This is a genomic window from Mycobacterium colombiense (genome assembly GCF_001672755.1).
Lineage (GTDB): Bacteria > Actinomycetota > Actinomycetes > Mycobacteriales > Mycobacteriaceae > Mycobacterium > Mycobacterium colombiense_C.
In genome coordinates this window covers 1-51,618 of record NZ_LZKI01000026.1, presented here as the reverse complement: position 1 = coordinate 51,618, position 51,618 = coordinate 1, and the positions used below count along the sequence as shown (strand labels likewise).

Here is a 51,618-nt window from a genome sequence, read left to right as displayed (position 1 = left end):
GCGCATCAGCGCCGCATGGCTATGGTCCGGACGCAGCGGGATCATCGCCGGAGCGGCCGCCGCGGCGCTGCACGGCGCCGAGTGGATTCCCGATGACGTCCCGGTTGAGCTGATGTATGCCAATCCCCGTCCACCCGACGGCATCCTGACCCGCCGTGCTGCGCTGGCGGCGGGCGAGGCGCAGATCATCGCCGGTCGCTCCGTCACCACCCCCGAGCGCACCGCCTTCGACATCGGGCGCCGCGGAGCGGTCCGCTCATCCGTCGTTCGGCTGGATGCGCTCGCCCGCGCAACGGGTTTCAAGGCGGAGGACGTTTTGCGCGTGGCGAAGTGTCATCCCGGCTCGCCCGGTCTGCGGCGGTTGGAGGCCGCGCTCGAGCTGATCGACCCGGGCGCGCAGTCGCCCAGGGAGAGCTACCTGCGGCTGCTCCTCATCGACGCGGGCCTGCCGCGGCCACAGACGCAGATACCGGTGCTGGACGTGGACGGCATTCCCGTCGCGTATCTCGACCTGGGTTGGGAGGACTGGATGGTGGCCGTCGAATACGACGGCGACCATCATCGGATGAACCGGCGGCAGTACGTCAAAGACATCCGGCGAATCGAGATGCTCGAGCGGATGGGGTGGATCGTCGTCCGGATCGTCGCGGAGGACCGTCCCGCCGGCATCTTGCGTCGTGTGCGAGCCGCGCTGGCGGCCGCGAGTGTGCGCTGACGGCTTTGACTGTGCACTGGCGGCGGGAATTTCGCGATATCCCCGCCCAGGATTCGACGGAGGTGGCCGCCGGACCGCCGCGCCGCCGGACCAAGCCATGCCAAGCCCAGCGAAATCCTAGAACGTACTGGTGGGCCGGACCCGGTTCGCCATGTCGACCAGCGCGTAGCGATGCCGCTGGGTCGGGGCGACGCGGGCCAGGTTGCGCAGCGACGCCTCGACGCCCAGCCGCAAACCGTGCTCGGTGAACGGGAATCCGAGGATGTGGTTGGTGCTCGCCTTGTTGTCTTCCAGCCAGTCCATCGCGCAGCCCAGCACCAGCGCGCGGATCTGCAGCACGCGGGGTTCGGTGGGCGGCAGCGCCTCCACCCGCCGGGCCGCGTCGCGGATGTCCTCTTCGGTGATCTCGCTCTTGGTCCGGCCGGACAGCAGGGTCACCGCGCTGGTCAGCCGCGCGGTGGTGAAGTGCCGTGAGGTGGCCGGCACCTCGTCCAGCGTGCGCACCGCGGCGGCCCGATCCCCTTCCGCGGACAGCGTCCTGGCCAACCCGAACGCCGCCGAGATCACGCCGTCGTTGGTCTTCCACACCGTCTCGTAGAACTTGTGGTCGTCGACGTCGCCGGCCAGCTCGGCGGTGGCGGCCAGCGCCAGCTTGGGCGCCAGCTCGCCGGGGAACGTGTCCAGCACTTCGATGAAATGCATTGTGGCCGAATCGTAGTCGCCGGTCAGCAGCTCGGCGACGGCCTTGTACCACACCAATCGCCATTGCCAGCCGACCCGCTCGGCCAGGTCGTCGAGCTTGCGGGTGGCCTTGGCCACGTCGCCGAGATCCAGCAGCGCGCGGACCTCCATCAGCGGCAGCTCCACCGACTCGGACACCTCGACGCCGTCGGCGTCCAGCGTCCCGTGTCGGGCCGCGCGCAGCGAGTCCAGGGTCTGCACGGGCTGGGACAACACGGTCGCCTGCAGGACGGGAGCGGCGACGTCGGCCGGATCGACCAGCGGAACCTGCAGTGCGGTAACGATTTCGCGGGCGGTGAGCTTCTCCGAGTGGACCTGCCCGTCCAGGTACACGTCGGTGTGGGCGACCAGCAGGTCCACCCCGAACGTCGAGCGGCTGGGGCTGAAGATGGTCGACAGGCCGGGCCGCGGCACCCCGCTGTCGTAGGCGACCACCTCGCGCAGCACACCCATCAACTGTGCGGACATCTCCTCGGTGCTCAAGAACCGGCGCCGGGGGTCCGGGTCGGTGGCGCGGCGCAACAACCGGTGGAAGGAGTCGTAGGTGGTCAACACCGGGTCGTGCTCGGGCAGGCCGTCGACGTAGCGACCGTTGCGCGTCTGCAGGTTCAGCGTGAGCGCGGCCAGCGTGCGGCCCACCGTGTAGATGTCGGTGGCGACCGTCGGACCGGTCCGCACAATCTCGGGCGCCTGGAAACCCGGTGTGCCGTAAAGGTATCCGAACGAATTGATCCGCGACACCGCGCCCAGGTCGATCAGCTTGAGCTGCTCTTCGGTGAGCATGATGTTCTCCGGCTTCAGGTCGTTGTAGACCAGGCCGATGGAGTGCAGATAGCTCAGCGCGGGCAGGATCTCCAGCAGGTAGGCGACGGCCTCGGCGACGGGTAGCTTCTCACCCTTGCCGTGCCGCAACGGCTGACCGCCGACGTACTCCATGACGATGAGGCCGACCGGATTTCCGTGCTGGTCGACGTGCTCGACGAAGTTGAAGATCTGCACGATCTGCGGGTGGACCACCTCGGCCAAAAACTGTCGTTCGGCCATCGCGATCGCCTGCGCCTCGGCGTCGCCGGAGTGCACCAAGCCCTTGAGCACCACCGGCCGGTCGTTGACGTTGTGGTCGACCGCCAGATACACCCAGCCCAGACCGCCGTGCGCGATGCAGCCCTTGACCTCGTACTGGTTGGCGACGATATCGCCCGGATTAAGTTGCGGCAGAAACGAATACGGGCTGCCGCAGGACGGGCACCAACCCTCCGACGTGCCCTTGGCTTTCTTGCTGGACCGCCCGACGGGTTTCCCGCAGTTCCAGCAGAAGCGCTTGGACTCCGGCACCACCGGATTGGTCATCAGGGCTTCGCGCGGATCGATGTCCCGCCCGCGCGGGATCTCGACCAGGCCGCCGCCGAGCTGCCGGACCGCCGGCAGCGATCGCGTCGCCACCGTCATGCGGTCCTGCGGATCGGTGTCTAGAGCGCCCAGCGAGATGTGCGGAAAGTCGTCGTCGTCATCGTCGTCGTCGAAGTCGGGACGGAACAGCGCCTGGGTGGCCTGCAGTCGCCCGGTCGCCGCGCCGCCGGTCTGGACGTCGGCGGGCTGGGTGCCCGGGCCCACGTCTTCCGAGCCGGATTCCGGCTGCTCGGATTGCTTATCCGGCTCGGCCATCAGTCCAGATACCTCGGTACGGGCGGGGCCGGCGCGGGCCCCAGCACCGTCAACCACTTGCGGTACAACGTGTTCCACGTACCGTCGCGGCGGATTCGTTCCAGGGTTCCGTTGACGAACCGCACCAACCCGGTGTTGTTCAGATTGACCCCGATGCCGTAGGGCTGGGTGGCCATGTTCGGTCCGACGATGTGCAGGTAGGGGTCCTCTTCGACCAGCCCGGCCAGGATCGAATCGTCCGTGCTGACCGCGTCGATCTCGCGCTGCTGCATCGCCACCAGGCAGTCGGCCCAGTTGACCACCGACACCACCACCGGTGGCGGGTCGATCTGCTGGATGCGGTGCAGCGACGTCGTGCCCTTGGCCACGCAGACCCGCTTGCCGGACAGGTCGGCGACCTTGACGATCGACGAGTCGCGCGGGGCCAGGATGCGCTGGTTGGCGTCGAGGTAGACGGTCGAGAAGTTCACCTGCTTGCGCCGGTCGCACGTGATGGTCATGGTCTTGACCACGATGTCGACCTCGGAGCGCTGCAGCGCGGTGACCCGTTCGTCCGACGACAGGATCCGGTATTCGACGTGGGAGGGCGCCCCGAAGATGTCGCGCGCGATCTCGCCGGCGATGTCGACGTCGAAACCGGTGATCTCACCGGTGATCGGGTCGCGGAAGCTGAACAGGTTGCTGCCGATGTCGAGCCCGACGATCAACCGGCCCCGGGCGCGGATGTCGGCGACCGCGGCGTCCGCCTCCGCCTTGGTGGCGAATGGCCGCAGGCTGGCCGTCAGGTCGCAGTTCGGATTCGGGCCGTCGGGCGGCAGCGGCGGCTGGGGTGGCAACTGCTCCATGCCGACCGGTGTCGGCGGCGGCAACGTCGGCACGCTGGCCACCCGCAGCGATTCGGTGTGTCCGCAGCCCGCCAGCACGACCGCGGCGGCGGCCACGGTGCACGCCCGGCGAAGCAGGGGCAGGCGGACCATTATCGATACTCTTTCAGCCTCGGCCACAGGCCCAGCGCCACCGCGATCGCGGCGCCAAGGCTGAGCACCACGCCACCGACCTGGGCGCCGGACAGCCCGCTGCGCGCGTTGATGACGTCGTTGCGCAGGTGGATGCGGCCCTGATCCATGGCCTTGACCAGTTCGTCGTCCAGCTTGTCGAACGCCGGGGTGGAGTCCTCTTCGCTGCTGCCCAGCGCCACCTGGGTGGCGGCCCGGTAGTTACCGACCGAGATGTACGAGGTGATCCGGTCGTTGGCCTGCCGCCAGCGCAGCAGTAGCTGGTCGGCGCCTTCCAGGTCCGGTTTGTCCACGGCGTCGCTGCGCGACATGTACTGGTCGAGCTGGCGGTGCATGGAATCGAGGCGCTGATAGAACGACTGCTTGCGTTTCTCCTCGTCGCCGCGACGGATCAGCGACAGGGTCTCGTCGGCGCGCGCCTGCTGGGCGGTGATCGCGACGTTGGTGACGGTCTTGAGGGACTCCGCGGCAGTGTCCTTCGCGCTACGACTGGCCGTCGTAGAAATGGTCAGCGCAGTTCCAACCCAAACCACCATGACGAGAATAGCGAGTGCGCCCACCACCAGGCCTGGGTTGATTCGGCGCCGCGTGCGCCGCGCCAGCCAACGGTGTGAGAACGCGCCGAAGATCACGGTGGCGCCGACCACCATGATGACCGGCGCCGGGATCTGCGTCGACGCGGTGGTTTCGGCGTCCACCCGCTCCGACGTCGCCTGATACAGCTTGGCCGCGTCGGGCAGGATCGTCGATTGCATCAGCCCCGACGCCTCCGACAGGTACGACGACCCGACCGGGTTGCCCTCCCGGTTGTTGGTCCGGGCGATTTCGATAAGTCCGGTGTAGACGGCCAGCTCGGCGTTGATCCGGCCCAGCAGCTGCACCAGCGGCTCGTCGGTGAGGCCGCTCGAGGCCCGGGTCACCGCGACGGACGCGTCGGTGATCGCCTGCTCGTAGCGCTGGCGAACCGGCTGCGGCTCCGCCTCGGCGATGAACGCGGTGGCCGCGGCGGCATCGGCGACCGACAGCGTGGTGTAGAGCCGTCCGGCGGCGAACGACAGCGGCTCGGTGTGGTTGAGCACCGTGGTGAGCACCTGCTGCCGGTGGTTGATGGTGGTCGAGGTGGCGAAGGCGCTGATCCCGCCGAGTGCGGCCAGCACGATCCCGATGGTCAAGATGCGGCCCGGCGTCGTCGAGATGAACCACCAGCGTGGATGAGCCGGTTCGGCCGGTGACCGCGATCCCTGCGGCTCGGTCGACGGGTGCGCCAGCTCAACCGTCACGTCTTATCAGCCCTCATCTCTCGGCCATTTCGTTTCGCTGCACGGACCTCTATAAGCGAAGTCTAAGAGCATGTTCGGGTGGATGGGTGGAGGCGGACGCAATTGACGACGCCCAAGCCAAGTCTGCATATCCTGAATCCGTGCAGGGCGACGGTGACGGTTGGGTGATCTCCGACAGCGGCGCCCATTACTGGGGCCGGTTCGGAGCGGCGGGTTTGCTTCTGAGGGCCCCGCAGCCCGACGGCACCCCCGCGGTGCTGCTGCAGCATCGCGCGGTGTGGAGTCACCAGGGCGGGACGTGGGGGCTGCCCGGCGGCGCCCGGGACAGCCACGAAACGCCGGAGGAGACCGCGGTCCGCGAAGCGAACGAAGAAGCGGGGCTGCTCGGTGAGCGGCTCGCGGTGCGCGCGACGGTGGTCACGGCCGAGGTCGCCGGGATCGCGGGCACGCGGTGGAGCTACACCACCGTCGTCGCCGACGCCGATGAGTTGCTGCACACCGTGCCCAATCGGGAAAGCGCCGAGATGCGCTGGGTCGCCGAAACCGAGGTGTCCGACCTGCCGCTGCATCCCGGCTTCGCGGCCAGCTGGCAGCGGCTGCGCACCGCGCCGGCGGTGTTGCCGCTGGACCACGGCGACGAGCGGCGGCAATACCTGCCGCGCACGATCGAGATCGAGGCCGGCGTCTTCGTCTGGTGCATGCCCGGTGACGCGGGCCAAGAGTCCTCGCTGCTGACCCGCCGGATCAGCTCGCTGCTGCCAGCGCCGAGCTGAGCCGCTGCGCCGCGGACCGCGGGTCGTCGGCCGCCGTGATCGCCCGCACTACCACGATGCGCCGGGCGCCGGCGTCGAGCACCTCGGGCAGCCGCTGCTCGTCGATGCCGCCGATCGCGAACCACGGCTTGTTTCTGCCGAACTCGGCGGCGGCCCGCACCAGTCCGAGGCCCGGCGCCTGACGGCCCGGTTTGGTGGGCGTGGGCCAGCACGGCCCGACGCAGAAGTAGTCCGCTTCGCCGAGGGCCGCCGCGGCGGCGGCCTGGTCGCGGTCGTGGCTGGACAGCCCGAGCAGCACGTCCGGCCCGGCGATGTCGCGGGCGACGGCCGGCGGCAGGTCGCCCTGCCCGAGGTGCAGCACGTCGGCGCCGGCCGCGCGGGCGATGTCGGCGCGGTCGTTGACGGCGAACAAGGCACCGTGCCGGCGGGCCGCGTCGGCCAGGATCCGGCACGCCGCCAGCTCCTCGCGTGCCTCGAGCGGTCCGAACCGCTGCTCACCGGCCGATCCCTTGTCGCGCAGCTGGATGATGTCCACGCCGCCGGCCAGGGCCGCGTCGGCGAACTCGGCCAAATCACCGCGCTCACGGCGCGCGTCGGTGCACAGATACAGCCGCGCGGTGGCCAGAACGGAAAGTCGTCTATCAAAGGGGCGCTGCACACCGAGACGCTAGCGCGCTAGCGTGGAGCCGAAGAGAACCACTGGACACGGGAGTCCCGGGTAGTCGAGTGACTGCGGGGCTGAGAGTGGGCACAGCCGGACCCATCCGGACCTGCCCTTACCGTCACACCTGATCCGGGTCATGCCGGCGAAGGGAGGCTCGACAATGACCGGGATGCCCTCGGAACCCCCGCTGGGGTCGCTGGCGGTGATCGGCGGCGGCGTCATCGGGCTCGCGGTGGCGCGCCGCGCCGCGCAGGCCGGGTGGTCGGTGCGGGTGCACCGCGGCGACCAGAAGGGCGCATCGTGGGTAGCCGGCGGCATGCTGGCGCCGCACAGCGAGGGCTGGCCCGGCGAAGAGCGGTTGTTGCGGCTGGGCCTGGAGTCGCTGCGGCTGTGGCGCGAGGGTGGCTTCCTGGACGGGCTGCCGCCCGAGGTGGTCACCGCGCGCGAGTCGCTGGTGGTGGCCGTCGACCGCGCCGATGTCGAAGACCTGCGCACCGTCGCCGAATGGTTGTCCGCCCAGGGACATCCGGTGGTCTGGGAGTCAGCCGCCCGCGACGTCGAACCCCTGCTGGCGCAAAGCATCCGGCACGGCTTCCGCGCGCCCACCGAACTGGCCGTGGACAACCGCGCGGTGGTGGAGGCGCTCGGCGCGCAGTGCGAGCGCCTCGGGGTGGCGTGGGGGCCGCCGGTGCGCGACCTCTCGGGCGTCGAGGGCGACGCGGTGGTGATCGCCAACGGCATCGACGCGCCGACGCTGTGGCCCGGCCTGCCGGTGCGGCCGGTGAAGGGTGAGGTGCTGCGCTTGCGGTGGCGCAAGGGTTGTATGCCGTTGCCGCAGCGGGTTGTTCGCGCCCGCGTGCACGGACGGCAGGTGTACCTGGTGCCGCGTGCCGACGGGGTGGTCGTCGGGGCCACCCAATACGAACACGGGCGCGACACCGCCCCCGTCGTGTCGGGGGTGCGAGACCTGCTGGACGACGCGTGCGCGGTGCTGCCGGCGCTGGGCGAATACGAGCTGGCCGAGTGCGCCGCCGGGCTGCGTCCGATGACCCCCGATAATCTGCCGCTGGTGCACCGCCTGGACGCGCGGACGCTGGTCGCCGCCGGCCACGGCCGGTCGGGATTCCTGTTGGCGCCCTGGACGGCAGAGCAGATCGTTGCCGAACTTGCCCCGGTGGGGGCACACCAATGATCGTCGTGGTCAATGAACAAAAGGTCGACGTCGAAGCGCACACCACGGTCGCCGCGCTGCTGGATACCCTGGGGTTTGCGGACCGCGGCGTCGCAGTAGCGATGGACGACGCGGTGATACCGCGATCCCGTTGGGCCACAGAACTTTTCGATGGTGCCCGGCTCGAGATAGTGACGGCGGTGCAAGGTGGCTGATTCAAAACTGACGATTGGCGACCGCAGCTTCGCGTCGCGGCTCATCATGGGGACCGGAGGAGCGAGCAATCTCGCGGTGCTCGAGGAGGCGCTGGTTGCCTCGGGCACCGAGCTGACCACCGTCGCTATCCGCCGGGTCGACACCGAGGGCGGCACCGGCCTGCTCGATCTGCTCAACCGGCTGGGCATCACGCCGCTGCCCAACACCGCGGGATGCCGCGGCGCGGCCGAAGCGGTGCTCACCGCCCAGCTGGCGCGTGAGGCGCTGAACACCAACTGGATCAAGCTCGAGGTGATCGCCGACGAGCGCACGCTGCTGCCCGACGCCGTCGAATTGGTACGAGCCGCAGAGCAATTGGTGGATGACGGGTTCGTCGTGCTGCCCTACACCAACGACGATCCGGTGCTGGCGCGCCGGCTCGAGGACGCCGGATGCGCGGCGGTCATGCCGCTGGGCTCGCCGATCGGCACCGGCCTCGGCATCACCAATCCGCACAACATCGAGATGATCGTCGCACGGGCCGGCGTTCCGGTGGTGCTCGACGCCGGTATCGGAACCGCCAGCGACGCGGCGCTGGCGATGGAATTGGGTTGCGACGCCGTGCTGTTGGCCACCGCGGTGACAAGGGCCGCCGATCCGGCCGCGATGGCCGCCGCGATGTCCGCCGCCGTCACCGCCGGGTATCTGGCCCGGCGCGCCGGAAGGATCCCGAAGCGATTCTGGGCGCAGGCGTCGAGCCCACAACGATGAGTCGTTATGTCGCGCTGGGCAGTTCGATGGCGGCGGGTCCGGGCATCGCGCCCCGCGCCGCAGGGGCTCCGCGGTGTTCGGGCCGATCGGCGCGCAACTACGCGCACCTGATCGCGCAGCGATACCAGCACGATCTGGTCGACGTCACCTTCTCCGGCGCGACCACCGCGCACGTGCTTGCCGAGCGCCAGCGCGGCTCACCACCGCAGATCGCCGCGTTGGACGGCTCCGAGAGCCTGGTCACGGTGACCATCGGCGGCAACGACGTCGGCTACGTTCCGCTGTTGATGGCCGCGTCACTGCCGCGTCCGCTGCGTCACGTGCCGTTGCTGGGGGACCGCATCGCCGAACTGCTGGATCGCGACGCGCGAGATCGCGCCCTGGACGCGGTGTTTGAATCGCTGTGCGCGGTCGGCCGCGCGTTGCGTCAGCGCGCCACCCGGGCACGGATCTTCTTCGTCGACTATCTGACGATGCTGCCGCCGCCGGGCGTGCCGGCGGAGCCGCTCTCGGCCGTCGATGCCGACCTGGGCCGGCACGTGGCCGCCACGCTGGAGACGATGACGGCCGACGCCGCCGCGGCAACGGGTTGCGAAATCATCCGCGCCGGCGCGGCGGGTCGCGAACATCATGCATGGTCGGCCGAACCCTGGACGACGCTGCCGGCCCGCTTCGGTGTTCCGCTGCCGGGACGCACCGCTCCGTTACACCCGAACGCCGCCGGGATGCGCGCCGTGGCGGATCTGATTGCGGCCCAGCTGTAGACGTCAGCCGTTGGTGCGCCACCACTGGTAGAGCGCGCTGACGTCGGCATTGGACGCGGTCAGGTGACCCAACACGTTCTTGGCGTCGGTGGTCCAGGTCAACGTCGCGTAGTTCTTGTAGGTGCCACACGCGATCTGGCCGCCCGTCTGGCCGTTCTGCTTCCAGGTTCCCGGCGACGCCCCGGCGTCCCCGCAGGCGGCCAGGGACACGTCTTTGATGGTGGCGCTGAAGGCGGAGGCCAGATTCGTGCTGTTGGAGAACAGGGCGTAGACACCGGATCCCGGTCCGCCTGAGTCGGGGCTCTGCCCGCACACAAGTTCGGCCAGCTCGCCGGTTTCGGAGAGCTCTTGCGGCTTGCAGTTGTTCAGGCCGTAGCCCTTCGACAGCGAGGCGGCCAGCGTGTTCATGTCCGATGCGTTACCGGTGTTGGGTTCGGCGTTCGCGGCGCCCACACCCGTGAAAGCCAAACTTCCTGTGAAAGTTGCGGCCGACACGACTCGCAGCGCGGTGTTCCAATGTGACATTTTCTGACTCCCTGCGGTTGATGGAAATAAAGAGGGGGCGAACGTTTCTCGGTTATCGGTGCACAGATCGGTTGCGGCACAGCGGGTACCTCACCCGTTGGCACGCCACCACCGGTAGAGCGCCGCAACGTCGGTGTTGGACGCGCGCAGGTAACTCAGCATGTTGTTGGCGTCGGTGGTCCAGATGATCTCGGCGCCGTTTTGGTAAGTGCCGCAGGCCGCCTGCCCGGCAGTGGCGGCCGAACCGTCCTTGTGCCAGTTCGACGGCGATTGGCCCGCGTCCCCGCATGGAGTCAGGACGTCCTCTTTGATGGTGGCCTTGAACGACGTGGCCAGAGTGTCGGCATTGGTGAACAGCACGTACTTGGCCTGCGCCGGGCCGCTCGGGTCGGGGCTCTGCCCGCAGGTGAGCACCGCCAGTTGTGTGCTGCGGTCGATGTTCTGGGCGGTGCAGTTGTTCAGGCCGTAGCCCTTCGACATCGAGGCCGCAAGCTTGTTGATATCCGAAGCGTTCCCGGTGGTGGCCGGATCCGCGCTCGCCGGACCGCCGCCCGCTAAGGCCAAACCACCGGTGAGCGCCGTCGCCGCCGCCGCCCTCAGCACGTTGCTGAAATCAGACATGAATGGCTCCTTAACGGCCGCTTCTAAACACGGATAGTAGGGCTATGTCGTGGTAAAGCAACACATTCCGCAGGAAATTGTCTGTGTGGGCATCCTTCCTCGGCTCGACCCGCGGAGGCCCAGGAAAATGGTAGTGGCACGCCGGTCATCGTGCAGAATCACGAATTATGTTGAGGTACCACCATAATCCCGACTTTCGGCGAACGACGCGATGCCGCCGGCACGTTGCGGCCGGGCGGCCGAAACAAGATTTCTTCATTGCTAGTGCCGATCTGAGTCCGCTCGGGTATGGTTAGCACCGCTTTACGTCAGCTAACTTCTCTTGACTGGAGAATCCATGACACAACCCCCTCCTCCGCCGCCCGATTATCCGCCGCCGTCTCCGGGTTATCCGCCGCAGCAGCCTGCCGGCCAAGCGCCGAATAACTATCTGGTGTGGTCGATCCTGGCCACCCTCTTCTGCTGTCTGCCCTTCGGAATCGTGGCGATCGTCAAGTCGAGCCAGGTCAATGGGTTGTGGGCGCAGGGTCGCTATGCCGAGGCGCAGGCGTCCGCCGAAAGCGCCAAGAGATGGGTGATCTGGTCGGTGGTCATCGGCGTCGTCGTGGGCGTCATCTACGGCATCCTGATGGCGGTCGGCGCGCTGAACACGAACACCAACGCGGCGCTCGCCGCGATGTTCTAGAACCTGATCATGGTGACCCGCTGGGGGGCGGCGCACGCGAATCTGGGTGCACCACTGGTGGTGGCGGCATCCACGACGTTGATTTGCGCCGCCATCTGGGCGGGTGACCCGACCACGCCGCACGGCCCGCTACCGGTATGCCCCACCAAGGCGTTGTTGGGGATCGACTGCCCCGGGTGCGGAAGCTTACGCATGGTCTATTCGCTTATGCACGGCAATCTGTTGGCGGCCGCCAGGTTCAACGCTCTGGGCCTGGCGGCTGTCGTGCTGTTGCTGTGGACGTACTTCTCCTGGACCTACGGGCGCCTGGTGGGCCGGCGGATCCGCGGCTGGCAGCATCGGCGCTGGGCCGCCGCCGTGACGCTGTCGCTGGTGCTGGCCTGGTTCGTGATGCGCAACATCCCCGTTGCGCCCTTCACCGCACTGTATGTCTGATACCGCCGTGTCCTGAACCGGGCCGCTCAGGCCGCGGTCTAACCTGGGGCGCGATGGTGAACAAATCAACGACGATTCCGGCGTTGGTCGCCGTGGTCGCCCTGACCGCATTCTCAACCGGCTGCTTCCACCGGTCGTCTGATTCGCAGCAATCACCCGCCGCCGCGGACGCGTTTGCCTCGGCGCTGCGCGACAAGGTCACGACCGACGCGATGATGGCGCACCTGTCGAAGCTGCAAGACATCGCCAACGCTAACAACGGCACCCGGGCAGTGGGCACGCCCGGATACGAGGCCAGCGTCGACTACGTGGTGAACGTCCTGCGCGGCAGTGGATTCGACGTGCAAACCCCCGAATTCTCGGCGCGGGTGTTCCACGCCGACAAGCCGGTACTCACCGTCGGCGGCAAGACGGTGGAGGCGCACGCACTGGACTTCAGTCTGGGCACCGGGCCGGACGGGGTGAGTGGGCCGTTGGTCGCCGCACCGGCGAACAACCTAGGCTGCACGGCCTCCGACTTTAACCTGCCGCTGCAGGGGGCGGTGGTGCTGGTCGACCGCGGCACCTGCCCGTTCGCCCAGAAGGAAGACGCCGCGGCACAGCGCGGTGCGTCGGCGATGATCATCGCCGACAACGTCGATGAACAAGAGATGGGCGGCACGCTCGGGCCGGCCACCGACGTGAAGATTCCGGTGCTGAGCGTCACCAAGTCGGTGGGCGTGCAGCTGCGCGGGCAGCCGGGACCCACCACGATCAAGCTCAACGCCAGCGCCCAAAGCTTCCGGGCCCGCAACGTGATTGCGCAGACCAAGACCGGCTCGGGAACCGACGTGGTGATGGCGGGGGCGCACCTGGACAGCGTGCCCGCGGGGCCGGGCATCAACGACAACGGCTCGGGCGTGGCCGCGGTGCTGGAAACCGCTGTGCGGCTGGGCAGTTCGCCGGCGGTGCACAACGCGCTGCGGTTCGGCTTCTGGGGCGCCGAGGAGCTCGGCCTGATCGGGTCGCGCAACTACGTCGAGTCGCTGGACCTGACGGCCCTGAAAAACATTGCGCTGTACCTGAACTTCGACATGCTCGCGTCGCCGAACCCCGGCTACTTCACCTACGACGGCGACCAGTCGCTGCCCGCGGACGCTCGCGGCCAGCCGGTGGTTCCCGAGGGTTCGGCCGGCATCGAGCGGACACTGGTCGCGTACCTGAAGTCGGCCGGAAAGACCGCCCAGGACACCTCGTTCGACGGCCGGTCCGATTACGACGGATTCACCCTGGCGGGTATTCCCGCCGGCGGCCTGTTCTCGGGCGCCGAGGGCAAGATGTCCGCCGATCAGGCCAAGTTGTGGGGCGGGACCGCCGACCAGCCGTTCGATCCCAACTACCACCAGAAAACCGACACCCTCGACCATGTCGACCGCACCGCGCTGGGCATCAACGGTGGCGGCGTGGCCTACGCGATCGGTCTCTATGCGCAAGACCTCGGCGGCCATAACGGCGTCCCCGTCATGGCCGACCGCACCCGGCACGTGCTCAACAAGTCATGATCTCCCGGCTGGGCGCGACGCTGCTGTTGATCGCCGTGGTGGCCGGTTGTTCGGCGACGCGGCCGGGGGTGCCGACGGCGACGCCGGATCTCGCGCACAGTTTGGCCAAAGAGGTGAACGCCGAGGGCATGCTGACTCATCTACGTGCCCTGCAGAACATCGCCAACGCCAATGGCGGAAACCGTGCGGACGGGACGCCGGGCTTCAACGCCAGCGTGGACTACGTCGCTAAAACCCTGCGCGACAAGGGTTTCGACGTGCAGACACCGCAGTTCGACCGGCTTTACACAGTGTCCTTGGGTAAGCCGGCGATGACCGTTGCGGGGCGCACCTATCCCGTCGACCAGGCCTCGCTGCTAATTCAGACGCCGCCCGGGGGGCTGACCGGACAGCCGGTCCGGCCGACGCGGTCGTCGGGCTGCGCACCCGACGACTACCCGGCCGTCGTGCCCAGGGGCGCGATCGCCGTCGTCGACGACGCCCAGTGCTCGGTGGTCGACAAACAGAACAGCGCGGTGGCCAAGGGCGCGAGTGCGGTGATCGTGCTCAGCTCGCCCACCGGGCGCGGAGCGCCACCCACGCTGTTCACCACCGGCTACTTCAAGCAGCTGACCGTGCCGGTCGCCGTTGTGGGTTCCTCCGGCGGCGCCGCGTTGACGGGCTCGACCGCGCCGATACGTCTGGTGCTGGATGCGCAGAACATCAAGATCACTTCCCGAAACATCGTGGCGCAGACCAAAACCGGGTCGGCCCATGACGTCGTCATGGTGGGTGCGCACCTGGACGGTTCGCGCGCCGGACCCGGGATCAACGACGACGGCTCCGGGGTGGCCGCCGTCCTGGAGACGGCGCTGCAACTGGGCCCGCTCGCTCCGGTGAACAACGCGGTGCGATTTGTGTTCTGGGGCGCCGATGTAGACGGCCGTAACGGCGTCCTGGACTACGTGTTCGGCATGGACCGCGACCAACTCAACGACATCGCGCTGTACTTGAACTTCACCATGCTGGGTTCCCCCAACGCCGGATTCTTCACCGACGACGGCGACCAGTCCGGCCCGCCCGGGCCCGGTGTTTCGCCGGCGGATGTGCCCGAAGGCTCGGCCGGCATCGAACGCACCCTGTCCGGTTATCTGAACCTCGCCGGTAGGCGGCCCGCGGACATGCCATTGGACACCAGGGCCGACTACCACCCCTTCATGGTCGCGGGCGTGCCCGTCGGCGGCATGACCACCGGATCATCGCAGCCCAAAACCCCTGTGCAGGCCCGACTATGGGGCGGCCAGGCCGGCGTGCCGTTCGACCCGAACTTCCAGAGCCCACGCGACACCGTCGACAACATCAACCGGGAAGCGTTGGCCGTCATGGGTTCTGGCGTCGGATTCGCCGTCGGCAGCTACGCGGAGTCCATCGGCGGGATCAACGGCGTGCCGCCACACAACAAGAGGCATCGGACCCGGGTGCCGTAACGGCGGCTTGTCGTACCCCGGTGGCATGATCGAACTCATGTTCGAGTGGTGGTATGCCTCGCGGGAGACGCCGGAGTCTTCGGCGTTGCTGGATCGGGTGCGTGAGGCCGGGCGTGCGGAGGCGCGGGCGGCTGCGGAGCGGTTGGTGGCTGCCGGTGAGTTGTTGGTGTTGCGTTGCCGGGAGTCGGGGGAGCGGGCGGACTGGTCGGCGGACGCGTGGGAGGCGGTGGCCGCGCAGTTGGGTGCGGCGTTGGAGTGCAGTGTGGCGATGGGGCACAGCTATCTGCGGTACGCGATGGCGATGCGCGACCGGCTGCCGCGGGTCGGGGAGGCCTTTCGGGCCGGGTATCTCGATTACCGGGCGTTTCAGACGATCGTGTTTCGCACCGACTTGATTACCGATGCCGAAGTGCTGGCCCAGGTCGATGCGCGGTTGGCGGTGTTGGTGTCGCGGCGCCCGTCGCTGACCCGGGGCGGGCTGGCCGCCGCGGTGGACCGGGTGGTGGCGTTGGTGGATGCCGACGCGGTGCGTCGGGCCAAGGACGCACTGCGCGATCGGTATGTGGATGTGCTCGCCGACGAGTCGGGGATGGCGTATGTGACGGGCAGCGTGGTGGCCACTGACGGGCCGGCGTTGGATCGTCGGCTCGAGGCGTTGGCCGCCACGGTGTGTGACGGCGATCCGCGCACCGTCACCCAGCGGCGCGCGGATGCGTTGGGGGCGTTGGCCGCCGGCGGTGAGAGGTTGGTGTGTGGCTGCGGGCGTGCCGATTGCGCCGCGTCGGCCGCGGTGCCCAAGGGCAACGTGGTGATCCACGTGATCGCGGAGCAGGCCAGCGTGGAGGGCACGGCGTCGACACCGGGTGTCCTGCCCGGGGTGGAGGGCCTCATCCCGGCCGAGGTGGTCGCCGAGCTGGCCGCCGCGGCGCGGCTGGTGCCGCTGATCCCACCGACCGGCGCTGAAGGCCGCTACGCTCCGTCGGCCGCGCTGGCCGATTTCGTGCGCTGCCGGGATCTGACGTGTCGGGCCCCGGGCTGCGACCGGCCGGCCACCGACTGCGATCTCGACCATACGATCCCGTACGCCGACGGCGGCGCTACGCACGCCTCGAACCTCAAGGCGCTGTGCCGCACCCACCATTTGATGAAAACGTTCTGGGGCTGGCGCGACCGCCAGCTGCCCGACGGCACCGTCATCTGGACGCTGCCCGACCAGCACACCTACGTCACCACCCCGGGCAGTGCACTGTTGTTCCCCCAGCTGTGCGCCCCCACCGGCGACGCTCGGGTCACGGCCGCGCCACGACCCGACCCTTGCGCCGACCGCACCGCGATGATGCCCCGACGCACCCGCACCCGCGCCCAAAACCGGGCCGCACGCGTCGCCACCGAGCGCAAGCACAATCGCCGAAGCCGGTTAGCCGTCCACATGCGAGAAACGGGTCCGCCGGCCGAAGCTGACGGCGATCCACCGCCTTTCTAGTGCCTTGCCGCAAGGTGCATGTTTGCTGGGTCCCTCGATTCCTGCTGCCCGGTAGGGTCGATGCCTCTAGACTGAGTTCCCTTGATGCTGCCCTGTAGCCGGTCGGGATGAGGTTGGTCATGAATAGCGCTGCGCTCAGGTCGGCGATCGTCTGGGCAGCGACAGTACTTGTGGTGACCGGTTGCACGACGTTCGTCGACGGGCGCGCGCTGTCGATGCTCAACGACCCCTTTCTGGTCGGGGGACTGCCCGCGACCAACGGGCCCAGCGGAATCCGTTCGGACGCGCCCAGTCCCACCGGCAAGGTGCTCAACACCGACAACGGGCCGATCGACAACCTGGCGCTGTTGTCGGTCAACGACATCGAGGACTACTGGCAGTCGGTCTACGACCAATCGCTGAAGGGCAAGTTCGTCCCGGTTGGCAAGATGGTGTCCTACAACTCCAGCGATCCGCGCAGCCCGATCGTGTGCCACAACGAGACCTACAAGCTCGTCAACGCCTTCTACACCAGCAAGTGCAACCTGATCGCCTGGGACCGTGGCGTATTCATGCCCATGGCGCAGAAGTACTTCGGTGACATGTCCGTCACCGGTGTGCTGGCACACGAATTCGGGCATGCGCTACAGCAGATGGCGAAGCTGGTGACCCGACGGGACGCGACCATCGTCCGCGAGCAGCAGGCCGACTGCTTTGCCGGCGTCTATTTGTACTGGGTCGCCGCCGGCAAGTCGCCGCGCTTCACGCTGAGCACCGCCGACGGGCTCGACCACGTGCTGGCGGGGATCATCACCACGCGTGACCCGGTGATGGACAGCGAGACCGAGAACGACGACGCGCACGGGTCGGCCCTGGACCGCATCAGCGCCTTCCAGATGGGTTTCCTCAACGGCGCCTCGGCTTGTGCGGCGATCAACCGCCACGAAATCGAGCAGCGCCGCGGCGATCTGCCAAACGCCTTGCGGGTCGACAACTCCGGGGCAACGGAGACCGGCGAGGTGCCGATCAACCAGGACACCCTGTCGAATTTGATGGAGCTGCTGGGAAGGATCTTCGCCCCGACCAACCCGCCGGCCCTGTCCTACCAGCCGGCCGATTGCCCGGACGCCAAGGCCACCCCACCCGCGTCCTACTGCCCGGCCAGCAACACCATCGTGATCGACCTGCCCGGGCTCGCCGCCATGGGCACGGTCGCCGACGAAAAGCAGCAGACCCTGCCCCAGGGCGACGACACCGCGCTGTCCGTCGTGATGTCGAGATATGCGCTGGCGGTGCAGCACGAGCGCGGCCTGCCGATGCAGAGCCCATGGACCGCGCTGCGGACCGCATGCCTGACCGGTGTGGCGCATCGCAAGATGGCCGAGCCGATCGACCTGCCCTCACACAACCAATTGCTGCTGACCGCCGGTGATCTCGACGAGGCGGTCGCCGGCCTACTCACCAACCATCTGGTGGCCAGTGACGCGGACGGCACCAGCGTGCCGGCCGGTTTCACCCGGATCGCGGCGTTCCGTGGTGGCGTGACCAGCAACGCGGACGCCTGTTACTCCCGCTACCCCGGGTAACGAACCATCATCGGGCTGAACCTATTTCGGCGAGACGGGGAATCACCTCGTCGCCCAGGCGGCGGACGAATCCGACCGGATCCGGAGTGCCGGGCATCGGGCCGAGGTTGATCATGTCGACACCCAGCGCGGCGTAGCCTTCCACGGTCTTCAAGAATTCGTCCGTGTCGTCGAAGGGATCGGCGCCGGCCAGGCCGCCGGAGGTCTTGCGAACCTCGCCCGGGTCCCTGCCCACCGTGTCGCAGTGCCGGTTCAGCACCTCGATCTTGTGCTGGAGCTCTCCGACGTCGTTCGACATGCTGTTCCAGATGTCGGCGTACTGCGCGACCAGGCGCAGCGTCTTCTTCTCACCGTCGCCGCCGATCAGGATCGGCGGTCGCCGAATCGGTTGCGGCTCACAGATCGTCTCGTTCAGCCGGTAGTGCGTGCCGGTGTAGGGCCCGTCGTCCGCACTCCACATCTGGCGGCAGATCTGCAGCGTCTCTTCCAGCATTTCGAAGCGGGTGCTCAGTGGCGGATAGGGAATGCCCAGCGCGGTGTGCTCGCGTTCGTACCAGGCCGCACCCAGACCCAACATCGCCCGGCCCTGCGAGAGCACGTCCAGGGTGGTGACCGCCTTGGCCAACAGACCGGGATAACGGTAGGTGACGCCGGTGACCAGCAGGGCCAGGTCGATCGTGGTCGTCTGGGCGGCCAGGAAGCCCAGCGATGTGTAACCCTCGAGGAACGGATTCTGCGCCGGCGCAAGCTCTTCCATCTGGAAGAGGTGGTCGGCGAGGGTGAAGAGCGTGGCGCCGCCCTGCTCGGCGGCCTTGGCCGCGTCGGCCAGGGTCGGGCCCAGCCTGGCCGGGTCTCCGGGTAGAAAGTCGATGAAGTGCAGTCCTACTTCCATGGTGGCACCTGTCCTTTCATTGTTCGGTCAAGCGCTCGAGCAGGGACAGCGCGTCGACGATGACCCGCCGCTCGGACTCGGTGTAGCGCTCCTGGATGGCGCGGGCCAGCCACTCCTCGCGGGCGCGGCGGTCGCTTTCGGCGCGCCTCTTTCCCTCCGGGGTGAGCGAGACCACTTGGCGCCGCCCGTCATTCGGGTCCGGCGCGCGCTCGACGAGCCCACGCTGGCCCAGGGCGGCCAGGATGGTGGCCATCGACTGCGGGCGGACCTGCTCGGCGCCGGCCAATGCGCTGGCCGACGACGGCCCGTCTTTCCACAGCCGGGTGAGTACCGCCGTCTGCGATGGTGTCAGACCGTCGACCGCGATGTCCTTCAACCGCCGCCGTAGCCGGCTGAACACCACCCGGATATCGCGTGCCGCCGCCACGGCGGAGTCGCTGATGCCATCCACGGCACCCACCTTAGATTAGACAGTCAAAACTGTCCAGTTTTAACTGTCTAATTACGTCCGAGCAACTGCAGAGCCGCATCGACGGCCAGGGCCGGCACGTTCAACGTCTTGGATCGCAGATCGTGCCGGGCACTGGCGATCTCGACGACGGCGGTCGTTCCGGTGATCAGCGCGGCGGCGGCACGCAGTTCGTCGGGCGTGCCGAACGGATCCGAGGTGCCATGCGTGAACACCGTCGGCACCGTGATGTCGGGCAGGTGCTCGGTGCGGGCGCGTTCGGGTTTGCCCGGGGGATGGACCGGATAGGAGAACAGCGTCAGCATGTCCACCGCGGCCTCCCCGGCCGCGACCACCATGGACGTCTGCCGCCCGCCGTAGGAATGCCCACCGGCGATCAGCGGGCCGTCGGCGAGACCGCGGCACAGCGTGATGGCCTCGACGATGCCGGCCCGGTCGGTGGCGGCCGAACCCGAGGGTGGGCCGCTGGGCCGGCGGCGGCGGTAGGGCAGGTTGTAGCGCACCGCAAGCCAGCCGCGCCGCGCCCACTCCTCGCAAACCTGTTGCAGCAGCGCGGAATCCCGGTTGCCACCGGCGCCGTGAGTCAGAACCACCACGCCCTTTGGTGCTCCGTCGGGTTCGTGCGCGATGCCCGCGATCTGATCCAAATTCATGACAGCCGAAACAGCGGGGAGACGGGGCCGTGGCCATGGCCCAGCGGGTAGGCGGCGCGCAGACACTCGGTGACCCATCGCTTGCCGAACTCGACGGCGCCGGGCACGGAGAAGTCGTGCGCCAGCGCGCACGCCACGGCGCTGGCGAGCGTGTCACCACCGCCGTGGTCGTTGCCGGTGGCGATGCGCTCCGCGTCGAACTCGTGGAAATCGGCGCCGTCGTAGAGCAGGTCGCAGCTGCGATCCGATGACCGCAGGTGACCGCCCTTGACCAGAACCCACTGCGGGCCCAGCGCGTGCAGCGCCTTGGCGGCCGCCCGCTGCGAGGCAGGGTCCACCACATCGATGTCGACCAGCAGCCGAACCTCGTCCAGGTTCGGCGTCACCAGCGTGGCCAACGGAAACAGTTGGTCGCGAAGCGAATCCAGGGCGGCCGGCGCCATCAGCGCATCGCCGTGCATGGATGCCGCCACCGGGTCGACGACGAGCGGAACAGTCAACCCGAGCCGGCGCCAGGTGGTCGCCACGGTGTCGATGATGCGCGGCGACGCCAGCATGCCGGTCTTGGCGGACTGGATGCCGATGTCGCCGGCCACGGCTTCGATCTGGCCGGCGACCACATCACCGGGCACTTCGTGAAAACTCTGCACGCCCAACGTGTTCTGCACGGTCACCGCGGTGACCGCGACGCACGCGTGCACGCCCAGCAGCGCCATCGTGCGCATGTCGGCTTCGATGCCCGCGCCGCCCCCGGAGTCCGATCCGGCAATGGACAGCACCCGCCGCGGCGTCGTGCCCGGCGCAGGCAACGGCAGGAATGTCACTGTGCCGGATGGCGGCGACCCGCTGCGCCCGGCGGCGCCGCGCTTGCGATCACCCCTGGGCCAGCGGTAGATACACCCGGTTGCCCTGCTCGGCGAACTCGCGCGACTTCTCCGCCATGCCCTCGGACATGGCCGCCTCAATCGCTTCCTCGCTGTCCAGGCCGTGTTTGGCGGCGTAGTCGCGGACATCCTGGGTGATGCGCATCGAGCAGAACTTCGGGCCGCACATCGAGCAGAAGTGCGCGGTCTTGGCGGGTTCGGCCGGCAGCGTCTCGTCGTGGTACTCGCGCGCGGTGTCCGGGTCGAGCGACAGCGCGAACTGGTCGTTCCACCGGAACTCGAAGCGCGCCGTCGACAGTGCGTTGTCCCGCTCCTGCGCGTGCGGGTGCCCCTTGGCCAGATCGCCTGCGTGCGCGGCGATCTTGTAGGCGATCACGCCGTCCTTGACGTCCTTGCGGTCCGGCAGCCCCAGGTGTTCCTTGGGGGTCACGTAGCACAGCATCGCGGTGCCTGCCTGGGCGATGATGGCCGCGCCGATCGCCGAGGTGATGTGGTCGTAGGCCGGTGCGATGTCGGTGGCCAGCGGGCCCAGCGTGTAGAACGGGGCCTCCTCGCACCACTCCTCTTCCAGCCGCACGTTCTCGACGATCTTGTGCATCGGGACGTGGCCCGGACCCTCGATCATCACCTGCACGCCATGGGATTTCGCGATCTTGGTCAGCTCGCCCAGGGTGCGCAACTCGGCGAACTGCGCGGCGTCGTTGGCGTCGGCGATCGAGCCCGGCCGCAGCCCGTCGCCGAGGGAGAAGGTGACGTCGTAGCGGGCGAAGATCTCGCAGAGCTCGTCGAAGTTGGTGTACAGGAACGATTCCCGGTGATGCGCCAGGCACCAGGCCGCCATGATCGAGCCGCCGCGCGACACGATGCCGGTGACCCGCTTGGCGGTGAGCGGCACGTAGCGCAGCAGCACACCGGCGTGCACGGTCATGTAGTCCACGCCCTGCTCGCACTGCTCGATCACGGTGTCGCGGTAGAGCTCCCAGGTCAGCTCGGTCGGGTCGCCTTTGGTCTTTTCCAGCGCCTGGTAGATGGGCACGGTGCCGACCGGCACCGGCGAGTTGCGCAGGATCCACTCACGGGTTTCGTGGATGTTCTTGCCGGTGGACAGGTCCATGATGGTGTCGGCGCCCCACCGGGTGGCCCACACCATCTTGTCGACCTCCTCGGCGATCGAGGACGTCACCGCCGAGTTGCCGATGTTTGCGTTCACCTTGGTTGCAAATGCCTTGCCGATGATCATCGGCTCGATCTCGGGGTGGTTGTGGTTGGCCGGGATCACCGCGCGGCCGCGGGCGACCTCGTCGCGCACCAGCTCGGCGGGCATGCCCTCGCGGGCGGCGATGTAGGCCATCTCGGCGGTGATCTCGCCGGCGCGGGCGCGCTGCAGCTGGGTGCCGCGGTCGCGGACCACGCCGGGCCGCGGCGGCAGCCCCGCCGTCAGATCGATCGTCGCGTCCGGATCGGTGTAGGGCCCCGAGGTGTCGTACAGGTCGAAGTCGTCGCCGGTGGACAGGTGCACGCGCCGCAGCGGCACCCGCAGGGTCACGCCGTCCGGCCCCTCGATCTCGCGGTAGGCCTTGCTGCTGCCCGCGATCGGGCCGGTGGTCACCGACGCGTCGATGGTTCCGGGAAGGACATCAGTCATTTTTCATCTCCCTACGCCGGCATTACCCGGTCAGGTTCGTACGGTCGACGGCCCCGAGCCGTCCTCTCAGCGCACTCGGCGTGCGCTCCCGCGTCATATGGATGGGTCCGCACGCGACGTTACCCCCACCCCGGACCGAGTGACATGGTTGACAGCCTTTTCCAGCGGGGAGGTAGCCGAGGACGTTCCCGTAGTGGAAAAATGCAAACGTGCAACAGCGCGGGCGAACAGGGGAATCGTCATCAAACGGGGACGGTGTTCGATTTTCCGAGCCTGGCGAGCCGGCCCCCGGGTATCTGAACATCGGAGCGTTCCGCTTCTGGTTCGTCGGACAACGCTGGGAATGGTCAGACGAGGTCGCCAGGATGCACGGCTACGAGCCGGGCGAGGTCGTGCCGACGACCGAACTGCTGTTGTCGCACAAGCATCCCGACGATCGAGCGCATGTGCAGGAGCTGCTCGACCATGCCCTGCAGTCCGAGGAGTCGTTCTCGAGCCGGCACCGGTTCATCGACACCGCGGGCGCGGTGCACGACGCTATCGTCGTCGCCGACCGCATGCTGGACGAGGCGGGCGCCGTGCTGGGCACCGAGGGCTACTACATCGACCTCACCAACACGTTCGACGAGACCCGGCAGGCGGTGCTCGATACCGAACTGCCGGACCTGTTCGAGAGCCGCGCGGCCATCGAACAGGCCAAGGGCGTGCTGATGTACGTGTACCGGGTGAGCGCCGAGCACGCGTTTCGCGTGCTGCAGTGGCGGTCGCAAGAGACCAACGTGAAACTGCGTGCACTGGCCAAGCAGCTGCTCGCCGATGTCGCCACCCTGCCGGCACCGGTTGCCGCCCTGCAGAGTCAGTTCGACCATTTGCTGCTGACCGTGCACGAGAGGATTCCTCCCGAGCCCACTGGGTAACCAACGAATCGTTAAACGCGCAGTTCGGGTACGGGTTAATCTCTGGGGATCTGCGATGCGCAACCGCGCATCTCCGCCGCGTGAGCGGGCTTAGCGGCTGCAGATCCCAACGTAGGTTGCGGCGAAAGGCATGAAGTTGTTGGCGGTCGAACACGAGGCCCACGACGACGTAGTGATCGTGAGCGTCAAGGGCGATGTCGACTCCAGTACCGTCGGTGAGCTCGCCGCTCACCTGACCACCGCGCTCGAGCTCGCCTCGGCGCAGCCGGTCCGACCGGTGGTGATCGACTTGCAGGCTGTTGATTTCTTCGGCAGCGCGGCGTTGAACGCGGTGCTCGACTGTCACGAGGATGCGAAATCCGGCGGAACGTCGGTTCGGCTGGTCGCCGAACACGATCAGGTGCTGCGACCGATGCAGGTCACCGAGTTGGACCGGGTGTTCGACATCTACCCGACGCTGTCCGCGGCGTTGCAACGAAGACGACAGTGAAGGAGTCGCGACTGCCGGCTGACCTGGCCGCTGCTGTTTCGTTGGGCGGCGAGATGGGCCGGCGGTTCGCCGAATACGACTGGGACGCTCATCCCCTGGGACCACCGCGGGACTGGCCGGGCGAGATGCGGGCAGCGGTCGCCACGACCCTGGCCTCGAGGTTCCCGCTCGTGCTGTGGCTGGACACCGCGGACCTGTTCGTGGTGTACAACGACGCCTACACGGAGATCCTCGGCGACAAGCTCGACTCCTTCGGCCAGCCCGGCCGCGTCGTGTGGTGGGACATCTGGGACTCGATCGGCCCGATGCTGGCCGGTGTCATCGCAACCGGTGAGGCGACCTGGTCGCGTGACCTGATGTTGCCGATGGTGACCGCCGGGCGCCGCGTCGAGCGGTTCTTCACCTTCACCTACAGCCCGCTGATGGGCGCCGACGGCAAGCCCTTCGGCATCTTCTGCCCCTCCTACGAGACCACCGATCGGGTGCTGAGTGAGCGCCGCCTGCACCTGCTCAACACGGTCGCCTCCGCGATAGTCGGCAGCCGCAGCATCGACGACGCGGTCGGTGTCGCGGTCGGGGTGTGCGCGTCACAGCCCGCCGACCTGTCGTTCATCGCCGTCTACGCCGACGCCGGCGACGCGGGCGACATCACGCTGCGCGGCGCGACGCCATCGGTCCGGGCGCTGCTGCCCGACGAATTGGCGCAGCTGACCGAATGGGATGCGGCACGGTCCCGTGCCGAGGTCAAAGTCATCGACGACGTCGCGGGCGCGATCCCCGGCATCGACGATGTCCTGGGTGCCGACTGTCCGCACGAGGCTCTGGTGCTGCCGCTCGGGGAGGCCTCGACCGCGGGAGCGCTGGTGATCGGTGCCAGCCCGAGGCGCCCCCTCGACACGCAGTTTCACGGTTTCTGCCAGCTGCTGGCCGACCAGTTGACGTCGACATTCGCCACGATCGCCTCCTACGAGCAGCAACGGCATCGCGCCGATGCGCTGGCCGAACTGGACCGGGCGAAGACCGCGTTTCTGACCAACGTCAGCCACGAGTTCCGCACCCCGCTGACCCTGCTGCTCGGACCGCTTGACGACGCACTGTCCGACGCCGCGCCGGAAAGCGTTCTCGCGGAGCGGCTTACCACCGCGGGACGCAACGCGCGCCGTCTGCAGCGCCTGGTGGACTCGCTGCTCGACTTCTCCCGCATTGAGGCCGGCCGGGCCAACGCGAAGCTGATGCGCACCGACGTCGGCGCACTCACCGAGCAGATCGCGTCGTCGTTCGCCGAACTGTGCCAGCGGGCGGGGCTCGAGCTGGAGCTGGACTGCGCGCCGGCCCTGGCCGATGTCGATCCGGGCATGTGGGAGACCATCGTCCTCAATCTGCTGTCCAATGCGGTCAAATACACGCTGCAGGGCACGATTTCGGTGCAGGTGCGAACCGAATCCGGGGATTGTGTGATCGCCGTGCGCGACACCGGGGTGGGGATCGGCGCCGAGGATCAGAAGCTGCTGTTCGAGCGCTTCTACCGGGCCGACAACGTTCGTGGCCGCAGCGTCGAGGGCACCGGGATCGGGTTGTCTTTGGTCCGGGGGCTGGTCGACCTGCAACGGGGCACGGTGGCGATCGACAGCGAAGTGGACCGCGGGACGACCGTCACCATCCGGGTGCCACGATCGGTCTCGGGGGCGGTCATCGAGCCGTCGCCCGCCGGGTTGGATGAGACCAACCCGTATGTCGCGGAGGCCAGTCAGTGGGTGATGACGGCCGCCGAACCCGGCGCCGCACCCGGGACGACCCGCCAACTGGTGCTGATCGCCGACGACAACGCCGACATGCGGGCGCACCTGGACCGGGTGCTGTCGGCGCGGTGGGAGACGGTACTGGTCGGCGACGGCGAGTCGGCACTGGCCGCCACGCGGAACCTGCGCCCGGACGCGATCGTCACCGACGTGATGATGCCCGGGCTCGACGGCTTCGGATTCGTCGCCGCCGTGCGCGCTGACCCGGAATTGGCGGCGACCCCGATCCTGATGCTGTCCGCCCGGGCCGGCGCGGAGGCCGTCAACGAGGGCTACGCCGGCGGGGCCGACGACTACCTGCCCAAGCCGTTCCGGTCCCAAGAGCTGATCGATCGGTTGGCGTCGAGATTGTCCGCGGTCGGCCGCGAGCGGGACCGGCAGCGCCGCGAGGCGCAGTCGCTCCTGGCCTCGGACCTGGTGCACCTCGACTCGGCGCTGCAGGGCACCAGCTCGGTCGGCGGGATCATGGACGCCCTGCTGGGCTCCTCCTTCGGCTCCGGCGACGCCGGCGCCCTCGCGATCGGGGTGGTCGACGGCGAGCACTACCTGCGGTTCGAATACGCCGGCGACCTGCCCGCGGAGTTCCGGGACCGCTACCACGTCGTCGCGCTCGACGCCCCGTTGATCGGGGCCGACGTCGCCCGCACCGGTCAGTCGATGGTCGTCGCCGACACGTTCGACCTGCCGCCGCGCTACGAGCACGCCGTGCAGGACAGCGCGGCGAGCATCCGCGCCTGCGTGAGCCACCCGCTGCGGGACGGCTCCGGCCGCATCCTGGGTGTGCTCGCGTTGTTGTGGCCCGCGCCGCGCGAATTCGACGCCGGCGAACTCGACGCCTTCGCCCGGATGGCCGAGCTGACGTCCGCGGCCCTGGACCGGGTGCGGCTGATGGCCCGCGAACATGAGATCGCCGTCGACTTCCAAGAGCACCTGCTCGACTTGGATCGCGGCTCCACCGCCGCGGTCGTGTCGGCCGTCTACCAGCCGGCGGGCGAGGCGATGCGGGTCGGCGGTGACTGGTACTCGGTCACCCCGCTGGACCACCCCGGCCGGATCGCGATATCGGTCGGCGACGTGGTCGGCCACGGCCTGGCCGCGGCGATCGTGATGAGCAGGCTGCGCGCCGCGGTCGCCGCGTCCGCGCTGACCGCGGGCGAGCCGGACGCGGTGCTGGGCGCGCTGGACCGCTACGCCGCCAGCGTCGACGGCGCGCGCTGCGCGACGGTGGCGTACGCGCAGATCGACACCGAAGCTCGCGACGGCGTCGCCACCGTCAGCTACAGCTGCGCCGGACACCCGTACCCGCTGCTGGTGCTGCCCGACGGGCGGGCGATCTACCTGGAATCCGGCCGGCGTGCCCCGGTGTCGGTGACGGGATACGGCGCCCACGACCCGGCGGGCGCGCCGCTCGGCGACACCGCGACGGCCGAGCTGCCGGCGGGCGGGCTGATCCTGCTCTACACCGACGGACTCATCGAACGGCCCGGCGAAACGCTCGACGACGGATTCGACCGGCTGCAGGCGGCCGCGGCGCAGTGCGCCGGGCTGCCGGTGGAACGGATCTGCGCGGAGTTGCTGTCCCGGATGGCCCCGCCGTCCGGCTACCGCGACGACGTCGTGGTGCTCGCGCTACGGCCCAGCCACCTGGCCGCGGGCAGCTTCGCCACCGTGGTGCCGGCCGCACCCGCTCAGATTCCGGTCGCGCGCGAGCAGCTGCGGGACTGGCTGCACGCCATCGTCGTCGTGCCGCGTCGGCAAACGGACATCCTGTTGGCGACCGGTGAAGCCGTCACCAACGCGATCGAACACGGCAGCCGCAATGAGCCACGCCAGACGGTGTCCATCGAGGCCTTCCTGCATCTGGGCACCGTCGCGGTCACCGTCAGCGATACCGGGCAGTGGATCGGCGATTCGTCGGCCAGCCTGCGCAGCCGCCGCCGCGGGCGCGGGCTCACGCTGATGAGCGGATTGGCCGACAACGTGGAGACGCTGCGTACCTCGGCGGGCACCCGCGTCACCCTGCGCTTCGACGACGCCGTCGCGGGGGCGGCGAACTGACCGGCTAGGCCTCCTCCATCGCCTCGCCGAGCTCCTCCAGCAGCTTGTTGTGGTGGCTGCTTGCCAGGAAGTGTCCGGCGGCGATGACCAGGGCGACCGGCCAGTCGATGAGTTCGAGGGCCGCCAGGGCCGCCAGCCCGCCGAAGTAGGCCAGCTGCTCTGGCCTGGGGATTTCCACCTGACCGACCGCCGGCAGGTTGACCACAAATGTTTCGCCCTCGCGGACCTTCTCCACCGCCTCGCGCTGGGTCGTGCCGCGCCGCGACTTCTTTTCCGCCATCATTTGCCTTTCGGTAACGAAGGGTTTCCCGTCTCGCTGGGTCGCGCGTCCAACGTCGGACTTATGTCGACGATGACCGACACCGGGGGCGATCCGCTAGTTTCGTCGTTTGCTTCGGTGCTCAGGGTGCCGCTACTCGAACTCTATGCGCTGTTGTGGCGCGTGGGGGTCGTCGAGATCCGGCACAGCGATCGGGAGCCTCGTCGCGGCGCGAACGCGCGGCCCCGGGTGGTCCGGGGCCCGATCTGTCCGGATCCGTCCGCCCACGCCGAAGATCGCGTGGTGCGCTGGCCGCTGCCGCAACCGGACCCGCCGGTGTACAGCCGAGCAACCGGCTGATCGGCGTCGGTTCGCCTAGTTGGTGCTGCGCAACCCAGGGGAGCCCGCCCGGCGTCCGGCCGTTTTCTTGGCCGTGGACTTGCTGGCGGTTTTCGCGGGCGGCGATTTTCGCGGGGCCGACTCCGCCGGCACCGCTTTGAGGTTCGCTTTGACCGCCCGGGGCTCGGCCCCCTGCTTGCGGCTCAGCTTCTGCAACAGCAGGGCGCTGCCGCCGACCGCCAACAGCAGCGGCCACTCCACCAATCCGGCGACCCCCAGCGCGCCGAAGGCCAGCGCGGCCGCGGGCGCCGAGTGGCTGCCGCTGTTCATCCCGCGCTTGACGCCCTCCGCGGCGCCGGTGACACCGCCGATGACCCCGTTGACCGCCGCGCCGCCCACGGCACCGGCGGCCGCGGTCGTCGCGGTCGCCGCGCGGTTCACCGCCTGACTCACGCCTCGGACTGCTCCGCCGATGACACTCATGATGACTCCCTGCTCTTGCTACTGATTTTTAAAGCCTGCCACCAAGCCATCGCGCAGACAACGAGAAGCCGCACGAAATTTGCCCGAGCTTAATGCGAGGCCGGGCCGTTGGGCCGTGGCTGGTCACGCCTCACATCGATGAGCACCGGCGCGTGATCGCTGGCCGCCTTGCCCTTGCGTTCTTCGCGGACGATCTGCGCGTCGGTCACGCGGCCCGCCAAAGCCGGTGAGCCCAGGATGAAATCGATGCGCATGCCCTGTCGCTTCGGGAATCGCAGCTGGGTGTAGTCCCAATACGTGTAGACCCCGGGACCCGGAGCGAAAGGGCGTACCAAATCGGTGAATTGCGCCTCGACGATGGCCTCGAACGCGCGGCGTTCCGGCTCCGAGACATGCGTGGCGCCGGCGAAGAACTCCATGCTCCAGACGTCGTCGTCCTGCGGGGCGATGTTCCAGTCGCCGGCCAGTGCGATCGCGGCGGTGGGATCGTCGCGCAGCCAACCTTCCGCCGAATCATGCAGTGCGGCAAGCCATTCGAGTTTGTACGTGTAGTGCGGATCGGCCAGGGCGCGGCCGTTGGGAATGTAGAGGCTCCACATCCGGACGCCGCCGCACGTGGCGGCCAGGGCGCGTGCCTCCGCGGTGGCGGCGACTTCGGGCTTGCTGCTCCAGCTGGGCTGGCCGTCGAAGCCGATCTGAACATCGTCGAGACCGACACGCGACGCGATCGCGACGCCGTTCCACTGGTTGAAACCGACGTGGGCCACCTCGTAGCCGAGTTCGAAGAACGGCAGGGTGGGGAACTGGCTGTCAGAGCATTTGGTCTCCTGCATCGCCAGCACGTCGACGTCGGCGCGGGCCAGCCAGTCGATGACGCGGGGCAGCCGGGAGCGAATCGAGTTGACGTTCCAGGTGGCCAGCCGCAGGCGCGACGGGTCGCCGCCGCCGATCGTTCCGTCGGGCATGGCTAGACGCTATCCCAGCCGGCGGAGCGCACCGGGAAGTAGCGGCGGCGGTGGTGCAGCCGGAATCCCAGCGCCGCGGCAAGCGTCGTCGCGCCCGTGTCGGGGACCCGCAGGTAGCCGCGCGTCGCGCCACGACCGGCGCCCCACGCCAATAACGCCTCGCACAAGTTCACCGCCGCCAGCTCGTCGGCGTAGTCCGCGGAGCGCACGCACGAGATGCCCACCCAGCGAGCGCCATCGGGTGCGCCGGTCACCGCGGCGCGCGCGGCCGCTGCATCGCCGTGCCTTCCGAACGCGAGCTCCCCCTCGAGGACGGCGGTGAGCACGTCGACCGGAATGTCACCGCCGGATATCCGCAGCCAGGCGTCGTCGGGGCGCGCTGACAAGGCAACGGACGGGCCGGCATCGCGGGCCGGCGCATCGGAAAGATCGCGCACCACAACCCGTTCCGTGTGTTCGCCGGTCAGCCCGGGCGGCGACGGCAGCACCCGGTCGGGCAGGGCCAGTCGCGGCGTCAGGCCGCGGCGTTCATACCAGTCGACGATCGCCGGCACGGTGCCGATCTGAGCCGAAAGGTCAAGCGGCACCGCGGAATTGGCGGCAAGCCCGACGCCGTGGCCGGCCCGCAGCAGCCAGCCGTCCAGCCAGGAGTGCTCCGCGCCCGGCCAGGCCGCGGCGGCGGCATGCTCGAGCGCACGGATCTGCGAGGTCCGGATGGGGGTGTCGGTGAGCACCCGCAGCGCGACGGCGTCCGAGGGTGCGAACTCGACGACCGCGCCGGTCTTCGTCTGCACCCGCACCATCGGGTCGACCGCCAGCAGGTGGCCCACCGCATCGGTCAACGGCGGCACCGAACCGGCCGGGCGGCGGTAGCGAACCGTCACCCGGGTTCCCGGGTCGGGCCACGAAACCATCAGTGACCGAACGGGTCCGGTCCCTCGCCGGGCATCCAGGAGAGGCCGGGAACGCCCCAGTCGTGGGATTTGACGGCACGTTTCGCGCTGCGGGCGTGCCGGCCGACGAGGCGGTCCAGATAGAGGAAGCCGTCCAGATGCCCGGTCTCGTGCTGCAGCATCCGCGCGAACAGGTCGTTGCCTTCGATGGTGACCGGCCGGCCGTCGGCGTCGAGCCCGGTGACGCGGGCCCACTTGGCGCGGCCGGTCGGGAACGACTCGCCCGGCACCGACAGGCAGCCCTCGTCGTCGTTGTCCGGGTCGGGCATGGTCTCGGGTATCTCGGAGGTTTCCAAAACCGGGTTGACGACGACACCGCGCCGGCGATCGGTGCGGCCCCGGTCGTCGGCGCAGTCGTAGACGAAGACCCGCAGGCCGACCCCGATCTGGTTGGCCGCCAGCCCCACCCCGTGCGCGGCGTCCATGGTGTCGTACATGTTCGCGATCAACTCGGCCAGATCCGCCGGCAGTGAACCGTCGGCAGCGACCGGCACCGGCTGTGTCGGGGTATGCAGGACGGGATCTCCCACGATGCGGATCGGAACGACTGCCATGGTCGGCTAAGCTACCGCACGCTTGTGGGCTGCTCAGCCTGCGATCGGAGTCTGGGCAATCTTGGCCAATCGGCCGACTCGCGGGTCTGGATGACGGCTTGAGGGTTTGGCGCGTGTTTCAATATTCGCCGAAAGACGCCCATAGCTAAGTCAAGTCATTCGAGCAGTTCGGAATTCGCCGAAAGGGTCCAGGGGAAGCGATATGGACAGCGCCATGGCGCGGGCAAATCGATCGGGGGACGACTCTGAGATCGCAGATGGGCTGACCCGCCGCGAGCACGACATCCTGGCCTTCGAGCGCCAGTGGTGGAAGTTCGCCGGTGTGAAGGAAGACGCCATCAAGGAGTTGTTCTCCATGTCGGCGACGCGCTACTACCAAGTGCTCAACGCGCTCGTCGATCGGCCCGAGGCCCTGGCCGCCGACCCGATGCTGGTGAAACGGCTGCGCCGGCTGCGCGCCAGCAGGCAGAAGGCACGTGCGGCGCGGCGCCTCGGCTTCGAGGTGACCTGACTCGTTACAGTAGGGCTCGATGAAAGAACGAGTTCCCGACTCCACCGGGCTGCCCCTGCGGGCCATGGTGATGGTGCTGCTGTTCCTCGGCGTCATTTTCCTGCTGCTCGGTTGGCAGGCCCTGGGTTCGTCCGGGAGCTCTGACGACGATTCGGCGTCCGCGGTGTCCAGCGCGAGTGCCACCAGCTCCGCGTCGGCGTCGCCCACCGCCAAGCCGGCCGGCACCCAGGCCGAGGTGCAGATCTACAACATCTCCTCGAAAGAGGGCGTCGCCGCGCGCACCAAAGACCAGCTGACCTCCGCCGGCTTCAAAGTCACCAAGGTCGACAACATGACCGTGCCCGACGTCTCGTCCACCACGGTCTACTACACCGACGCCGGCGACGAGCACGCCACCGCCGATGCGGTGGGCAAGAATCTGGGCGCGCCCGTCGAACCGCGAATCCCCGCACTCAGTGGCGAGCCGCCGGGTGTCATCGTCCTTGTCGCGGGCTAGGTAGGCGATAGGCTGCTGGCTATGCGTAAGCTGCCTCTGGTTCTGGCCGGTGGCGTCGTGCTGTTGGGTGCCTGCTCGTCACCCGAGCACGTGTCATCGGTTCCGGGCACCACTCCCGCGATCTGGACCGGATCACCGTCGCCCTCGGCCGCCAAAGCTGCGGAGCCCGGGCCCGCGACCGCGCCGAGCATCACCACGCACCTGAAGGCGCCGGACGGCACCCAGGTCGCCACCGCGATGTTCGAATTCAACAACGGCTACGCCACCGTCACCATCGAGACGACCGCCAACGGCGTGCTCACACCGGGCTTTCACGATGTGCACATCCACAAGGTCGGCAAGTGCGAGCCCAACTCGGTCGCCCCGACCGGCGGCGCGCCCGGCGACTTCCTGTCCGCCGGCGACCACTTCCAGGCGCCCGGGCACACCGCCGAGCCCGCCAGTGGAGCCCTGCCCTCCTTGCTGGTGCGCCAGGACGGCTCCGGCACGTTGATGACCACCACGGACGCGTTCGGCATGGAGGATCTGCTCACCGGGCAGAAGACCGCAATCATCATCCACGCCGGTGCGGCCAACTCCGCCAACGCCGGAAGCAACAACCAGACCAATCCGGGCCCCAACGACATGACGATGAGTACCGGTGACCCCGGCAAGCGGGTGGCGTGCGGTGTCATCGGCGCCGGCTAATAGGGCGAACACCCACATCGACTTCGCCCGTTCGGCACGGCCGACCCTCGGGGTCGAATGGGAGTTCGCCCTCGTCGACGCGCACACCCGCGACCTGAGCAACGAGGCCACCGCGGTGATCGCCGAGATCGGCGAAAACCCGCGCGTCCACAAGGAATTGCTGCGCAACACCGTCGAGGTGGTCACCGGCATCTGCCAGTCCGCGGGCGAGGCCATGGAGGATCTGCGGCAGACCCTGGGGCCGGCGCGCCGCGTCGTGCGGGAGCGGGGCATGGAGTTGTTCTGCGCCGGCGCACACCCGTTCGCGCAGTGGACTTCTCAGAAGCTGACCGACGCCCCGCGCTATGCCGAACTGATCAAACGCACCCAATGGTGGGGGCGGCAGATGCTGATCTGGGGTGTGCACGTGCACGTCGGTATCTCGTCGCCGAACAAGGTGATGCCGATCATGACGTCGCTGCTGAACTACTACCCGCACCTGCTGGCGCTGTCGGCGTCGTCGCCGTGGTGGACGGGCGTGGACACCGGGTACGCCAGCAACCGGGCGATGATGTTTCAGCAGCTGCCCACCGCGGGCCTGCCGTTTCAATTTCAGACGTGGGCGGAATTCGAACGCTTCGTCTACGACCAGAAGAAGACCGGCATCATCGACCACGTCGACGAAGTCCGTTGGGACATCAGGCCTTCCCCGCACCTGGGTACGATCGAAATGCGGATCTGCGACGGCGTGTCCAACCTGCGCGAGCTGGGTGCGCTGGTCGCGCTGACGCACTGCCTGGTGGTCGATCTGGATCGCCGGCTGGAAGCCGACGAGTCGCTGCCGAGCATGCCGCCCTGGCACAACCAGGAGAACAAGTGGCGCGCCGCCCGCTACGGCCTGGACGCGGTGATCATCCTGGACGCCGACAGCAACGAGCGCTTGGTCACCGATGATCTCGACGACGTGCTGAACCGGCTGGAGCCGGTGGCCAGGAAGTTGAACTGCGTCGACGAGCTGGCCGCGGTGGCCGACATCCCCCGGCAGGGTGCCTCCTACCAGCGGCAGCGCCGGGTGGCCGAGGAACACGACGGCGACCTGCGTGCGGTCGTCGATGCGCTGGTGGCCGAACTGGAAATCTGATGACGGAACCCCTTGAACTGGCGATGTTTCCGCTGGAGTCGGCGCTGCTGCCCGACCACGACCTGCCGTTGCGGATCTTCGAGCCACGCTATGGCGCGCTGGTGCGGCACTGCATGGACACCGGCGACCCGTTCGGGGTGGTGCTGATCTCGCGCGGGCGTGAGGTCGGTGGCGGCGATGCGCGTTGCGACGTCGGGGTCCTGTCCCGAATCACCGAGTGCGTCGACCAAGGCGCCGGCCGATACGTGCTGAATTGCCGTACCGGGGATCGTATTCGGGTGTCGGAGTGGTTACCCGACGACCCGTATCCCCGGGCGAGGGTCACGCCGTGGCCCGACGAGCCCGGCGCTGCGGTGACGGACGATCAGCTGCTCGACGTCGAAGACCGGGCCATGGCACTGTTCGAGCGGATCGCGCAGGCGCGCGACATCAAGCTCCCCGGCCGCGAGGTGATCCTGGGCGACGACCGGGGCGGTCCGGCGGGAAAGCGCTTGTTCGCGTTGGCATCTCGGATCCCGATCGGCACCGCCGATCGCTATTCGGTGCTGTCGGCGCCGACGGCCGCCGACCGACTGATCGCGCTGCGCGAGGCCGTGGACGCGGTCGCCGAAGTGGTGGAGTTTCAGCTTTCCGAATGACCGGCGTGGTTGGCAAATAGGACGGGTGTATGAAGGTACAGCTTCAGGTCAGCGGTTCACCGGTGCAGGCGGCGGCGAGTGCCGCCGAGATCGCCGCGACGGGCGCGGACGGGTTGTTCACCTTCGAGGGCCAGCACGACGTCTTCTTCCCGCTGCTGATCGCCGCCGGAACGACGGGCCTGGACCTGATGACCAACGTGGCGATCGCGCCGCCGCGCAGCCCGTTACACATGGCGCACTCCGCCTACGATCTGCAGCTCCAAAGCGGCGGCCGGTTCCGGCTCGGCCTGGGCTCGCAGATCAAGGCGCACATCGAGAAGCGCTATGGCAGCAGCTGGGACAGGCCCGCGCCGCGGATGGCCGAAGCCATCGGCGCGATCAAGGCGATCTTCGCCGCGTGGGAAGGCAAGGCCCGCTTGGACTTCCGCGGCGAGTTCTATACGCACACCATCATGGCGCCCAACTTCAATCCCGGCCCCAACCCGTTCGGACCACCGCCGGTGCTGCTGGGTGCGCTGGGGCCGGTGATGACGCGCACCGCCGCCGAGGTTGCCGACGGCCTGTTGGTGATGCCGTTCAACAGCGCCCGTCACTTCGCCGAACGCACGGTGCCCGCCATCGACGAGGGGCTGCGCCGCTCGGGGCGTACGTTGAATGGGTTTCAGATCATCGCCCAGGCCATGGTGGCCGTCGGCCGCGACGAGGCCGACCTGGCGACCGCGATGGACGGGGTGGCCTCCCTCATCGCGTTTTACGGCTCCACGCCTGCGTACCTGCCCGTGCTGCAGGTCGAGGGTTGGGACGGCGTCCAGCCCGAACTCAACGCGCTGTCCAAGCAGGGCCGCTTCGCCGAGATGCGTGGGCTGATCACCGACGAGATGGTGGCCCGGATCGGGATCGTGGGAATGCCAGAGCAGTGTGCTGAGCAGATCGCCGCCCGGTTCGGCGAGCACGCCGACGAGGTGTGCTGTTACTTCCCGGGCTACACCCCGCGCCCCGCGGACGTCGCCGACATGATCGGCGCCCTGCACCGGGTGCCCGCCCTGCCATGAGCACCGACCTGACCGTCGAAATCGATTCGGGCGTGGCGGTACTGACGCTCAATCGGCCCGAACGGCTCAACGCCTACACCGCCGAGATGGGCGGGCTGCTGGGCCGCGCGTACCGGGAGTGCGACGACAACGACGACGTCCGGGCCATCGTGCTGACCGGCGCCGGGCGCGCCTTTTGTGCCGGGGCCGATTTCTCCGCCGACGCAAGCCCGTTCGACGCGCCCGCGGACCCCGGCCCCAAAGGCACGTTCTCGGCCTCGCCGATCACCCCGGCGGCGTTCGAGTTGCGCAAACCGGTGATCGCCGCGGTCAACGGCCACGCCGTCGGCATCGGGCTGACCATCGCGCTGCAGGCCGACATCCGCATCGTCGCTGAGGACGCGAAATACGGTGTGGTGCAGGTGCGCCGGGGTGTGCTGCCCGACTGCATGGCGCACTGGACGCTGACCCAGTTGACCACCCTGGGGGTCGCCGCCGACATCCTGCTCACCGGGCGCACGTTCGACGGTGTCGAGGCGGCCGCGCTCGGTGTCGCCAGCCGCGCGTTGCCCGCCGAGCGGGTGCTCGACCATGCGCTGACCATCGCCCGCGACATCGCCGTCAACGTGGCGCCGATGTCGGCGGCGCTGTGCAAGCGCCTGCTGTGGGACAGCGCGATCAATCGCTACACGCCGCGACAGGTCGCGGCGCTGGAAACCCTGCTGCACGAACGGGTGATGGGCGGCACCGACGCCGCCGAGGGCGTCGCCGCCTTCCTCGATCGTCGTGCGCCGCGCTTCACCGCACAGCTGTCCCGCGACTGGACGCCGCTTCCCGAGCTATGAACCGGCGTCCGCTGTCAGTAACTCGGCCAATGCGGCACCGAGGTTGTGCAGGTTGCTGTCCAGCGAATAGGTCCGGTCCAGAGTCCAGTTGAGGATGCCCCCGGACAGGGCGCCAACCATGATGTCCGCCAAGGTTTGTGCGTCGTGGCGCGCACTCACCTCGCCGCGCGCCACCCCCTCCTTGACCAGCTCGACAAACGTGTTGTGCAGATTGGATCCGCGCTGGATGCCGTAGCCGCTGGTGGCCAGCATCTCCCCGATCATCTCGCGGTAGGTGTCGCCCGATCCGGCCAGCGTCGCGGCGATGTCGTCGAACACGCCGACAAGCCGCGCCGGGATCGCCTCGTCGGCACGATCGAACACCACGTCGTGCAGGTTGACCAGCCGCTGCTCGGCCAGGGCGCGGATCATGTCCTGCCGGGTGGCGAAATGATTGAAGAACGTTCGGTTCGCCACGTCGGCGCGTTCGCAGATCTCCTCGATGGTGGTGGTCCCGACGCCGTGATCCAAGAACAGGTCGAAGGCGGCCGTGAGGATCCGCTCGCGCACCTCGCGTTTGCGCCGCTCTATCCTACTCATGGTGTGCCACAGAGCTTCTCGGAGAGGTCCCACAATTCGCCGGCGCGCCGCTCGTCGCGGGCGTGCGGTGCCGCCGCGCTGACCGCGCAGTCTTCCAGGTAGAGGCCGCCGCGGCCGGACAGGTCGGGGCTGACGGCGGCCCACACCTGGGTGGCCGCGCCCTGTTCGGGCATGACGAAGTCGAGCAAGCCGTCGGAGGGCTCGGGGCTGTTTTCGACGGCGAACTTACGCAGCTGGGAGAAGTCCTCGCGGGACATGTAGCGCGCGAGCGAGGTGGCCACCGTGCCGGGATGCACCGCGTAGCAGCGGATCCCGAATTCACCCAGGCGCCGGTCGGCCTCCACCGCGTGCAGGACGTTGGCGGTCTTGGCGGCGCCGTAGGCGACGAACTTGTCGTAGTCGCGGCGCTCCCAGTTGGGATCGTCGAAGTCGACGTCACCCATCACATGGCCGCCCGAGGACAGGATCACCACCCGCGCTCCGCCGGCGGCGGCGAGGTGGGGGACGAGCAACCGGGTGAGTTCGAAGTGCCCGAAATGGTTTGTCCCTATTTGCAGTTCGAAGCCGTCCCGGGTGCGGCCGAACGGGGTGAACATGACGCCTGCGTTGTTCATCAACACGTGCACCACCGGCGTGATGTCAGCGATCGCGCTCGCCGCCGCGCGAACGCTGGACAGCGCGGTGAGGTCGAGCTGCACCGTCGAGGTGTGGGCGCCGGGTATCTCGGCCGCGATCCACTGGGCCGTCTCCGCGAGCGCGTCGCGATTGCGGGCGGCCAGGATGACGTGCGCCCCCGCGGCGGCGAGCGCCCGGGCCGACTCGCGGCCCAACCCCGACGACGCGCCGGTGACGACACATGTCTTGCCGGACATGTCGATTCCGTCGATGACCCGAAGTGCGGTGGGGCGGTCGGTCATGCCGGTGCGGCCTGCCACAGCGGGACGACGACGCTAGGATCGCATTCCTCGTCGACGATCCATTTGCACATCCGCCGGATCGGCTCGATGGCGTCCTGCGGCATCGCGAGTGCCACGCTGCAGGCATATCCCAGGCTGGTCAGTCGCTGCGCGCCGAACAACGGCAGGGTGTCGCGCAGCCGGCGCTTGAGCGATTCGGGATAGATGCCGATGGTCTGCGTGTAGGCAGTCACGGCGGCGGTCACTTTGTCGATGCTATCCACCGGGACGATGTTGGCGACACGCCCCGACAACATCGGCGAATAATCGACCGGTTCGTCGATTTGAGAGACGACGATGGCACCCTCGCGTTGCTCGCCGCCGACCACGCGATAGAAATCCTCAGCCATTCGCGAGGCCTCGACATGGTCGAGCAGTTCACGGTCGGGGTAGCGCGGCGCGGTGCTGACGACCGCGGGCAGGCGGACAAGTTCGCGGTAGATCAGTTCGCCGAGCCGGTTGGCGTTGGCCAGGCCCGCGCCGTCGGTTCCGGTGAGCACGTAAATGACCCGGGCGTTGGCACAGCCTTCCTGGTTGGCCACGCCGATGTCGATCGCCGCGCGGCGGGCGACCTCGCGCAGGGTCTCGTCGTCGGTGAATGCCTCGGCACCGATGATGGTCGAGCTGCGTTTGGGGTCCAGTGCGATCAGCTCCAGGCCGGGCTGAATGTAGCGGGTCACGTGCCTGACCGACGCCAATCCGCCCCAGGCCACGATCTTTTCGATGTGGTGGGGCTGGTAAAGCGTTTCCTCGACGGCCAGATCGCCGCCCTTCCAGTAGCCGACGGCCAGATGCCTGGTGATCGGGTGGTCCGGTGCGACGTCGGCCAGGGTGCGGGCGATGGCGATCGCGGTCAGGGGATCGTTGGACGGCGCCTTGATGATGACGTCGGAGCGGGTAATCACCGAACGCAGGATGGTCACCGCCGAGACCAGTCCGCCGTTGCCCGCCGGGATGTGCAGCACGCGCGACCCGAACGCACGCACTCGCAATTCGCGGCCGTCGCTCAGCGTGTGCGGCACCCAACCGTTCAGGTAATCGAGCCCGACCTGGGTGTCGGCGATCTCGGTGACATTGGCGCGGGAAAACAGCGGCGGCAGAACGCGATAGCTGTTCTTGAGCATCTCCGCCGGCAACACGTTGGCAACCAGCGAGGCCTCATAGGCCTCCTGCAGGTGGGTGTTCGTTTCGAAGTTCAGCGCGTCGCCGAGGGCGGCGAGGACGTCGAGGATCTCGTCGAAGCTCAGCTCGTAGAGGTCGCTCATCTGGCCGGGGCTCTTCAGCGGCAGGCGCTCGACGTGCTTGCTCATGTCCGGCGCCTGGAATTGCGAGGCGCCGATGCGGGTCTCGAATGGCACCAGATCGTCGGTGATGACCCGGCCGCGCAAGAACAGCGGGACGGTATAGGCGATCACAGCTCCACGCCCTTCATGAAGTTGACCGCCTCGTCGTGCACCTCTTGCGTTGCGGCGCAGGTGATCCGGTCGTCCTCAACGCCCTGCTTCTCGCTGTAGCGGATGATGTCGTTCTCGAACGCGACGCTGGCCTGCCCGCACGGACAGTGCAGATCCCAGTCGATCGTGACCTCGTCGCCGGAGATGACGCCACCCCAGTGGGCGCGCAGCAGGATGTCGTACACGGCGGCGCGGCCGGTCTGAACCCCGGTCCTGGGCAGCGGCTCGCTGGTGTCGGGATCCAGCACGAATGGGATGACCCACGGCGCCACGTGATAGCGGCCCTGGCTGCATCCCCAGTGAAAGGTGCTCGATTCGGAGAAGCCGTAGCCGACCTGAATGCGGTCGACCCCAAGGAAATCTTTGATGACCTCCATGAAATCATCCGGCAGCGCAACGCCTTTCATGCCGCCGCCGGTGAGAATCGCCGAGTCGGGAGAGAAGACGTTGCGCACGCCGCGGTCCAGTCCGGCCTTGGCGATGTCGTACATCAGGTGGTAGGTGCCCAGCATGAACACCCGCTTGCCGCGCAGCTGGTCGGTGATCCGGGTGAAGAACGCATCCATGTCCTCGGCCTGGCGCGCCTGCATCGCGATGAACTCGTCCTTGCGGTCGGCGAGCGTCGGATCGATCTCGAGCCGATCGAGTTCGCCACGCGACGCCGCCGCACGCATCTTGGAGGCCAGGAACATCAGATCCGTGTCCACCGCAAAGGGATACAGCGCGTGAAATCTGGTCTCGTCGCCGCCGGTGAAACCCCGCTTGATCATGTCGGCGATGCGCAGATGGCCGAGCTTGCCGCTGGCGAAGTTGGGCCACACCACGTCGACCGACGGGTTAAGCTCCGCCTCGGTCGGTTCGCGACCAAAAGCCTGAAATAGGCAGATCTTCCACAGCGTCATGCCTTCTTCGGCGCCGCGCTTGTCCTTGGGCAGGATCGAGATGGTGCCGGTGGTCCCGCTGGAGGTGATGACCTCCAGCGGGCTCTGTGCGTCGAGACGATCTATCCAGTCGTCGATCCCGGTGCAGCCGGTGGTGTCCACGCCGGCCAGGTCGTAGCTGGTGAGCTTGTCCAGCCACTTGGTCATCAGGTCGAAGCGCTTCTTGTCGATCAGCGCCGCCGGGTAGGACTTGAAGGCGGTATGCGAGAACAGCAGCGGCACGACGTCATTGAATTGATCGAGCGCGCTGATGCCCAGTCGGTCGGCGAGCTTGCGCAGGATCTCGATGCTTTGATAGTGCTCGGCGAAGCGGATGCGCATGGCCTGGCGCTGCAGCTCTTCCAGCTCGGGGCGGCCGATGCTGTGCATCTGCGTGTAGGACTGGCCGAAGAAGCCGATCGGATCGTTCATGAACTCGTGCACGGCAAGTGCCGTCTTTTCCGTGGCCGTCATCAGGGATCCCTCGATTCGTTGCCGCCCCTGAATGGCCACCATAGCCACTATATGCAGTTGTAGGCAAGATTGCAGTTAACTGCAAATCAGGCTCGCGCCGCCGCGGTGCGACCCCGGCGGGCGCTGCGCCGCATCAGCCGTGGCGCCACGACCCGATGCAACGGACCGATCAGCGCCCAGACCGCCGTTGCGGCGATGCGGCGGCGATAGTGCAGGCGGGTGGTGAGCACCGCCCGCCTGCCGTCCTGGCGGCGCAGCGTCAGCTCCCCGCGCATCAGCGGCCCGCGCGTCGCCAACACCAGTTCGTCGGGATCCGACCGGACGATCGACCAACCGATCAGGTGACCGGCGGAGCGGGCCGGGCCCAGGCGCAACCGCAGCACGTTGCGGTGGACCCACAACACGAGCCTTCCGCCCGCGCCCGCCCTGTCGCCGAGGCCGTCGCGAAAAGATTGTTCGGCCGTGCGCGCGTCGCCGGCGGGGATCGGCACTTCGAAGACGTCCACGTAATCGGCCGCGGTTTCGCCGGTCTGGGCGCGCGCGTCAAGCACCGCTGCCGCAACACGTTTCAGGGTTTGCCGCACGACGATGCGGTGCGCGCCGGTGCCGATCACCAGCGCACGGTAGGCCTTGCCGCGGATGCCGGGGAAGTCCGCCCAGGTGGCCGCCCGCAGCCGGGTGTGGGGGGAGCCGTCGAGCGCGTCCAGCTCGAAGACCCATCGGTAGCCGGCGAACCAGTGGCGTCCCTTGAGCGCAAATCGCGACGGTGGTCGGGCCTCGTCCAGGACGAAGCCGAAGGGCACGGTCGACGGGTCGCGCGGGTCGCGGCACAGCACCCGCAGCAGCGCCGACCACGTGTCTTCGCGGTTGGCGTCGATGGTTATGGCATGCTCATCGATATAGGGTAATCGTTCCATATAGAAGGAATGTACTAGATCATGGCACCTCCGCGGAAGCATGAAACCGATGTGATTCTCGACGCCGCCCGGGCGCTGGTGCTCGACGGCGGCCCGCGCGCGGCCGGCGTGGCCGCCATCGCGAAAGCCAGTGGCGCGCCGGCGGGCACGTTGTATCACCGGTTCGGCAACCGCGACGGCATCCTGACCGCGGCGTGGCTGCGGGCCCTCGAACGCTTCCAAGCGCGGGCGCTGGCGGCCGAGGGCGATACCGCGACGGCCACCGCCGTGGCGATGGCCGTGGCCGCCGTCGGCTTCGCGCGCGCTCTGCCCGACGATGCGCGGCTGTTGTTGACGATCCGGCCCGGCGACCTGCTCGACGAGGAGCCCGACGAGGCATTCCAGCGGACGCTCGCCGGTATGAACGCCCCACTGAACCAGCGCGTCGCGGCATTGGCCCGTCAACTCTATGGCAATGCCAAGCCGCGATCCGTCGACGCCGTCGCGCGGGCGGTGGCCGACCTGCCCTACGCCGTGGTGCGGCGCCACGCGCACGACGACCCGATGCCGGGCTGGCTGGAAAAGGACGTGGCGGCGTCGGCGCTGGCCGTGCTACAAAGCTTTGGCGAACGCCCGTAGCGCTTCGACCTGCGTGGGATCCAAAGAGGGGCGGACGTTTTCGTGCGCCGCCGCGAGGTCGGCGGCCGTCACGTCGGTGGCGTCGATGGAGCGGCGCATCGCGGTGAGCGCGGCCTCCCGCAGCAATGCCACGCAGTCGGCGGCGCTGTAGCCGTCAAGTCCGGCCGCCACCTCGTCCAGATCGACGTCGGCGCTCAGCGGAATGGATTTGCCTGCCGTGCGCAGGATTTCGCCGCGGGCCGCGGCGTCCGGTGGCTCGACGAAGACCAGCCGCTCCAGCCGGCCCGGGCGCAGCAGTGCGGGGTCGATGAGATCCGGGCGGTTGGTGGCGCCCAGCACGACCACGTCGCGCAGCGGGTCGACACCGTCCAGCTCGGTCAGCAGCGCGGCCACCACTCGATCGGTCACGCCCGAATCGAAGCTCTGCCCGCGCCGCGGCGCCAGCGCGTCCACCTCGTCGAGGAAGACCAGCGACGGCGCTGAATCCCGGGCACGGCGAAACAGTTCGCGCACAGCCTTTTCCGAGCTGCCGACCCATTTGTCCATCAGTTCGGAGCCTTTGACGGCGTGCACGGAGAGCTGCCCGGTGCTGGCCAGCGCCCGCACGATGAAGGTCTTGCCGCAGCCCGGCGGCCCGTACAGCAGGACCCCGCGCGGCGGCTCGACACCCAGCCGGGCGAACGTGTCCGGGTGCTGCAACGGCCACAACACGGCCTCGGTCAGCGCCTGCCTGGCCTCGGCCATGTCGCCGACGTCATCGAGGGTGATGTTGCCGACGCTGACTTCCTCACTGGCCGAGCGGGACAGCGGCCGGATGACGGTGAGCGCACCGACCAGGTCCTCTTGTTTCAGTTCAGGTGGGCGGCCGTCGGCGCTGGCTCGCGACGCCGCACGCAACGCCGCCTCCCGTACCAGTGCGGCCAGGTCGGCGACGACGAAACCCGGTGTACGCGAAGCTACTTCATCGAGATCGAGTTCGCCGGTGGGAACGTTGCGCAGCAGCGACTCCAGCAGGGCTTTGCGGGTGCCGGCGTCGGGAAGCGGCAGGCCCAGCTCGCGGTCGCACAGGTCGGGGGCCCGCAGCCGGGCGTCGAGCTGGTCGGGTCGCGCGGAGGTGGCGATCAGCGCGACGCCCTCGCTGGCGACCGCGTTACGCAGTTCGCCCAGGATCGGCGAGGCCACCGGCTCGGCGGTGGCCGGCAGCAGGGCGTCGACGTCGGTGATCAGCAGCACGCCGCCACCGTCGCGGACGGTCTGCACCGCCGAGGCCACTGCCTTGAGCCGGTCCTCGGCGCCCAGCGCGCCGACCTCGGGGCCGTCCAGGGTGACCAGCCTGCGGTCGCCGCACACCGCCCGCACCAGCGTCACCTTGCCCACCCCGGCCGGGCCCGACACCAGCACGCCGAGGTTGGCGTCGGCACCCAATGCCTTGAGCAGATGCGGTTCGTCGAGCGCGAGCTTGAGCCATTCGACGAGCTTGGCCGCCTGTGGCTGAGTGCCTTTCAGTTCCTCGACCACCATCTCCGGCCTGGCGACTTCGACCGAAATCCGCGGCGCGGCCCCGGCGCCGGATGGCACGCCGGTGCCCCAGGTGACCAGCGAGTTGGGCTGCACGCTCACCGGCCCCTCGGGGTCGACGCCGGTGACCGTCAGCAGCTCCGAGGTCCAGCTGATGCCGACCGCGGTGGCCAGCGCGCGGGTGGCCTCCGACGTCGAGGTGCCCGGGCCCAGGTCGCGGGGCAGCAGCGAGACGGCATCACCGACGGTGATCACCTTGCCCAGCAAGGCCTGTCGCAGCGTGACCGGCGTGACCGACTGGGTGGCCAGCGCCGAGCCGGACAGGGTCACCGACCGCGCGCCGTAGACGGTGACCGTGGCGACCACCACCGCGGTGCCCTCGCGCAGTCCCGCGTTGGACAGCGTCACGTCGTCCAGCAGCACGGTGCCGACCGGCGTGTCCGGGCCGGCCAGACCGGCTACGGCCGACGTGGTGCGCGACCCGATCAGCGACACCGCATCCCATTCCCGAATGCCTAGTGCGGCAATGGCATTCGGATGCAGCCGAACGACACCACGGCGGGAATCGACGGCGGAGGTGTTCAGCCGGGCGGTCAGCGTGAGCTGACGGGCCGAGCCGGCGCGGTGTACATCGTCGCCGGAGCGACTCACGGCAGGCGCCTACCCGGCTTGCGCAGGCCCAGCCGCGCCACCGACCGGCGGTTGGGCTGCGCCCGGCGGATCGCCCGCCTGGTGGCGCGGCGCTGCTTGGGTGCGTCGTCCCACGCCTCGGGGTGCGCGGCCAGCCAGCGCGAGTTGCGGATGGCGAACGGCACGTGGCACAGGTAGGCGACGATGATCACCCAGATCAAGACATAGGGCGCCAGCACCGCGGCCGCCGCGCAGATCGCCAGGACCGCCAGCAGCGGCGCCGCCCAACTCGGCGGCACCGCGACCGCGTGCATCTTGCGCATCGGGATCTTGCTGACCATCAGGATCGAGGTACCGCTGATCCAGATGCACAGGAACAGTGGCGACGTCCACCAACCGTCACCGAACTGCAGCTTGAGCCCGATGAGACCGATCATCGAGATCGCGCCGGCCGGCGCGGGCATGCCGACGAAGAACTCGTGCGCGTAGGACGGCTGGCTGCCGTCGTCCTGCAACGCGTTGAATCGCGCCAGCCGCAGCACCACGCAGACCGCGTAGAGCAGGATCACCACCCAGCCGGCCGGCGACGTGGTCAGCAGCGTCACGTAGAGCACGATCGCCGGGGTCACGCCGAAGTTCACCGCGTCGGCCAGCGAGTCGATCTCCTCGCCCATCCGGGACTGGGCGTCCAGGATCCGGGCCACCCGCCCGTCGAGTCCGTCCAGGATGGCGGCCGCCGCGATCAGCGCCATCGCGGCCTTGGGCTGGTGTTCGAGGGCGAACCGGATCGAGGTCAGCCCCGCGCACACGGAGAGCACCGTCATCGCGCTGGGCAGGATCTGCAGGTTGACCGCCGGCCGTCCGCGCGGCTTGCTGATCATGGCAGCTCGGCGAGAACGGTCTCGCCGGCGATCGCGCGCTGACCCACCTTCACCAGCGGCTCGGAGCCCGGCGGCAGGTAGGTGTCCAACCTGGAGCCGAACCGGATCAGGCCGTAGGTGTCACCGATCGACAGCTTGTCGCCGACGTGCGCGTCGCAGATGATGCGCCGGGCCAGCAACCCGGCGACCTGCACCGCGACGACGTCCGCGCCGCCGGCGGTGCGCAGGTGCAGGCTGGTGCGTTCGTTCTCGGTGCTCGCCGCGGCCAGGTCGGCCGAGCCGAATCGGCCCGGCCGGTGCTGCACGGCGACCACCTCGCCGCTGACCGGAGCGCGCTGCACGTGGGCGTCCAGCAGCGACAGGAAGATGCTGACCCGCGGCAGCGGCGCGGCGCCCATGCTCAGTTCGGCGGGCGGGGCGGCGAAGTCGATCACGCAGATCTCGCCGTCGGCGGGTGCGACGATCGCGCCGGACCGGGTGGGCGGCACCCGCGGCGGGTGACGGAAGAACCCCGCGCAGGCCCCGGCGGCCAGCAGGCCCGCCCGTCGCACCCATCGGTGCCTGCGGCCGACCAGCGCCAGCGCCAGACCGGCGCCGATGAACGGCCGCCCGGCCGGATGCACCGGTGGGACCGCGGAGCGCACCAACTCCAGCGCGTGTTGCGGGCTGAAGCCCGGGTCCTGAGCAGAGGGGCCGATAGTGCGGGGGCGTCGTGCCACGCGGCCATCTTACGGAGCGCCCGGCTGATTCGTAGACGGCCGCGGAGGGAACGCTCTGCTTCGACATGCAATCGAATGATCGGCGGGCAACGCAGTTGCGCCGGGCGAAAGCCACGGTCACCGCCGTCTTCATCGCGCACGGTCTGGTGTTCTCGTCCTGGGCCGCCCACATTCCCCACGTCAAAGCCGAGCTCGGCCTTTCCGACGCGGCGCTGGGCACGGCGCTGTTCGGCGCGCCCCTGGGCTCGGTGGTGGCCACGCTGCTCAGCCACTGGGCGCTGCCCCGCTGGGGCAGCCACCGGCTGATCCCGGTCACGGTGGCCGGCTATGTCGCGGCCGGAGCGACGGTGGGCCTGTCCGGATCCGCGGCCGCGCTGTTCGGTGCGCTGGCGCTGTGGGGGCTGTTCCAGGGGGCCCTCGATGTCGCGATGAACACCCAGGCGGGCACGGTGGAGCGGCTCGCCAGGGCTCCGATCATGGCGCGGTTCCACGGCATGTGGAGCGTCGGGACGTTGGTGGGCGCCCTGATCGGTGCGGCGTGCGTCGGCGCGGGTGTCGGCCTGACCGCCCAGCTGACGGTGCTGGGGTTGGTCGTCCTGATCGTGGTGGAACCGCTGACCCGCAACCTGATGCCCGACGCGGCGGATTCCGTTGCCGCGTCGCCGGACCCGGACCGGGGCAAGCGGGCCTGGATGACGCCGGCGGTGGCGATCCTGGCGGCCGTGGCGTTCGCGTCTTTTCTCTGCGAGGGCGCCGCCACCGACTGGTCGGCCAACTATCTGCGCAACGTGATCGGCGCCGGCCCGACCGTCGCTGCGCTGAGCTACGCCGCCTACACGTGTGCGATGGTGATCACCCGGTTCGGCGCGCCCCTGCTGCACGCCCGGGTGTCGAGCCGCCGGCTGCTGCCGGCGCTGGCGTTGGTGGCCGTCGCGGGCATGAGTGTCACGCTGGTGGCCGCCAGCGCCTGGATCAGCGTGCTCGGTTTCGCCGCGCTGGGCGTCGGTGTGGCGCTGCTGGTGCCCACCGCCTTCAGCGCGGCCTACGGCGCGAGCGGCTCCGGATCGGCGATCGCCATCGTGGCCGCGGTCGGTTGGCTGGGCTACCTGTTGGGGCCGCCGCTGATCGGCCACCTGTCCGGCCGGGTGGGGCTGTCGGCGGCGTTGGTCACCATTCCGGTGATGATGGCGATCGTCGCCATCGCGATCCGCTGCACCCCGGCCTTCGCCCACGCCGACGACTTCCACCGGGACGTCGCCACGCCCGCGGGCTAGCGCAGATCCCACACCTGCAGCCGGCTCCCCTCGGGCACCTCGACGACGTCCTCGGGGATGTCCAGCAGCCCGTTCGCCGACGCCAGCCACCGCAGGTGATGTGACGCCGGTGGCCCGTAACTGGTGACCGTGCCGGCGTCGTCGTTGAGCACCGCGCGACGGAACTGGCGCTTGCCGCGTGGCGACGTCAGCGACTCGGCGAGCACCGCGGTCCGGTGCGGGCGGTCCGGGTCCGGCAGGCCCATCGCCCTGCGCAGCGCGGGCCGGATGAACACCTCGAAGGACACCAGCGCGCTAACCGGGTTGCCGGGCAGCGTGACGATCGTCGCGCCGGCCACCCGTCCCACGCCCTGCGGCATGCCCGGCTGCATGGCGACCTTGACGAACTCCACGCCCTGGTCGCCCTCGCGCCCGAACGCGTCCTTGACCACCTCGTAGGCGCCGGCGCTGACGCCGCCGCTGGTGATGATCAGGTCGGCGTCGCCCGCATATCGGTCGATGATCGAACTGAATTGGGCCACTTCGTCTTCCGCGGTCGCGACGGCGACCAGCTCGGCACCCGCGTCCCGGACGGCCCCGGCCAGCATGATCGAGTTGGACTCGTAGATCTGCCCCGGCAGCAGCGCGGTGCCCGGTGTCACCAGCTCCGAGCCGGTCGAGATGACCAGCACCCGCTGGCGCGGGATCACCGGCAACTCGGCGATGCCCAGCGCGGCCGCCAAGCCGAGCACGGCCGGCGTCACGACCTGACCGCGGCGCAGCACGGTGGTGCCGGGGGAGACGTCCTCGCCCGCGCGGCGGATGTGCTTGCCGGCGTCGCGGGGCGCGCGGATCGCCACCGCGTCCACGCCGCCGTCGGTGTCCTCCACCGGAACCACGGCCGTCGCCCCGGCCGGCAGCGGCGCGCCCGTCATGATGCGGTGGGCCGTCCCGGGCCGCAGCGTCAGTTCGTCGGTGCGCCCGGCCGGTATGTCCTCGGCGACGGGCAACACCACCGGCCGTTCGGGCGTGGCGTCCGATGTGTCCTCGGCGCGCACCGCGTAGCCATCCATCGCGGAGTTGTCGAAGACCGGCAAAGCCAGCTGCGCCACCACGTCCTCGGCCAGGACCAGTCCCTGGGCCTCGGTCAGCGGCACCGCGACCGGCGGCCGCGCGCGAATCAACTCGGTGACGACCCGCTGATGTTCGGCGACTGAGCGCATCGGAGCCATTATCTCCCGCGTCAGACGGGGAAGCTGACGCCGGTGAGTTCTTCGGAGACAGCCCAGAGCCGACGTTGCAACTCCTCGTCGTGGGACTGCGCGCTGGACTCGACCAGCTTCGGACGGCCACGCTGCTCGAGGAAGCCGGACGGGCCGTAGTACTGCCCGCCCTGCACGGCCGCATCGGTGGCCGCCCGCAGTGTCGGCAGCGCGCCCATGGCCGGGCTCTGGAACAGCACCGGCCCCAGCACGGCCTTCACCGGCCGGAAGACGCCGGGCAGGTTGCGGGCCAGCTCGGTGTTGGAGCCGCCCGGGTGTGCCGCGACCGCAATGGTCTTCGCGTCGGCCTTGGCGGCCAGCCGGCGCTGCAGTTCGTAGGTGAACAGCAGGTTGGCCAGTTTGGATTGCCCGTACGCGGCGATGCGGTCGTATCGGTGTTCCCAGTGCAGGTCGTCGAAGTGGATCGCGGCCCGCAGCCGGTGGCCGAGGCTGCTGACCGTCACCACCCGCGAGTCCCGCACCACCAGCAGGCTGTCTAGCAGCAGCCCGGTCAGCGCGAAGTGGCCCAGATGATTGGTGCCGAACTGCAATTCGAAGCCGTCCGCGGTGACCTGCTTGGGCGTCCACATCACCCCGGCGTTGTTGATCAGCAGGTCGATGCGCGGGTAGGCCGAGCGCAGCGCCTCGGCGGCCGACCGGATGGCGTCCAGCGAGGTCAGATCCAGCTGCTGCAGCGTGACATCCGCGCGCGGGCTGGCGGCGACGATGCGCGACAGCGCCGCGTTGCCCTTCTCCAGGTTGCGCACCGCAAGCACGACGTGGGCGCCGCGGTAGGCCAGTACGGCCGCCGCCTCATAGCCGATGCCGGTGTTGGCGCCGGTGACGACGACGACGCGGCCGCTCTGATCCGGGACGTCACCCTCCGACCAATTGCGGTTCTCTGCGTCGTTGGAAGCCATGGCCAAAACATACTCATCGGCGGCGGACCGCGCCGGGTTGGGTGACGGCCTCGCGATGGCTCGCTTGGGCTGAGCCTGCGAAGAAAACCGTTATCCATAAGGCGATTTCCTGGGGTTCGGCAAACAAGCCGGGTGCTTCACCGCGCCGGCGATGCCATTTGCCCGCGCACCCAGGCGATGATCTTGGGCACCACCTCAGGGGCCTTGCTTATGGCGACGTGGCCGGTGCCCTCGATCAGGTGCACCTCGGTGTCGCGGCGGCCCCGGAAGTCCAGCGTGTCGGACTGCGGGATGAAGTAGTCGTCGGCCCCGTTGATCACCAGCATCGGCGAATTGAGCTGCTGGGCAAGAAGATTCGCACGGTTGAGGCGCCCCATGCCGGCGCTGAGCTCGTCGAGGGTGGGGGAATGGTCCCAGTGCATGGCGTTGCCCAGGATGTCATGCATGCCGTAGGGCAGCCGCACGAGATTCTCCGGACCGAACGCGGCGACAAGCGGGCCACCGAGATCGACTGCGGCATCGACGATTCCGGACAGCCCGGACATCGCGGAGAAGTTGCCGCCGAACGACGCGCCGAAGTGAGCCACCCGGCCGTCGCCCAGCGTCCGCGCGTAGTCGGCGAGGCCGCGGATCACCTCGTCGGCGTGCTCGTCGAGCGGAACCGCGGTCTCACCGGTGCCGGGGTGGTCGAAGGCCATCGTGGTCACGCCCGCGCCCTGGGTGAATGCGACCCACCAGGGGTGGATGTCCATCTTCCAGGTATCCACTCCGCCGCTGGCGATCAGCACCGGCCGGGCCGGGTAGTCGTCGTCGGCCGCGTACAGGTGTACCGGCACCTCGACGGACGCGCCGCGGTATCCGACGGTGATGATGCGCCGCTCGAAGTGCACCGGAAAATCGTCGGCGGCCAACTGAAATTGCTCGAGTTGATGCTGCATCGCCTTGGTGCGCGCCGGGTCGGTGAGGCAGGGAAACTTGGCACACCCGTAGATGAGGGAGGCCATCCGGTGTTCGCCGCGTGTGGCGTATTCGCTTGCCAGGCTTGACCATTCATAGACCCAGCCGCCTGGCGCGTCGGTCCACATGTCGTCGACGGCCGAGCGGGCCCGCTCGATGTCGTCGAGTGGGATGCCGAACTTCGCGAACTGGTCGGTGCGGTCTTCGAACATGGCCGCGGTGTCGATGTCGTAGGTGTACATGATGGCCTGCTCCTTATTTTCACGGCCCGTTGAGACTAGTCTCACGCTACGTTGAAATTAGTCTCAACGCAAGAGGAAACTCACGCTACGATGAAACTCATGGCGAAGAGATCGATAACTCCCGGTCCGCGAGATGAACGCGGGGTGCTGGCCGCGCGGATCGTGGCCGCCGCCCGCGACGAGTTCGCCGAACACGGCTGGGCCGGCACCACCATCCGCGCGATCGCCCGGGCCGCCGACGTCGATCCCGCGCTGGTGTACCACTACTTCGGGTCGAAGGAGAAGCTGCTGGACGCGGCGACCAACCCGCCGCAGAAGTGGCTGGACAACGTCGCCAAGGCCTGGGCCACACCGGTGGAACAGCTCGGCGCCGCGGTGCTGACGCTGATGCTGGCCAGCTGGGAGGACGAGGAGGTGGGGCCGACGCTGCACGCCATCCTGCAGACCGCGGCGCACGATCCGACCACGCGGGAGAAGCTGCGGCGCGTCGTCGCCGGCAGCCTGATGGGCGCCGCACAGCTCGGCGTGGACGAACACGAGCGCCTGATCCGCAG

At 68.8% G+C, this 51,618-nt stretch carries 53 protein-coding genes and 2 riboswitches; of the genes, 26 read left to right on the top strand and 27 right to left on the bottom strand.

All coding sequences use genetic code 11. The annotated features are described in order from the left end of the window. A partial coding sequence (locus A5708_RS02850; RefSeq protein WP_065027171.1) for a hypothetical protein occupies nucleotides 1–715 on the top strand: 715 nt, incomplete at its 5' end. Nucleotides 716–832: 117 nt separating this feature from the next. Here A5708_RS02850 and A5708_RS02845 read toward each other — a convergent pair. From A5708_RS02845 to glnX, 3 genes are read right to left on the bottom strand one after another with little or no spacing between them, the layout of a single operon-like run. After that, nucleotides 833–3,121, bottom strand: coding sequence for a serine/threonine-protein kinase PknG (locus A5708_RS02845; protein ID WP_065027170.1), 2,289 nt, complete (start codon nucleotides 3,119–3,121; stop codon nucleotides 833–835). After that, complete coding sequence (locus A5708_RS02840; RefSeq protein WP_065027169.1) at nucleotides 3,121–4,098, bottom strand: glutamate ABC transporter substrate-binding protein; 978 nt, start codon at nucleotides 4,096–4,098, stop codon at nucleotides 3,121–3,123. The genes A5708_RS02845 and A5708_RS02840 overlap by 1 nt, the downstream gene beginning before the upstream one ends. Next, nucleotides 4,098–5,417: a protein kinase G-activating protein GlnX gene (glnX, locus tag A5708_RS02835; protein WP_065027168.1), complete on the bottom strand. Its 1,320-nt coding sequence runs from the start codon at nucleotides 5,415–5,417 to the stop codon at nucleotides 4,098–4,100. Before glnX ends, A5708_RS02840 begins: the two co-directional genes overlap by 1 nt. A 140-nt stretch (nucleotides 5,418–5,557) precedes the next feature. Here glnX and A5708_RS02830 point away from each other — a divergent pair, with 140 nt between their 5' ends. Beyond that, nucleotides 5,558–6,190 carry an NUDIX hydrolase gene (locus tag A5708_RS02830; protein WP_065027167.1) on the top strand — a complete coding sequence of 211 codons (633 nt, stop codon included), beginning with the start codon at nucleotides 5,558–5,560 and terminating at the stop codon, nucleotides 6,188–6,190. Here the strand turns inward: A5708_RS02830 and thiE are convergent. Further along, nucleotides 6,162–6,848: a thiamine phosphate synthase gene (gene thiE, locus A5708_RS02825; RefSeq protein ID WP_065027166.1), complete on the bottom strand. Its 687-nt coding sequence runs from the start codon at nucleotides 6,846–6,848 to the stop codon at nucleotides 6,162–6,164. The two genes, A5708_RS02830 and thiE, sit on opposite strands and share 29 nt — an antisense overlap. Nucleotides 6,849–6,885: 37 nt before the next feature. After that, nucleotides 6,886–7,022: riboswitch (TPP riboswitch) on the top strand. 1 nt (nucleotide 7,023) lies between these two features. On the opposite strand from thiE, the gene thiO reads away from it, so the two are divergent. From thiO to A5708_RS02805, 4 genes are read left to right on the top strand one after another with little or no spacing between them, the layout of a single operon-like run. Next, the gene (gene thiO, locus A5708_RS02820; RefSeq protein ID WP_065027177.1) at nucleotides 7,024–8,046 is read left to right on the top strand and encodes a glycine oxidase ThiO; all 1,023 of its coding nucleotides are present in this window, start codon (nucleotides 7,024–7,026) and stop codon (nucleotides 8,044–8,046) included. Next, the gene (gene thiS / locus A5708_RS02815; protein WP_065027165.1) at nucleotides 8,043–8,240 is read left to right on the top strand and encodes a sulfur carrier protein ThiS; all 198 of its coding nucleotides are present in this window, start codon (nucleotides 8,043–8,045) and stop codon (nucleotides 8,238–8,240) included. Before thiO ends, thiS begins: the two co-directional genes overlap by 4 nt. Beyond that, nucleotides 8,233–8,991: a thiazole synthase gene (locus A5708_RS02810; RefSeq protein WP_065027164.1), complete on the top strand. Its 759-nt coding sequence runs from the start codon at nucleotides 8,233–8,235 to the stop codon at nucleotides 8,989–8,991. The genes thiS and A5708_RS02810 overlap by 8 nt, the downstream gene beginning before the upstream one ends. Continuing rightward, nucleotides 8,988–9,755: an SGNH/GDSL hydrolase family protein gene (locus tag A5708_RS02805; protein WP_065027163.1), complete on the top strand. Its 768-nt coding sequence runs from the start codon at nucleotides 8,988–8,990 to the stop codon at nucleotides 9,753–9,755. The genes A5708_RS02810 and A5708_RS02805 overlap by 4 nt, the downstream gene beginning before the upstream one ends. 3 nt (nucleotides 9,756–9,758) lie before the next feature. On the opposite strand, the gene A5708_RS02800 is transcribed toward A5708_RS02805, so the two are convergent. Both A5708_RS02800 and A5708_RS02795 read right to left on the bottom strand, forming a co-directional pair. Next, nucleotides 9,759–10,280, bottom strand: coding sequence for a serine/threonine protein kinase (locus A5708_RS02800; protein ID WP_065027162.1), 522 nt, complete (start codon nucleotides 10,278–10,280; stop codon nucleotides 9,759–9,761). Between the two features lie 90 nt (nucleotides 10,281–10,370). Next, nucleotides 10,371–10,901, bottom strand: a complete 531-nt coding sequence (locus A5708_RS02795) for a serine/threonine protein kinase (protein ID WP_065027161.1) — start codon at nucleotides 10,899–10,901, stop codon at nucleotides 10,371–10,373. 337 nt (nucleotides 10,902–11,238) lie between these two features. Here A5708_RS02795 and A5708_RS02790 point away from each other — a divergent pair, with 337 nt between their 5' ends. The 6 genes from A5708_RS02790 (at nucleotide 11,239) to A5708_RS02765 (ending at nucleotide 18,076) form a co-directional block, all read left to right on the top strand. Then, nucleotides 11,239–11,586 carry a CD225/dispanin family protein gene (locus A5708_RS02790; RefSeq protein ID WP_065027160.1) on the top strand — a complete coding sequence of 116 codons (348 nt, stop codon included), beginning with the start codon at nucleotides 11,239–11,241 and terminating at the stop codon, nucleotides 11,584–11,586. 9 nt (nucleotides 11,587–11,595) lie between these two features. After that, nucleotides 11,596–12,021, top strand: a complete 426-nt coding sequence (locus A5708_RS02785; protein WP_065027159.1) for a DUF2752 domain-containing protein — start codon at nucleotides 11,596–11,598, stop codon at nucleotides 12,019–12,021. A gap of 53 nt (nucleotides 12,022–12,074) precedes the next feature. Beyond that, complete coding sequence (locus tag A5708_RS02780) at nucleotides 12,075–13,562, top strand: M28 family metallopeptidase (RefSeq protein WP_065027158.1); 1,488 nt, start codon at nucleotides 12,075–12,077, stop codon at nucleotides 13,560–13,562. Then, nucleotides 13,559–15,028: a M28 family peptidase gene (locus A5708_RS02775; RefSeq protein WP_065027157.1), complete on the top strand. Its 1,470-nt coding sequence runs from the start codon at nucleotides 13,559–13,561 to the stop codon at nucleotides 15,026–15,028. Before A5708_RS02780 ends, A5708_RS02775 begins: the two co-directional genes overlap by 4 nt. Before the next feature lie 25 nt (nucleotides 15,029–15,053). Continuing rightward, nucleotides 15,054–16,511 carry an HNH endonuclease signature motif containing protein gene (locus A5708_RS02770; protein ID WP_065027156.1) on the top strand — a complete coding sequence of 486 codons (1,458 nt, stop codon included), beginning with the start codon at nucleotides 15,054–15,056 and terminating at the stop codon, nucleotides 16,509–16,511. A 119-nt stretch (nucleotides 16,512–16,630) separates the two neighbouring features. Next, nucleotides 16,631–18,076 carry a neutral zinc metallopeptidase gene (locus A5708_RS02765; protein WP_065027155.1) on the top strand — a complete coding sequence of 482 codons (1,446 nt, stop codon included), beginning with the start codon at nucleotides 16,631–16,633 and terminating at the stop codon, nucleotides 18,074–18,076. A 7-nt stretch (nucleotides 18,077–18,083) separates the two neighbouring features. On the opposite strand, the gene A5708_RS02760 is transcribed toward A5708_RS02765, so the two are convergent. From A5708_RS02760 to thiC, 5 genes are all read right to left on the bottom strand, one after another. Continuing rightward, complete coding sequence (locus tag A5708_RS02760; RefSeq protein WP_065027154.1) at nucleotides 18,084–18,968, bottom strand: LLM class F420-dependent oxidoreductase; 885 nt, start codon at nucleotides 18,966–18,968, stop codon at nucleotides 18,084–18,086. Nucleotides 18,969–18,984: 16 nt separating this feature from the next. Further along, nucleotides 18,985–19,419, bottom strand: a complete 435-nt coding sequence (locus A5708_RS02755; protein WP_065027153.1) for a MarR family winged helix-turn-helix transcriptional regulator — start codon at nucleotides 19,417–19,419, stop codon at nucleotides 18,985–18,987. Between the two features lie 47 nt (nucleotides 19,420–19,466). Continuing rightward, nucleotides 19,467–20,090, bottom strand: coding sequence for an alpha/beta family hydrolase (locus tag A5708_RS02750; RefSeq protein WP_065027152.1), 624 nt, complete (start codon nucleotides 20,088–20,090; stop codon nucleotides 19,467–19,469). Then, nucleotides 20,087–20,914 carry a bifunctional hydroxymethylpyrimidine kinase/phosphomethylpyrimidine kinase gene (thiD, locus tag A5708_RS02745; protein WP_065027151.1) on the bottom strand — a complete coding sequence of 276 codons (828 nt, stop codon included), beginning with the start codon at nucleotides 20,912–20,914 and terminating at the stop codon, nucleotides 20,087–20,089. Before thiD ends, A5708_RS02750 begins: the two co-directional genes overlap by 4 nt. Nucleotides 20,915–20,963: 49 nt before the next feature. Continuing rightward, the gene (gene thiC, locus A5708_RS02740) at nucleotides 20,964–22,619 is read right to left on the bottom strand and encodes a phosphomethylpyrimidine synthase ThiC (RefSeq protein WP_065027150.1); all 1,656 of its coding nucleotides are present in this window, start codon (nucleotides 22,617–22,619) and stop codon (nucleotides 20,964–20,966) included. After that, a riboswitch (TPP riboswitch) is annotated at nucleotides 22,611–22,721 on the bottom strand. (Overlaps the previous gene by 9 nt.) Nucleotides 22,722–22,828: 107 nt before the next feature. On the opposite strand from thiC, the gene A5708_RS02735 reads away from it, so the two are divergent. The 3 genes from A5708_RS02735 to A5708_RS02725 all read left to right on the top strand — a co-directional run bounded on the left by A5708_RS02735 (nucleotide 22,829) and on the right by A5708_RS02725 (nucleotide 27,883). Next, nucleotides 22,829–23,536, top strand: coding sequence for a PAS and ANTAR domain-containing protein (locus tag A5708_RS02735; RefSeq protein ID WP_065027149.1), 708 nt, complete (start codon nucleotides 22,829–22,831; stop codon nucleotides 23,534–23,536). Between the two features lie 130 nt (nucleotides 23,537–23,666). Continuing rightward, the gene (locus A5708_RS02730) at nucleotides 23,667–24,026 is read left to right on the top strand and encodes an STAS domain-containing protein (protein ID WP_065027148.1); all 360 of its coding nucleotides are present in this window, start codon (nucleotides 23,667–23,669) and stop codon (nucleotides 24,024–24,026) included. After that, on the top strand, nucleotides 24,023–27,883 hold the full coding sequence (locus A5708_RS02725) for a SpoIIE family protein phosphatase (RefSeq protein ID WP_065027147.1): 3,861 nt from the start codon (nucleotides 24,023–24,025) through the stop codon (nucleotides 27,881–27,883). Before A5708_RS02730 ends, A5708_RS02725 begins: the two co-directional genes overlap by 4 nt. A 4-nt stretch (nucleotides 27,884–27,887) precedes the next feature. Here the strand turns inward: A5708_RS02725 and A5708_RS02720 are convergent, their stop codons facing one another. Further along, nucleotides 27,888–28,163: a hypothetical protein gene (locus A5708_RS02720; RefSeq protein WP_155765859.1), complete on the bottom strand. Its 276-nt coding sequence runs from the start codon at nucleotides 28,161–28,163 to the stop codon at nucleotides 27,888–27,890. A gap of 72 nt (nucleotides 28,164–28,235) precedes the next feature. Between A5708_RS02720 and A5708_RS02715 the strand changes: the two genes are divergently transcribed. Next, nucleotides 28,236–28,502 (top strand): Rv1535 domain-containing protein, encoded by a 267-nt coding sequence (locus A5708_RS02715; protein WP_065027145.1) that lies wholly within the window; start codon nucleotides 28,236–28,238, stop codon nucleotides 28,500–28,502. Between the two features lie 15 nt (nucleotides 28,503–28,517). On the opposite strand, the gene A5708_RS02710 is transcribed toward A5708_RS02715, so the two are convergent. The 4 genes from A5708_RS02710 to A5708_RS02695 all read right to left on the bottom strand — a co-directional run bounded on the left by A5708_RS02710 (nucleotide 28,518) and on the right by A5708_RS02695 (nucleotide 31,436). Beyond that, entirely contained in the window at nucleotides 28,518–28,964 is a 447-nt protein-coding gene (locus A5708_RS02710; protein ID WP_065027144.1) for a hypothetical protein, read from the bottom strand. A gap of 89 nt (nucleotides 28,965–29,053) precedes the next feature. Continuing rightward, on the bottom strand, nucleotides 29,054–29,890 hold the full coding sequence (locus tag A5708_RS02705; protein ID WP_196772514.1) for an exodeoxyribonuclease III: 837 nt from the start codon (nucleotides 29,888–29,890) through the stop codon (nucleotides 29,054–29,056). A gap of 41 nt (nucleotides 29,891–29,931) precedes the next feature. Continuing rightward, the gene (locus A5708_RS02700) at nucleotides 29,932–30,843 is read right to left on the bottom strand and encodes a GCN5 family acetyltransferase (RefSeq protein ID WP_065027142.1); all 912 of its coding nucleotides are present in this window, start codon (nucleotides 30,841–30,843) and stop codon (nucleotides 29,932–29,934) included. Continuing rightward, nucleotides 30,843–31,436: a peptide deformylase gene (locus tag A5708_RS02695; protein ID WP_065027141.1), complete on the bottom strand. Its 594-nt coding sequence runs from the start codon at nucleotides 31,434–31,436 to the stop codon at nucleotides 30,843–30,845. The genes A5708_RS02700 and A5708_RS02695 overlap by 1 nt, the downstream gene beginning before the upstream one ends. Nucleotides 31,437–31,638: 202 nt before the next feature. Here A5708_RS02695 and A5708_RS02690 point away from each other — a divergent pair, with 202 nt between their 5' ends. Genes A5708_RS02690 through A5708_RS02660 form a run of 7 tightly spaced genes read left to right on the top strand, consistent with a single transcriptional unit; the run spans nucleotide 31,639 to nucleotide 36,764 of the window. Continuing rightward, on the top strand, nucleotides 31,639–31,947 hold the full coding sequence (locus tag A5708_RS02690; protein WP_007768412.1) for a DUF3263 domain-containing protein: 309 nt from the start codon (nucleotides 31,639–31,641) through the stop codon (nucleotides 31,945–31,947). A gap of 19 nt (nucleotides 31,948–31,966) precedes the next feature. Beyond that, complete coding sequence (locus A5708_RS02685) at nucleotides 31,967–32,443, top strand: LytR C-terminal domain-containing protein (protein ID WP_065027140.1); 477 nt, start codon at nucleotides 31,967–31,969, stop codon at nucleotides 32,441–32,443. Between the two features lie 21 nt (nucleotides 32,444–32,464). After that, on the top strand, nucleotides 32,465–33,130 hold the full coding sequence (sodC, locus tag A5708_RS02680; RefSeq protein ID WP_065027139.1) for a superoxide dismutase[Cu-Zn]: 666 nt from the start codon (nucleotides 32,465–32,467) through the stop codon (nucleotides 33,128–33,130). Further along, nucleotides 33,111–34,250 (top strand): glutamate--cysteine ligase, encoded by a 1,140-nt coding sequence (locus A5708_RS02675; protein ID WP_065027138.1) that lies wholly within the window; start codon nucleotides 33,111–33,113, stop codon nucleotides 34,248–34,250. The genes sodC and A5708_RS02675 overlap by 20 nt, the downstream gene beginning before the upstream one ends. Continuing rightward, nucleotides 34,250–34,888, top strand: a complete 639-nt coding sequence (locus tag A5708_RS02670) for an LON peptidase substrate-binding domain-containing protein (protein WP_065027137.1) — start codon at nucleotides 34,250–34,252, stop codon at nucleotides 34,886–34,888. The genes A5708_RS02675 and A5708_RS02670 overlap by 1 nt, the downstream gene beginning before the upstream one ends. 29 nt (nucleotides 34,889–34,917) lie before the next feature. Next, on the top strand, nucleotides 34,918–35,940 hold the full coding sequence (locus A5708_RS02665; RefSeq protein ID WP_065027136.1) for a TIGR03617 family F420-dependent LLM class oxidoreductase: 1,023 nt from the start codon (nucleotides 34,918–34,920) through the stop codon (nucleotides 35,938–35,940). Beyond that, nucleotides 35,937–36,764, top strand: coding sequence for an enoyl-CoA hydratase-related protein (locus A5708_RS02660; protein WP_065027135.1), 828 nt, complete (start codon nucleotides 35,937–35,939; stop codon nucleotides 36,762–36,764). The genes A5708_RS02665 and A5708_RS02660 overlap by 4 nt, the downstream gene beginning before the upstream one ends. Here the strand turns inward: A5708_RS02660 and A5708_RS02655 are convergent. The 5 genes from A5708_RS02655 to A5708_RS02635 form a co-directional block, all read right to left on the bottom strand. Continuing rightward, complete coding sequence (locus A5708_RS02655) at nucleotides 36,759–37,343, bottom strand: TetR/AcrR family transcriptional regulator (protein ID WP_065027134.1); 585 nt, start codon at nucleotides 37,341–37,343, stop codon at nucleotides 36,759–36,761. The genes A5708_RS02660 and A5708_RS02655 overlap by 6 nt on opposite strands. Then, nucleotides 37,340–38,260 (bottom strand): SDR family NAD(P)-dependent oxidoreductase, encoded by a 921-nt coding sequence (locus A5708_RS02650; protein WP_065027174.1) that lies wholly within the window; start codon nucleotides 38,258–38,260, stop codon nucleotides 37,340–37,342. Before A5708_RS02650 ends, A5708_RS02655 begins: the two co-directional genes overlap by 4 nt. Continuing rightward, nucleotides 38,257–39,714 carry an acyl-CoA reductase gene (locus tag A5708_RS02645; RefSeq protein WP_081292791.1) on the bottom strand — a complete coding sequence of 486 codons (1,458 nt, stop codon included), beginning with the start codon at nucleotides 39,712–39,714 and terminating at the stop codon, nucleotides 38,257–38,259. Before A5708_RS02645 ends, A5708_RS02650 begins: the two co-directional genes overlap by 4 nt. Continuing rightward, nucleotides 39,711–41,147, bottom strand: a complete 1,437-nt coding sequence (locus A5708_RS02640) for a hypothetical protein (protein ID WP_065027176.1) — start codon at nucleotides 41,145–41,147, stop codon at nucleotides 39,711–39,713. The genes A5708_RS02645 and A5708_RS02640 overlap by 4 nt, the downstream gene beginning before the upstream one ends. Nucleotides 41,148–41,233: 86 nt before the next feature. Then, nucleotides 41,234–42,064 carry a DUF2867 domain-containing protein gene (locus tag A5708_RS02635; RefSeq protein ID WP_065027133.1) on the bottom strand — a complete coding sequence of 277 codons (831 nt, stop codon included), beginning with the start codon at nucleotides 42,062–42,064 and terminating at the stop codon, nucleotides 41,234–41,236. A gap of 21 nt (nucleotides 42,065–42,085) precedes the next feature. On the opposite strand from A5708_RS02635, the gene A5708_RS02630 reads away from it, so the two are divergent. Beyond that, nucleotides 42,086–42,682 (top strand): TetR/AcrR family transcriptional regulator, encoded by a 597-nt coding sequence (locus A5708_RS02630; RefSeq protein WP_065027132.1) that lies wholly within the window; start codon nucleotides 42,086–42,088, stop codon nucleotides 42,680–42,682. On the opposite strand, the gene A5708_RS02625 is transcribed toward A5708_RS02630, so the two are convergent. The 3 genes from A5708_RS02625 to A5708_RS02615 are packed head-to-tail and all read right to left on the bottom strand — an operon-like array spanning nucleotide 42,656 to nucleotide 46,430. Next, on the bottom strand, nucleotides 42,656–44,851 hold the full coding sequence (locus A5708_RS02625) for an AAA family ATPase (RefSeq protein WP_065027131.1): 2,196 nt from the start codon (nucleotides 44,849–44,851) through the stop codon (nucleotides 42,656–42,658). The genes A5708_RS02630 and A5708_RS02625 overlap by 27 nt on opposite strands. After that, nucleotides 44,848–45,711: a CDP-diacylglycerol--serine O-phosphatidyltransferase gene (gene pssA / locus A5708_RS02620; protein WP_065027130.1), complete on the bottom strand. Its 864-nt coding sequence runs from the start codon at nucleotides 45,709–45,711 to the stop codon at nucleotides 44,848–44,850. Before pssA ends, A5708_RS02625 begins: the two co-directional genes overlap by 4 nt. Beyond that, a complete protein-coding gene (locus A5708_RS02615; protein WP_196772513.1) occupies nucleotides 45,708–46,430 on the bottom strand; it encodes a phosphatidylserine decarboxylase in 723 nt (240 codons plus the stop codon). The genes pssA and A5708_RS02615 overlap by 4 nt, the downstream gene beginning before the upstream one ends. Before the next feature lie 65 nt (nucleotides 46,431–46,495). Here A5708_RS02615 and A5708_RS02610 point away from each other — a divergent pair, with 65 nt between their 5' ends. After that, a complete protein-coding gene (locus tag A5708_RS02610) occupies nucleotides 46,496–47,704 on the top strand; it encodes an MFS transporter (protein ID WP_065027129.1) in 1,209 nt (402 codons plus the stop codon). Here A5708_RS02610 and glp read toward each other — a convergent pair. The 3 genes from glp to A5708_RS02595 all read right to left on the bottom strand — a co-directional run bounded on the left by glp (nucleotide 47,701) and on the right by A5708_RS02595 (nucleotide 51,064). After that, the gene (glp, locus tag A5708_RS02605) at nucleotides 47,701–48,906 is read right to left on the bottom strand and encodes a gephyrin-like molybdotransferase Glp (RefSeq protein ID WP_065027128.1); all 1,206 of its coding nucleotides are present in this window, start codon (nucleotides 48,904–48,906) and stop codon (nucleotides 47,701–47,703) included. The two genes, A5708_RS02610 and glp, sit on opposite strands and share 4 nt — an antisense overlap. Nucleotides 48,907–48,926: 20 nt before the next feature. Beyond that, nucleotides 48,927–49,865 carry an SDR family NAD(P)-dependent oxidoreductase gene (locus A5708_RS02600; RefSeq protein WP_065027127.1) on the bottom strand — a complete coding sequence of 313 codons (939 nt, stop codon included), beginning with the start codon at nucleotides 49,863–49,865 and terminating at the stop codon, nucleotides 48,927–48,929. Nucleotides 49,866–50,002: 137 nt separating this feature from the next. Continuing rightward, the gene (locus A5708_RS02595) at nucleotides 50,003–51,064 is read right to left on the bottom strand and encodes an alpha/beta hydrolase family protein (protein ID WP_065027126.1); all 1,062 of its coding nucleotides are present in this window, start codon (nucleotides 51,062–51,064) and stop codon (nucleotides 50,003–50,005) included. A 99-nt stretch (nucleotides 51,065–51,163) separates the two neighbouring features. Here A5708_RS02595 and A5708_RS02590 point away from each other — a divergent pair. Next, nucleotides 51,164–51,618, top strand: a 455-nt coding sequence (locus tag A5708_RS02590; protein ID WP_065027172.1) for a TetR/AcrR family transcriptional regulator, incomplete at its 3' end; no start/stop codon positions are given.

What these genes read in the sequence shown, in the direction of transcription:
- A5708_RS02845 (WP_065027170.1), bottom strand. Translation starts at nt 3,121, where the DNA reads ATGGCCGAGCCGGATAAGCAATCCGAGCAGCCGGAATCCGGCTCGGAA.
- A5708_RS02840 (WP_065027169.1), bottom strand. Translation starts at nt 4,098, where the DNA reads ATGGTCCGCCTGCCCCTGCTTCGCCGGGCGTGCACCGTGGCCGCCGCC.
- thiO (WP_065027177.1), top strand. Translation starts at nt 7,024, where the DNA reads ATGCCCTCGGAACCCCCGCTGGGGTCGCTGGCGGTGATCGGCGGCGGC.
- thiS (WP_065027165.1), top strand. Translation starts at nt 8,043, where the DNA reads ATGATCGTCGTGGTCAATGAACAAAAGGTCGACGTCGAAGCGCACACC.
- A5708_RS02805 (WP_065027163.1), top strand. Translation starts at nt 8,988, where the DNA reads ATGAGTCGTTATGTCGCGCTGGGCAGTTCGATGGCGGCGGGTCCGGGC.
- A5708_RS02800 (WP_065027162.1), bottom strand. Translation starts at nt 10,280, where the DNA reads ATGTCACATTGGAACACCGCGCTGCGAGTCGTGTCGGCCGCAACTTTC.
- A5708_RS02795 (WP_065027161.1), bottom strand. Translation starts at nt 10,901, where the DNA reads ATGTCTGATTTCAGCAACGTGCTGAGGGCGGCGGCGGCGACGGCGCTC.
- A5708_RS02790 (WP_065027160.1), top strand. Translation starts at nt 11,239, where the DNA reads ATGACACAACCCCCTCCTCCGCCGCCCGATTATCCGCCGCCGTCTCCG.
- A5708_RS02785 (WP_065027159.1), top strand. Translation starts at nt 11,596, where the DNA reads ATGGTGACCCGCTGGGGGGCGGCGCACGCGAATCTGGGTGCACCACTG.
- A5708_RS02780 (WP_065027158.1), top strand. Translation starts at nt 12,075, where the DNA reads ATGGTGAACAAATCAACGACGATTCCGGCGTTGGTCGCCGTGGTCGCC.
- A5708_RS02775 (WP_065027157.1), top strand. Translation starts at nt 13,559, where the DNA reads ATGATCTCCCGGCTGGGCGCGACGCTGCTGTTGATCGCCGTGGTGGCC.
- A5708_RS02770 (WP_065027156.1), top strand. Translation starts at nt 15,054, where the DNA reads ATGATCGAACTCATGTTCGAGTGGTGGTATGCCTCGCGGGAGACGCCG.
- A5708_RS02765 (WP_065027155.1), top strand. Translation starts at nt 16,631, where the DNA reads ATGAATAGCGCTGCGCTCAGGTCGGCGATCGTCTGGGCAGCGACAGTA.
- A5708_RS02760 (WP_065027154.1), bottom strand. Translation starts at nt 18,968, where the DNA reads ATGGAAGTAGGACTGCACTTCATCGACTTTCTACCCGGAGACCCGGCC.
- A5708_RS02750 (WP_065027152.1), bottom strand. Translation starts at nt 20,090, where the DNA reads ATGAATTTGGATCAGATCGCGGGCATCGCGCACGAACCCGACGGAGCA.
- thiC (WP_065027150.1), bottom strand. Translation starts at nt 22,619, where the DNA reads ATGACTGATGTCCTTCCCGGAACCATCGACGCGTCGGTGACCACCGGC.
- A5708_RS02730 (WP_065027148.1), top strand. Translation starts at nt 23,667, where the DNA reads ATGAAGTTGTTGGCGGTCGAACACGAGGCCCACGACGACGTAGTGATC.
- A5708_RS02720 (WP_155765859.1), bottom strand. Translation starts at nt 28,163, where the DNA reads ATGGCGGAAAAGAAGTCGCGGCGCGGCACGACCCAGCGCGAGGCGGTG.
- A5708_RS02715 (WP_065027145.1), top strand. Translation starts at nt 28,236, where the DNA reads ATGACCGACACCGGGGGCGATCCGCTAGTTTCGTCGTTTGCTTCGGTG.
- A5708_RS02710 (WP_065027144.1), bottom strand. Translation starts at nt 28,964, where the DNA reads ATGAGTGTCATCGGCGGAGCAGTCCGAGGCGTGAGTCAGGCGGTGAAC.
- A5708_RS02700 (WP_065027142.1), bottom strand. Translation starts at nt 30,843, where the DNA reads ATGGTTTCGTGGCCCGACCCGGGAACCCGGGTGACGGTTCGCTACCGC.
- A5708_RS02695 (WP_065027141.1), bottom strand. Translation starts at nt 31,436, where the DNA reads ATGGCAGTCGTTCCGATCCGCATCGTGGGAGATCCCGTCCTGCATACC.
- A5708_RS02690 (WP_007768412.1), top strand. Translation starts at nt 31,639, where the DNA reads ATGGACAGCGCCATGGCGCGGGCAAATCGATCGGGGGACGACTCTGAG.
- A5708_RS02685 (WP_065027140.1), top strand. Translation starts at nt 31,967, where the DNA reads ATGAAAGAACGAGTTCCCGACTCCACCGGGCTGCCCCTGCGGGCCATG.
- sodC (WP_065027139.1), top strand. Translation starts at nt 32,465, where the DNA reads ATGCGTAAGCTGCCTCTGGTTCTGGCCGGTGGCGTCGTGCTGTTGGGT.
- A5708_RS02670 (WP_065027137.1), top strand. Translation starts at nt 34,250, where the DNA reads ATGACGGAACCCCTTGAACTGGCGATGTTTCCGCTGGAGTCGGCGCTG.
- A5708_RS02665 (WP_065027136.1), top strand. Translation starts at nt 34,918, where the DNA reads ATGAAGGTACAGCTTCAGGTCAGCGGTTCACCGGTGCAGGCGGCGGCG.
- A5708_RS02660 (WP_065027135.1), top strand. Translation starts at nt 35,937, where the DNA reads ATGAGCACCGACCTGACCGTCGAAATCGATTCGGGCGTGGCGGTACTG.
- A5708_RS02655 (WP_065027134.1), bottom strand. Translation starts at nt 37,343, where the DNA reads ATGAGTAGGATAGAGCGGCGCAAACGCGAGGTGCGCGAGCGGATCCTC.
- A5708_RS02650 (WP_065027174.1), bottom strand. Translation starts at nt 38,260, where the DNA reads ATGACCGACCGCCCCACCGCACTTCGGGTCATCGACGGAATCGACATG.
- A5708_RS02640 (WP_065027176.1), bottom strand. Translation starts at nt 41,147, where the DNA reads ATGACGGCCACGGAAAAGACGGCACTTGCCGTGCACGAGTTCATGAAC.
- A5708_RS02635 (WP_065027133.1), bottom strand. Translation starts at nt 42,064, where the DNA reads ATGGAACGATTACCCTATATCGATGAGCATGCCATAACCATCGACGCC.
- A5708_RS02630 (WP_065027132.1), top strand. Translation starts at nt 42,086, where the DNA reads ATGGCACCTCCGCGGAAGCATGAAACCGATGTGATTCTCGACGCCGCC.
- pssA (WP_065027130.1), bottom strand. Translation starts at nt 45,711, where the DNA reads ATGATCAGCAAGCCGCGCGGACGGCCGGCGGTCAACCTGCAGATCCTG.
- A5708_RS02610 (WP_065027129.1), top strand. Translation starts at nt 46,496, where the DNA reads ATGCAATCGAATGATCGGCGGGCAACGCAGTTGCGCCGGGCGAAAGCC.
- glp (WP_065027128.1), bottom strand. Translation starts at nt 48,906, where the DNA reads ATGCGCTCAGTCGCCGAACATCAGCGGGTCGTCACCGAGTTGATTCGC.
- A5708_RS02600 (WP_065027127.1), bottom strand. Translation starts at nt 49,865, where the DNA reads ATGGCTTCCAACGACGCAGAGAACCGCAATTGGTCGGAGGGTGACGTC.
- A5708_RS02595 (WP_065027126.1), bottom strand. Translation starts at nt 51,064, where the DNA reads ATGTACACCTACGACATCGACACCGCGGCCATGTTCGAAGACCGCACC.